Source organism: Micromonospora marina (assembly GCF_900091565.1).
GTDB lineage: Bacteria > Actinomycetota > Actinomycetes > Mycobacteriales > Micromonosporaceae > Micromonospora > Micromonospora marina.
This window is the reverse complement of the sequence record NZ_FMCV01000001.1, coordinates 396,501-451,939: the sequence shown is the minus strand read 5'-3', so window position 1 is coordinate 451,939 and position 55,439 is coordinate 396,501. Positions and strand designations below refer to the sequence as shown.

Genomic DNA, 55,439 nt, shown 5'->3' with positions numbered 1-55,439 from the left:
AGCCCGGCCCACCGCCTGGCCTGGCTGGCCGATCACCTGGACCGGCTCCCCGGCTCGGGGATCGTCTACACGCTCACCGTCGCGGCGGCCACCGAGACGGCCGACTTCCTGCGCGGCCGGGGCTGGTCCGTGGCGTCGTACACCGGCCAGGCCGAGGACGCCGACCGGCGGGCCGCCGAGCAGGACCTGCTGGACAACAAGATCAAGGCGCTGGTCGCCACCAGCGCGCTCGGCATGGGCTTCGACAAGCCCGACCTCGGCTTCGTCGTGCACCTGGGCGCGCCGCCCTCGCCGATCGCCTACTACCAGCAGGTCGGCCGCGCGGGCCGGGCCGTCGAGCACGCCGAGGTGCTGCTGCTGCCCGGCGTCGAGGACGCGGCGATCTGGCGGTACTTCGCCTCGCTCGCCTTCCCGCCCGAGGAACAGGTCCGCGCTGTGCTCGCCGCGCTGGACACCGACCGGCCGATCTCCACCCAGGCCCTCGAACCGGTTGTCGACCTGCGCCGGACCCGGCTGGAGCTGATGCTCAAGGTGCTCGACGTGGACGGCGCGGTCCGCCGGGTGCGTGGCGGCTGGCTCGCGACCGGCGAGCCGTGGGTCTACGACGAGGCCCGGTTGCGGCGCGTCGCCGACGCGCGCGCCGCCGAGCAGCGGGCCATGCGCGAGTACGCCTCGACGTCCGGCTGCCGGATGCGCTACCTGCGGGAAGGGCTGGACGACACGGGGGCGCAGGACTGCGGGCGGTGCGACAACTGCGCCGGCCCGCTGTTCGACGCCGCCGTCTCCGATCAGGCGCTGACCGCCGCGCAGACGTTCCTCGGGCGTCCCGGCGTGCCGATCCCGCCGAAGAAGCTCTGGCCCACCGGGTTGGAGGCGGTCGGCGTACCCCTGAAGGGCCGCATCCCCCCGGCGGAGCAGGCGCTGGCCGGCCGGGCCGTGGGGCGCCTGTCCGACCTGGGGTGGGGCGGGCGGCTGCGCGGACTGGTCGGGCCGGAGGCGCCGGACGGCCCGGTGCCCGACGACGTGGTGGCGGCCGTGGTCGAGGTGCTGAAGGCGTGGGCGCACGGCGACGACCCGTGGCCCCGGCGGCCGGTGGGCGTGGTGGCGGTCGGCTCCCGGACGCGACCGCTGCTGGTCGGCTCGCTCGCCGAGCGGATCGCCGCCGTGGGCCGGCTGCCGCTGCTCGGCCAGGTCGTCCCGGCCGGCGGTGGCGGGCCGCGCGGCAACAGCGCCCAGCGGGTACGCGCGCTGCACGACGCCTTCCTGCTGCCCGATGAGCTGGCCGGTGCGTTGGCGGAGCTGGACGGTCCGGTGCTGCTGGTGGACGACCTGGTCGACTCGGGCTGGACGATGGGCGTGGTGGCGCGGCTGCTGCGGCGGGCCGGTGCGCCGGACGTGCTGCCGCTGGCGCTGGCGGTGGCCGGCTGACCCGTCCGGGCGCCGGTTCCCGGCGTGCTCCCGGTCGCCGCGGGGAGGTCCGGGCGTGCGCGGAAAGTTCCCGGGCCGGGCGGAATGCGAGCGTCACCACCGTCGGCGGACCGTCGTCGGGCCCGGACCCGGGCGGCGGTACCGTGGGGTCATGACCGAGCAGCGACCCGTCGTCCAGACGTACACCGTGACCGGGATGACCTGCGAACACTGCGTCAAGGCGGTGACCGAGGAGCTGTCCGCGCTGCCCGGTGTCGACGAGGTCCGGATCGATCTGGTGAACGGCACCGCCACTGTCACCAGCGCGACGCCGCTGTCCGACGAGTCCGTGCGTGCCGCCGTGGACGAGGCGGGTTACGAGCTGGTCGGCGGCGGTGCCTGAGTCGTCGTCAGTCACCTCCGACCCCGGCGTCGTCCCCGACGACGCCGGGGCGGGCTCAGGCGCTCCCGCTGCGCAGCCCGGGGACGCGGTGCTGACCCGGGACGCGGTGCTGACCCGAGACGCGGCGCTGGCCGGGAACGGCGCGGGTGGTCCGGCCGGGACGGCCGGGCCCGTCGCGGTGGACCGGGAGACGCTGCGGCTGGCCCTGGTGGTGGGCGGCCTGGTGCTCGCCGTCCTGCTCGGTTTCGGCCTCGGGCGGATGAACGCGCCGGCCGGCCCGGCCCGGCCCGCGACGGCCGGCGGGGCCGCCACGGGCGGCGCCGACGGTGGCGTGCACGCCCACGCACCGGGGACCGGCGCGCACACGCACGACGGCGCCACAGTCACCCAGGGCGGCGGCGACGGCGTGACCGGACTGTCGATCACCTCGGCCGGCTACACGCTGGTGCCGTCGACCGGGCTGGTCGCGGGCCGCGCCGGTGAGCTGCGCTTCCAGATCCGCGACGACCAGCGCCGGGCGGTCACCCGGTTCGCCGTGGTGCACGACAAACCGATGCACGTGATCATGGTCCGGCGTGACCTCGGCGGCTACCGGCACCTGCACCCGGCGATGGCCGCCGACGGCACCTGGTCGGTGCCGATCACCCCACCGGAGGCGGGCCCCTGGCGGATGTACGCGGACTTCACCGCGGTGGCCGACGACGGTCGCCAGGTCGCCGTGGTCCTCGGTGCCGACCTGACCGCGTCCGGCGCGTACCGGCCCGGGCCGCTGCCCGCCGCCGCCACGTCGGCCACCGTCGACGGATTCACCGTCGGGTACACCGGCACGCCGGAGGTGGGGAAGTCGGTGCCGCTGCGGTTCCGGGTCACCGGCGCGGACGGCGCGGCGGCGGCGCTGGAGCCGTACCTCGGGGCGTACGGGCACCTGGTGGCGTTGCGCCAGGGCGACCTCGGTTACCTGCACGTGCACCCGGAGCAGGTGCGCGACGGCGACGACGTGACGTTCTGGCTGACCGCGCCGGGGCCGGGCAGCTACCGGATGTTCCTGGACTTCCAGGTCGGCGGCGTGGTGCGCACCGCGGAGTTCACGCTGACCGTCGCCTGAGTCGCGAGCCGCATGGGCGGTCAGCCGGCCCGGCGGACCGGGCGGCGGGCAAGGTAGCGGAGCAGGTCGCGGATGTGGTGCTTCTCCTCGGCGGGCACGTTCGGGTCGGCGAGCCGATCCAGGATCACCCGCACGTCGGCCTCCACCGGGCCGTCCTCGGCACCCCGGCGGCGGGGCACCGGCCCGGCGTCGGGCAGGCCCAGCGCGCGGAACGCGGCCGCCACGGGCAGGTCGAGGGCGGCGCAGAAGCCGCGGACCTTCGCGAGTTCGGGGTAGTCCTGCCAGTCGCCGGCCAGCCAGCGGAACACTGTGGAGCGGCCGACACCGGTGTGGGTGGCGAGGTCGGTCACCGTCCAGCCGCGCTCCTCGCGCGCGGCGTCGATGGCCCGGCGTACGAAGCGCGCGAAGGCCATCTGCGGCGAAACGTCTGCGGAACCCATCCCTGGCGGATCTGTCCTTCCTCCGGTGGCCCGGCTCGCTCGTCGAGCCTAGTACGCCGGGCCGGAGAAGTAACTGACTGATCGGTCCGGAAGTCCCGTCGGCGAGACCCGGACGACTACGGAAGCTCGCTTCGGGCAATACGCTTCGGGTAATAGGCTGAGGGAACCCTGTGAGTCGATGGAGGAGCAGCATGGCCGAGCCGGAACGTCCCGTACCGCATCGCCCCGGCGCGGTGAGCCTGTTCTTCGTGGCCAAGGCCGCGGTGTTCGCGCTCGGGTTCTGGATCTGGCTGCTGGTGCTGGCGGTACGCGGCGTCGAGGCGACCGGCGTACACCTGATCGCCGCCACCGGCGCGATCTGCACCACCCTGGCCGCGGTGGTGCTCGGCGCTCGGCTGGCGTTGCAGCGCAACGCCGCCGCGCGGCACGCCGAGCTGAAGCGGCTGCTCGTCGACATCTCGTGGAACGCCTTCGCCGCCGCCGGGAACGCCGAGCAGCCCGGCAAGGTGGTGCCGTTCCCGAGCGCACCGCACGACGGCGCGCGGGCGCCGAACCGGGGCGCCGGTGAGCGGGTGCCGGTGCTGGACCGGGGCGACCGCAACCGGGGCGACCGGGGACGGTAGACCGCTGCCGCTCAGCGCGCCTCGGTCAGCAGCGTCTCCAGCCGGGGCGTGACACCCCACTGGCCGACCAGCTCGCGATACTCGGCGCGCTGCCCGTCGGTCGGCGCACCGGCTGTCCGCCGGGCCCGGATGAGCAGGTTGCGCGGGGTGTGCTGGGAGTCGACGAACTCCACCACCTCGGCGCGGTAGCCGTGCAGTCGCAGCAGCGCGGCCCGCAGCGAGTCGGTGAGCACGTCGGCGAACCGCTCCCGTAGGATGCCCTGCCGGGTCAGCAACTCGTACGGTGCCGGGGCCGGACCGGCGCGGAGCTGGGCGGCCAGGTCGTGGTGGCAGCAGGGCGCGGCGAGCACCCAGCGGGCGCCCCAGCGCACGGCCCGGGCCAGCGCCTCGTCGGTCGCGGTGTCGCAGGCGTGCAGCGCCAGCACCAGGTCGGGTGCCGGTTCGACTGATGCGTCGGCGATGGTGCCGGCCACGAAGCCGACCCGGTCGGCCCAACCCAGGCGCTCGGCCAGCTCGGTGTTGCGGCGGCGCTGGTCCTCGCGCACGTCCACCCCGACCAGCGTCACGTCCAGGCCGCGCTGGACCAGGTGACGGTAGGCGGCGAAGGTCAGGTAGGCGTTGCCGCAGCCCAGGTCCACCACGCGCAGCGGGCCGGTGAGGTCGTCGGGCAGCGTCGCCGCGAGCGCGCGCAGGAACGCGTCGACCTGGCGGCGCTTGGCCGCCGAGCCGCCGATCTCCCGGAACAGGGGATCACCGGGGTCGAGCAGCCACTCCTTGGCGCGATCGTGCCCGCCCGGCTCGGTGGCCGGACGGCTGGCCGCCGCACGGTGCACCTGCGCCTCGCCGGACTTGGTGACCCGGAGTTGGAGCGTGGCGTCGGCGGTCTCGACGTGCCAGTTGCCGAACGGTTCGGCGAGCAGTTCGTCGACTGCGGCGCCGGCCTCCGTGCCGGGTGCCACGTTGCGGGTGTGCGGCCGAGATCCGTCGGAGACGGCGATCTGCAACCGGGGACCGGCCTTCAGCGTGACCGGGCGCAGTTCCGCGCGTACGACCGAGGGGCGCTGCCCACGACGGCGCCCGGCGGCGACCGCGCGGGTCAGCCCCGGCGCGAGCAGCAGCGCCCGCACCTCGGCCAGCGCGGAGTCCAACGCTTCCGGCATCAGTACCTACCTTCCTGCCTCCGCCCCGGCGATCATGAGGTTGGCGGCCGTGAGCACGGCGTGTCGCGCCGTCAACTTCATGATCGTCGCAGGGGGTGAGGGGCGGGGATGGGGACGGCCTCCGGGACCGGGGTCCGGGAGGCCGTATCCGTGGTGTGCGTCAGTCGGTGGTGGTGGACTCGGCGGGTGCGCCGGTGCCGCTGCGGCGACGGCGGCGGCGACGGGGCTTGGTGCTCGCGACCTCGCCCTCCGCGGGCTGCGGTGCGGCGGCGGCCTCGGCCGTGCCCTCGGTGCCGATCACCGCGGTCGGCTCACCGGCCACCGTCTCGCCGGCCCGGCGACGACGCCGCCGACGCGGGGTACGCGGGGTCTCGTCGTCACCGCCGTCGGCCTGCCCGGTGGACGAACCGGCGGCGGGACCGGCCTCGCCGCCCCGGCGCCGGCCGCGGTCGCCGCGCTCGCGGCCCCGGCTGTCGCCCCGGCGCTCGCCGCGCCGCGACCGGCCGCCACCGCCCAGGTCCTCCTCGACCTCGGCGGACAGGCCGGCCCGGGTGCGCTCCGCGGTCGGCAGCGTGCCGCTGATGTCCGTCGGGATGTCCAGGTCCGTGTAGAGGTGCGCGGAGGTGTGGTACGTCTCCGGCGGCTCGGGCATGTCCAGCCCGAGCGTCTTGTCGATGATCCGCCAGCGGGGCATGTCGTCCCAGTCGACGAACGTCACGGCGGAACCCGTGGCCCCGGCCCGGCCGGTACGGCCGATGCGGTGGGTGTAGGTGTCCTGGTCCTCGGGGCAGTCATAGTTGATCACGTGGGTGACGCCCGTGACGTCGATGCCCCGGGCGGCCACGTCGGTGGCGACCAACGTGTCGATCTTGCCGGCCCGGAACGCCCGCAGCGCCCGCTCGCGCGCGCCCTGGCCTAGGTCACCGTGCACGGCGGCGACGGCGAAGCCGCGGAAGTCGAGATCCTCGGCGACCCGGTCGGCGGCCCGCTTGGTGCGGGTGAAGATCATGGTCAGCCCGCGGCCCTCGGCCTGCAGGATGCGCGCCACGATCTCGACCTTGTTCAGCGAGTGGGTGCGGTACGCGAGCTGCTTGGTCTGCGGCGACGGACCGGTCTCGGCGGTGTGCCCGGCGTGGATCGTCACCGGCCGGCGCAGGAAGCGCCGGGACAGCGCGACGATCGGGTCCGGCATGGTGGCCGAGAACAGCATGGTCTGCCGGTCCTCCGGCAGCATCGCCAGGATCTTCTCGACGTCGTCCAGGAAGCCCAGGTCGAGCATGCGGTCGGCCTCGTCGAGGACGAGCGCACGGACCCGGTCGAGCCGCAGGTGCTTCTGCTTCTGCAGGTCCAGCAGGCGGCCCGGGGTGCCGACCAGGATCTCGACGCCCTTGCGGAGCGCCTCGATCTGCGGCTCGTACGCCACACCGCCGTAGATCGGCAGCACCCGGACACCCCGGGTACGGCCGGCGGCGTCGAGGTCCTTGGCGACCTGGATGCCCAGCTCGCGGGTGGGTACGACGACAAGCGCCTGCGGGACGCCGTCGCTGCCCTCGGACGGGGCGAACACCCGCTCCAGCAGCGGGATGCCGAAGCCGAGCGTCTTGCCGGTGCCGGTCGGCGCCTGCCCGATCAGGTCGACGCCGCGCAGCGCGATCGGCAGCGCGTACTCCTGGATGGCGAAGGCGCGGGTGATGCCGGCGGCGGCCAGCGCCTCGACGGTCTCCTGCCGCGCGCCGAGCGCGGCGAACGTGGGTGCCTCCGGGGGGACCGGAGCGGTGGGGGCCAGTGGCTGGCCGGAAATCTGCTCGCTCATGTGGATGTGGGGGTGCCCTCTCGTGGTGCGCCCCTTCTGTCCTCAGGGCGCGATCGGTGTGGCGCGGGCCACGCGGTCAGGGGCGAACTCGCCGAGCCGGACCGGGCCGCACGCGCGTCGGGGACCGGCGTTGATCAGCAAGTGACCGAATCGGTGCCCACGGCAACTGTCTCATCGTACCTGAACGGCCAGCGGGTCGTCCCGATTCCAGGTGGTGGCCGTGTACGCGGGGTGACTACCTGTGACTCGGGTCACACGCGAGGCGCCGGTAGCCCTGCGCTCGTGTCCGCCCCCGAAGCTCTGCCCGACCCTGCGCGGCCGACCTGTTCGGGCTCGTCGCCCCTGGCGAACCGCTCGCGTTCGACCGCCTCGCCGCCGCCGAGATCCGGGCCGCGATCGAGGTCGATCCCCGCACGGCCGGGCGGCTGTCGATGTGGGTGCGGCGGCTGCTGGGCGAGGCACTGTCCCAGGCGGGCCGGGCGGCCGGGGCGCGCTCGTCGCGTTGATCAGGTGGACCGGCGGGGACGTGCCGGGGCTGCTGCGCCGGCTGACCGATGCGCACACCGCGCGGATGGCAGCCGCCGGATCGAACAACTGAGCCGCCGTGGCGGGAGCCCGCCACGGCGGCCGGTGCCGCGGGAATCAGCGAACGGTGAACCCGACCGCGCGAGGCGACGCCTCGGCGATCTCGACGTAGGCGACCTTGCCGACCGGCACGATCACGCGCCGGCCCTTCTCGTCGGTCAGCGAGAGCGTGCCCTCACCCTTGGCGAAGGCGTCGGTCACGATCTGCTCGATCTCGGCCGGCGACTGCGCGCTCTCCAGGACCAGCTCCCGCGGCGCGTACTGCACGCCGATCTTGACCTCCACTGTGCCTCCTCAACTGGGGCGAAAAAGCCACCGTGGGAAGGCTATCCGATCCGGCGGCCCGATGTTCAGGCCGACTCACCTTGCAGCGGGAAGCTGGCGATGCCACGCCACGACAGGGCCGCGACCAGCGCCTCGGCCTCCGCCTTGGGCACCTGGCGGCCGCCGGCGAGCCAGAACTGGGCGGCCGTCTCGGCGGCGCCGACCAGACCCGAGGCGAGCAGTTGGGCGTGCGAGCGGCTGACCCCGGTGTCCGAGATGATCGTGTCGGTGATCGCCGCGATGCAGCCCTGCTCGACCCGCTCCACCCGCTGCCGCACCGCCGGGTCGTTGCGCAGGTCCGACTCGAAGACCAGCCGGAACGCCTCGCTCTCGTGGTCGACGAAGTCGAAGTACGCGCGCACCGCGGCGCCGACGCGCTCCTTGTTGTCGTTGGTGCCGCTCATCGCGTCCTGCACGTTGGCCACTATCGCGTCACAGTGCGTGTCCAGCAGTGCCAGGTACAGGTCCATCTTCCCGGGGAAGTGTTGGTAGAGCACCGGCTTGGAGACACCGGCCCGCTCGGCGATGTCGTCCATCGCGGCGGCGTGGTAGCCCTGCGCGACGAACACCTCCTGGGCGGCGGCGAGCAGCTGCTTACGGCGCGCCGAGCGGGGCAGGCGGGTGGGCCGACCGGCGGTCTGTGCACCGTTCCCCACTGCGGTCATCGGATCCTCCGAGTATCTGCGTACGAGCCGGCACGTATCACCCGAACCGGTCCGGGTTCGTGAACCCGTCGCGGAATTGGCCCGCCGCTGTAACTTATCGCCACTGTCACCACACGGTAGCCTCAGCGGGGGCGACCAAGGAGCGCGCGGTGAGTGAAACAGGGCAACCCGGAGCCGCCACCCCGGGAGAGCACGGCGACGGGACGGGCCAGCAGGACGACCCGGTCCGTACCGGCGGCGGTTGGGCGCCCCCGCCGAGCGGCTGGTCCCGCGGCGCTCCGGCGTCCGGCGGCTGGCCCTACGGCGACCTCGGCGGCTGGGCCGCCTCCTCGCCCCGGCACGGCGACCTGCCGGCCCCGCTGCCCGGCCACTCCGCGCCGGAACCGGGCCGCGTCAACGGCCGCCACGTCAACGGCGTGCACCACGCCGGGGAGGAGTCGCCAGTGACCCGCCAGGCGCCGGTCAGCGCCCCGCCCGCGGACGAGCCGCCCCGGCCGGCCGACGGCGAGCGGCTGGCCGTACCGGCCCCGCGCCCGGCGCCGACGATCGAGCAGCCGGCCGACCCGGGAGAGGCCACCGGTTCCCGGCACGCCGCCGACGACCCGGCCGCCCGGGCCCCGCGCTGGGCCGACAGCGGGCCGACCTCCGCGCCGCCGGCTCTCCAGGTCCCGCCGGTCGGCGCCGCCGCCTCCGGCTTCGAGGTGCCGCCGGGCTTCCACGCGCCGAACACCGAGTCCACCCCGTCGCTGTCCCGCGGCTGGGCCGACCGGCCGATCACCCCGCCGGTCCCGAGCCGGCCGGAGCACGCACCGGGCGACGTGCACCCGCCGGAGGGCCGGGCGGTCACCGCCGAGCCACGGGCCGCGGCCGAGATCCCGGCGGACGACCCGAGAGCCGCCGCCGAACCGGACTGGTCGGGGCCGTCCTGGAACCGCCCGAGCTGGGGTGACGGCTGGGCCCCGCCGTGGGCCCGCACCGACGAGCCGCCGGCCCGCCGGGCCGAGGAGCCGCCGGTCCGGGGCCCGGAGGAGCCGCCGGCCCGCCGCACCGGAGAGCCCGTCGCCGAGCGGCGGGAGTGGGAGGACGACAGCGCCGCCCACCGCACCCCCCGCGAGGACCGCGCGGCCGAGTGGTCGCCCGAGCCGGTGCGGCCGTACGAGCCGGCCCGCGTCGAACCGCCGGCCGCCTACGAGCCACCCCGACCCGAGCCGGTACGGCAGTACGAGCCGATGCGCGCCGAGCCTGCCCCGGGACCGGAGGCGGCGCGGCCGTACCCGCCGTCCGCCGAGTCCGAGGCGTCCTGGCCGTACGAGCCGGGTGCCGGGCCCGAGCCGGCGCGCCGGTACGAGCCGGGTGCCGGGCCCGAGCCGGCGCGCCGGTACGAGCCGCCGGCCGCACCCGAGCCGGCGACCGAGGCGACCCGGCCGTTCCGGCTGGCCCGGGGCGACGCCGAACCGCCGCACGGCTACGACCGGCCCTCCTGGGCCGGGCCGCCGGTGCCGGTCGCCCCGCTGGGCGCGCCCGCCGGCCCCGCGCCGACCAGCGCCCCGCCCGCCCCGGCCGGTGGATACGCTCCGGCGCCCCCCACCGAAGCGGCCGCCACCGCCCCGCCGACCTCAGGCGTGCCCGCCACGAGCGGCGCGCCCCGTTTCGACCGCACACCCGCGTCCCACCCGACGAGCGCCCCTCCCTACGCGGCCCGCCGGTCCGCACCGGAACCGGTGCCGGCCGCCGACGCGGTCGCCGAGCCCCGACCGGAGGATCCGTCCCCCGTGCTGCCGCAGCGCGTCCCCTCGGAACCGGACGTGCCAGTCGTGCCGGAGCCACCGGCAGTGGAACCGTCCGCCGAGACCCCCGAACTCGCCCGCATCGCCACCCACCTGCGCCGCGACGACGAACCCGCGCCACTACGGGAGCGGCCGGAGGGCTTCGACGTCAACGCGATCCTCGACGCGGTCCGGGAGGTGGCGGGCGTACGCGACGCCGCGCTGCGCCGCACCCCGGCCGGCGCGCACAGCCTCCGGCTCGATTTGGCCGACGGCGCGGACCCGGCCGAGGTTAGCCGCCTGGTGGCCCGGCTGCTCCAGGAGCGGATGGGCCTGGCCGCCGCCCCGCAGAACCTGCCCGGCGAGCCCGCCGTGCCGCCACCGGCGCCGCTGCGCCGCCGGTCGGCGCGGCTGGACCGCTCCGGTGAGGCGCGCGCGGGCGAGAACCGGGCACCCGGCGGGCAGTCCGCGCCGGGCCAGGCCCGTACCGACGGGACCGGCGCCGCGCAGCCCGAGCCGGGCGAGGCCCGCAACGGTGACGAGACGGGCGGCGACGAGATGCCGGCGCGGACCGGTGTGGCACGTCCGGCCGCGAACCGGTCCGGCGACGCGCGGTTCGGCGCGGACCGCGCCACGCGGCCGGCCGAGGTGCCCGGCGACGGCGACGAGCCGCCGCGCCGCCGCCGGCAGGCCACCCACCGGGGCCGGGCCGCTGTGGACGAGACGTCGCTGGCCGCCGCGCCGACCGGCATGTCCACCGGCAGCCCGGTCACGCTCGGTACGTCGTACTCCGGTGGGCAGATGACCACGACGGAGACCGCGCCGTCGCGACCGCTGGACACCGGCGGCGTGCCGGGGCCCCGCGTGGTGATCGAGCACGTCCTGGTGAGCACGTTCGGCCTGGACGCCACCACGGAGGTCCGCCTGGTCGCCGGTGACCGGACGGCCGAGGGGCACGCGACCGGGCCGGCCGTCGACGGGTACGTGCTGCGGCTCTGCGCGGTGGCCGCGGCCGCCGCGGTGGACGAGCTGCTCGGCCGGGCCGTCCCGGCCGGCGAGCGGGGCCGGTGCTTCGTGGAGCACGCCGCGGTGGTGCCGTTCGGCAACTGCGAGGTCGCCACAGTGGTGGTGCTGCTCGTCTGCGACGGCTGGGTGGAGCAGCTGGCCGGTTCGGCGCTGGTGGCCGGGGATCCCCGGCAGGCGGTCGTGCGGGCCACGCTCGCGGCGGTGAACCGGCGGCTGGAGGCGCTGCTCTCCTGAGCGCGTGTGCGGTACGGCCCCGGCGGGGAAGACTGGAGGCATGAAGCGCGCCGCACTGTGGCCGGAGCACAGCCTTCCCGCACACCACGTCCCGCCGCCCTGGCCCGGCCGGCACGTACGCCTCGACGGCACGCTCGTGCACGTCCGCGACACCCCGGCCACCGGTGGCGGCGCGGAGCCCGCGCTGTACGTGCACGGCCTCGGCGGGTCGGCGCAGAACTGGACCGACCTGGCCGGGCTGCTCGCGGACCGGCTCGACGGGCAGGCGATCGACCTGCCCGGCTTCGGGCGCAGCGAACCCGGCCCGCGCTACACGATCCCGTCCTTCGCCGATCGGGTGATCCGGTGGATCGAGCACAGCGACCGGGGCCCGGTGCACCTGTTCGGCAACTCGCTCGGCGGCGCGATCTCGGTCCGGGTGGCGGCGTTGCGCCCGGACCTGGTCCGCACGCTCACCCTGGTCTCACCCGCCCTGCCGTTCCTGGACTTCCGCCGTTCGTTGCAGGGGCGGATGCTCCCGCTGCTGGCGATCCCCCGGGGCGAACGGCTGGCCGCCTGGCGGCTGGCCCAGTTCAGCCCGGAGGTGACGGCGCAGCAGGTGATGGAGGCCTGCGTGGCGGACCTGACCCGGATCAGCGAGCAGCGCCGGCAGGAGGCGATCGACGAGATCCGGATCCGGTACGAGGTGGCCCACTACGCCGCGGCGTACGTGCGGACGTTCCGGGGCCTGGTCGGCAGCTTCCTGCGTTCGTACCTGCCGGGGGAGGGCGCGCTCTGGCGGCAGGCGGCGGCGGTACGGGTGCCCACGCTCGTGGTGGGCGGGCGGCAGGACCGGCTGGTCGACGTGCGGGTGGCGCCGCAGGCGGCCCGGGTCATCCCGGACAGCCGGCTGCTGATGCTCGACGGCGTCGGGCATGTGGCCCAGTTGGAGGTGCCCCGGACCGTGGCGCGGGCGGTGCTCGGCCTGCTGGCCGAGGCGACCCCGTCGCTCGTCACCGGCATGGGGGAGAGCGGAACGGAGCGCGACATGGCAGGCTGAGCCGGATGCCCAGCTCACGCCGTCCTCGTGCCGCCCGCTCCCGTTCCTCGCTCCGTCACTGGCGTACCGCGCTCGTGGTCTGCGCCTTCGTCGTCGCCGCCGCGGTCGGTGTCGGCGCGGCGGTGCAACTGCCGTCGGCGGGTGCGGTGGCGCGGTTCACCGACGGGTTCGTCGCCCAGCCGCCGGCCTCAACGCCGGGACCGTCCATGCCGGGACCGTCCACGCCGAGCGTTCCGCCGTCGCCTCCGGTGGTGCCCAGTTCTCCGGCCGCGCCGGTGCTGACGCTGTCCGACCCCGGTCCGGCGAAGGGCCGGGGCAGCTTCGCGTACGACGAGCGGCCCAGCGGCGTGCTCGGCCGCTCGGGGACGCTGCGCCGCTACCGGGTGGCGGTGGAGAACGGCTCCGGCGAGGAGGTCACCGCCTTCGGTGAGGCGGTGCAGCGGGCCTTGGCCGGCCCGGGCAGCTGGGTCGACGGCGGCCGGTTGCGGTTGCAGCGGGTCGGCTCGGACGACCGGTACGACTTCACGGTCTACCTGGCCACCCGCGACACGGCCGGACGGCTGTGCGGGGCGGGCGGGATCGACATCCGGGTGGGCGGCGTGCCGTACACGTCGTGCCGGGTGGCGGGCAAGGTGGTGATCAACCTGGCCCGGTGGCGTACCTCGGCGCCGCATCTGGTCGACGCCGGGATGCCGCTGGACGCGTACCGCCTCTACGTGGTCAACCACGAGGTGGGTCACCAGCTCGGGCACCGGCACGAGGGGTGCCCGGGTGCGGGCCGGGCGGCGCCGGTGATGCAGCAGCAGACGCTCTTCCTCAAGGGCTGCCGGCCGAACCCGTGGCCCTACCTGGGTGGCAAGCGGTACACCGGGCCGTCCCTCTGAGCGCCGGCTTGTGAATAACATTCGCGGCATAGGTGGCAAAAGCAACTAAATGCCCGAATTGCATGGGACGCTGGGGTCATGACGTCGTCGTCCCGTTACGACAACCCGGCGGCACCGCCACCCGAGCGTCCCACGCGGCGCCGGATGCGCCGGCGCCGGCGCCGCTCGGTTCTGTTGCTGGCGATGCTGCTCGCGGCCCTGAGCGGCGCGGCCGGCGTCACCCGCCTGAACGCGCCGCCGTCCGGGCACACGCCGCTCGCCGCCGAACCGTCGCTGGCCCGCGGCGCCGAGGCCGACGTCCCGGCCGCGGCGCCGACCGGCTACCCCACCGCCGGCCCCGGAACGTTCGCGGTGGCGCAGGGCCGGTCCCCGGTACGCGGGCAGGACGGCCCGCTGCGCCGCTACCGGGTCGAGGTCGAGCAGGGTACGGGGCAGGACGCCGACGGGTTCGCCGCCACCGTGGACGCGGTACTCGGCGACCCGCGCAGTTGGATCGCGTCCGGGGACCTGCGGGTGCAACGGGTGCCCGAGGCGGTCGCTGCCGACTTCACCGTCTACCTCGCCACCCCGGTAACCTCCGAGCGGATGTGCGCCGAGGGCGGCCTGCGCACCGATCGGTACACCTCCTGCCGGCTGCCCGGCCGGGTCGTGCTCAACCTGGCCCGGTGGATGACGGCGGTGCCCGACTACGGCGCCCCGCTGGAGGTCTACCGCACATACGTGATCAACCACGAGGTCGGGCACGAGTTCGGCGAACTGCACCAGGCGTGCCCCGAGCCCGGAGCGCCCGCCCCGGTGATGCAGCAGCAGACGTACGGGCTGGACGGCTGCCTGCCCAACGCCTGGCCGTACGTCGGCGGGACGCGATACTCCGGCGAGCCCACCGACGGCGTCTGAGTTATTCCCGGTCCCGCAGTTCGGGCGCAGTGTCCCTCATCATGGCCGATCCCCGTCCGGGCGAGCGACAATGGCGCGGTCACACCGCCGATTCCGGGGAGTCCACCGTGTCGTTGCCCCCGCTCGTCGAACCCGCCGCCGAGCTGACCGTAGACGAGATCCGCCGCTACTCGCGCCACCTGATCATCCCGGACGTCGGGGTGGAGGGGCAGAAGCGGCTGAAGAACGCCCGGGTGCTCTGTGTCGGCGCCGGGGGCCTCGGCTCGCCGGCCCTGCTCTACCTGGCCGCGGCAGGTGTCGGCACGCTCGGCATCATCGACTTCGACACCGTCGACGAGTCGAACCTGCAGCGCCAGGTCATCCACGGCGTCTCCGACGTGGGCCGGTCCAAGGCGGAGTCCGCCGCGGCGTCGATCCGCGAGATCAACCCGCTGGTCGACGTGGAGATCCACAACACCGCGCTGGACCGGGAGAACGTTCGGGACATCTTCTCCCGGTACGACCTGATCGTCGACGGCACCGACAACTTCGCCACCCGCTACATGGTCAACGACGCGGCGGTGCTGCTCGGCAAGCCGTACGTCTGGGGCTCGATCTACCGCTTCGACGGCCAGGCGTCGGTGTTCTGGGCCGAGCACGGCCCCTGCTACCGCTGCCTCTACCCGGAGCCCCCGCCGCCCGGCATGGTCCCGTCCTGCGCCGAGGGCGGCGTGCTCGGCGTGCTCTGCGCGTCGATCGGGTCGATCCAGGTCAACGAGGCGATCAAGCTGCTCGCCGGCATCGGTGAGCCGCTCGTCGGCCGGCTGATGGTCTACGACGCCCTGGAGATGAGCTATCGCAAGATCAAGGTTCGCAAGGACCCGAACTGCGTGCTCTGCGGCGAGAACCCGACCCTCACCGACCTGATGGAGGACTACGAGGACTTCTGCGGCGCGGTCTCCGACGAGGCGCAGGAGGCGGTGGTCGACTCGACCATCACCGCGCTGGAGCTGAAGGACTGGCAGGACTCCGGCAAGGACATCTTCCTGGTCGACGTGCGCGAGCCCGCCGAGTACGAGATCGTCCGGATCCCCGGCGCGACGCTCATCCCCAAGGGCGAGATCCTGTCCGGCGAGGCGCTGGCCAAGTTCCCGCAGGACCGGCAGATTGTGCTGCACTGCAAGTCCGGCGTCCGCTCCGCCGAGGCGCTGGCCGCGCTGAAGGCGGCGGGCTTCTCCGACGCGGTGCACCTCCAGGGCGGTGTGCTCTCCTGGGTCAAGCAGGTCGACCCGTCGCTGCCCGCGTACTGAGTCTTCTCGATGGGCCCGCCCGGCGTCCCGGGCGGGCCCATCGTGCTCTCCGGCGCCCCTGGCGTGGGCATACGCCGATCGCGGCGACCGCTGGGCCGGGTGGTCCTGACCGAGCTACCGAGGCGTGACGTCGGCCGCGCCAGTACGGTCAGTGCCGTGGTCGACTTGGACGCGGCGATCGGATTCGTCGTCGCTCACGGTGACGCGGTGGACCGCGCCCGCCTCTCCCGGCTGCGCTCCGGCGCTCCGGTGCCGCCCGACGTGCTCGACGCCGCCGAGGCCGGACAGGCGCCGGGCGGTGGCTGGCCCGCCGTCCTCGACGGTGACGTCGCCTCGATCGACGCGACCTGCTTCCGCCTGGCCGAGCTGGACGACCTCGGCGCGCTGGGCCGCCCGGCCGCCCGGCACGCGCTGGACTGGCTGGCCGCCCGGCAACTACCCGACGGCGGCTGGGACGAGGACCCCTCACTGGCCGGGCTCGCCCCCGAGTGGGCCACCCCGGGCGACCCCGAGGCTCGGCTCTACCAGACCGCCAACGCCGGATTCTGGCTCACCGTGGCCGGGCTGGACGCCCGGGCCGCCGGGCCGCTGGACCACCGGGTCGGCGGCGCGTACGCCGGTGTGGTGCAGGCGGCGGCGCAGGCGCTGGCCGCGCAGCTCGCGCCGGACGGAAGCTGGCCGTCGTTCCTGCCGGCCGGCTGGCTCGCCGCCGCGGTGCTGCACCGCCAGCAGATGTACTACGAGTCGGCGCGCATCCAGGCGGTGCTGGCCGACCGGGTCCCGCAGATGTCCCCGGCCGACGTGGCCTGGCTGGCGGCCACACTGCGCCGGGCCGACGTGGGCGAGGAGCAGTGGCTGCTGGTCTCGGCGCGCAGGCGGCTCGCGGAGACCCAGCGCAGCGACGGCGGCTGGGACAGCGACGACGGCCACCAGTTCGACGTGCACACCACGCTGCGGGCGATCCGCGCGTGCCGCCCGAACACACCCGAGGCCCCGGTGTCCGGAGCGCCGTTCGTGGTGCCGCAGACCGCCGAGCTGCCCGCGCCGCCGGCCATACCGGCCCCGCGCCGGCTCCCCGCCTCTCCGCCGTCCGCCTCGCCTGCGCCGCCTGTCTCCTCGCCTCCGTCATCCGCGCCCGTGTCCCCGCCGTCCGCGCCCGTGTCCCCGCCGTCCAGGTCCGTGTCTGCGCTGCCCGCGCCCGTCTCTGCGCCTGGGTCGGCCGAGCCCGCCCCCGCCCCTGCGCCTTCGGCCGCGCCCGCCCCCGCGCCCGCCCTTCCGCTGCCCACGTTTGCCAGCCCTGCCCTGGCTCGCCCGCTGACGGGCCCGGCCGGGGGATCTGCTGCATCGGCGGGTTTCGGTTCCGACCCGTCGGTCCGCCGTGGCCCTGAGCTTTCGTCCGGCCGCGGGCCCGAATCGTCGGCGGGCTTCGGCCCTGACCTGCCCTCCGGTCCCGGCCCCGGCCCGTCGACCGGACCGGTGGCAGCGCCCGCGCTGTCGGCCGGTCCGGACGGTGGGCCGGGCCCGTGGTCTGACTGGATCGTCACGCCCGGCCTGCTCCCCGAAGAGGGCACCGGGATTGCTGCGCGTTCGGTGCCGGACCTGCCACCCGGCCCGGTTATGCCCGGTCTACCTCCGGTGGTTGCGACGCCGCGTGCGGCCCCGGTGTCTCCCGGGACGCCTCCGCTCGCCACGCCGCCGCCGGCGCCCATGGCCCCGACGATCGCCTCCTCGCTGCAGCCCGGCACAACCCCGCCGGTCGACCCCGCCGAACCGGCGGACGGTGGTCCACTCCAGCTCGCGTAGCCCAACCCGCCGATGATCAACACCGGTTCGGCGAAGTGGCGGCATCAGGGGCGCCGGGGTGCCGCCACCTCGCCGATCTGGCGGCGGCCCCACCAGTACGGCGAGGTGGCGCTACCGCAAGCACGCCACGAGCCGGAGCCGGTCAGCGTACGTGGCCGTCCCCGGTGACCACGTACTTCGTGCTGGTCAGCTCCGGCAGGCCCATCGGGCCGCGCGCGTGCAGCTTCTGCGTCGAGATGCCGATCTCCGCGCCGAACCCGAACTCGCCGCCGTCGGTGAAACGGGTGGACGCGTTGACCATGACCGCGGCGGAGTCCACCCGGGCCACGAACTCCCGGGCCGCCCGCTGCGAATCGGTGACGATCGCCTCGGTGTGGCCGGTGCCGTACCGGCGGATGTGCGCGACCGCCGCGTCCAGCGAGTCGACCACCGCCACCGAGATGTCGGCGGAGAGGTACTCGGCGCCGAAGTCCTCCTCGGTGGCCGGGACCACGGCGTCGGAGTGGGCGGCGACAGCGGGCGTGCCGTGCACAGTCACCCCGGCCTCGGCGAACGCGGCCAGCACGGCCGGCAGGAACGCGTCCGCGACGTCGCGGTGCACCAGCAGCGACTCCGCGGTGTTGCAGGTGGACAGGCGTTGGGTCTTGGCGTTCAGCGTGATCGCCAGGGCCTTGCCGAGGTCGGCGGCGGCGTCCACGTACACGTGGCAGTTGCCTACACCGGTCTCGATGACAGGCACCGTCGACTCCTCCACGACGGCGCGGATCAGCGACGCGCCGCCGCGCGGGATCAGCACGTCGACCAGGCCGCGGGCGCGCATCAGCTCCTTCACCGAGTCGCGGGTGGTGGAGTCGAGCAACTGCACCGCGTCCGCCGGCAGCCCGGCACCGGAGACCGCGTCGCGCAGCACCGCGACCAGCGCCGCGTTGGAGTGCGCGGCCGACGAGGAGCCGCGCAGCAGCGCCGCGTTGCCGGACTTCAGGCAGATCCCGGCGGCGTCGACAGTCACGTTGGGCCGGCCCTCGTAGACGATGCCGACCACCCCGAACGGCACCCGCACCTGGCGCAGCTCCAAGCCGTTGGGCAGCGTCGAGCCGCGTACCACCTCACCCACCGGGTCGGGCAGTGCGGCCATCTGGCGCAGTGCGTCGGCGATGGCCGCCACCCGGCCCTCGTCGAGCGCGAGCCGGTCCAGCACGGCCGCGGACAGCCCGGCCTCGCGCCCGGCCGCCAGGTCCGCCGCGTTCGCCGCCAGAACCTCTGCGGTACGCGCCACGAGCGCGTCGGCCATCGCGTGCAGCGCGGCGTCCTTGACGGTACGGGTGGCCGTGGCCAGGGCTTCCGCCGCGTCCCGGGCTCGCCGGGCCTGCTCGACGACGCTCATCGTGCTTCTCCTTCGGAGGTGTTTTCTTAAGGAAGGGCCCCTTATTAACAGACGTCTGTTAATAAGGGGCCCTTCCTTACAGCAGGACCAGGTCGTCGCGGTGGACGACCTCGCGTTCGTACGCCGGGCCGAGCGCCGCGGCGAGTTCGGAGGTGGAACGGCCGAGCAGGCCGGGCAGCTCCACCGCGTCGTAGTTGACCAGGCCCCGGGCCACCGGCGCGCCGGCGGTGTCGACCAGGTCCACCGGGTCGCCGGCGGTGAACGCGCCGTCGACGGCGGTGATGCCGGCGGGCAGCAGCGACTTGCGCCGGCCGACCACCGCCTGCACCGCGCCCGGATCGAGGTGCAGCCGGCCGCGGGGGGCGGTGGCGTGGGCCAGCCAGAACAGCCGGGCTGCGGGGCGGCGGCTGCTCGGGTGGAAGTACGTGCCGACCGGCTCACCGGCCAGCGCCGGCCCGGCCAGCGGCGCGGCGGTGAGCACCACCGGGATGCCGAAGCCGGTGGCGATCCGGGCCGCCTCGACCTTCGTCACCATGCCGCCGGTGCCCACTCCGGCGCGCCCGGCCCCGCCGATGTCCACGCCCGCCAGGTCGCTCTCGCCGTGCACCTCGGTGATCCGGGTGCTGCCCGGCCGGGCCGGGTCGCCGGTCCAGAGCGCGTCGACGTCGGAGAGCAGCACCAGCAGGTCGGCGTCGACGAGCGCGGCGACGAGGGCGGCGAGGCGGTCGTTGTCGCCGAACCGGATCTCGTCGGTGGCCACCGTGTCGTTCTCGTTGACGATCGGCACCGCGCGCAGGTCCAGCAGCTTGCGCAACGTCCGGTACGCGTTGCGGTAGTGCGCCCGCCGGGTCACGTCGTCCACGGTGAGCAGGACCTGCCCGACGGTGCGGCTGTGCCGGGCGAACGCCGCGGCGTACCGGCCGATCAGCAGGCCCTGGCCGACGCTGGCGGCGGCCTGCTGGGTGGCCAGGTCGCGCGGGCGCCGGGTCAGCCGCAGTGGGGCGAGTCCGGCGGCGATCGCGCCGGAGGAGACCAGCACCACCTCACGTCCGTCGGCGGCGAGCCCGCCGAGCGTGTCGACGAGCGCGTCGACCCGGGCGTCGTCGAGGCCGCCCGTCGCGGTGGTCAGCGAGGACGAACCGATTTTGACCACGACCCGCCGGGCCGAGGTGACTGCTTCGCGCACCCGACCATTCTGCGCGCTGCGGTCTGCCACGCCTCGGCGCGTTCCCATATCGTGGCAGCTCGTGACACCTGACGAGTACGTCGAGGCGGTGCTGGCGCTGGTCGAGCGGATTCCGCCGGGGCGGGCGATGTCGTACGGGGCGGTGGCCGACGCGCTGGCCGAGCGCTCGGGGCGGGCGTCGCCGCGGCTGGTCGGTTCGATCATGGCCCGGCACGGTGGTGGGGTGCCGTGGCACCGGGTGGTGAACGCGGCCGGCCGGCTCCCGCCGGGGCACGAGCGCAAGGCCCGGGAACGGCTGCTCGCCGAGGGGTGCCCGCTGCGCGGCGACCGGGTGGACCTGGCGGCGGCGTCCTGGTCACCGGACGAGGGGATGTGACGCCGGCCATAACGTGAGTAGCATTCGGCTCCATGACAGCTTCGGGCCTGCCCCGCCGGGTGCATCTCGGATACGCGCTGGGTTCGCTGGTGACCGGCGCGTTCGGCACCGTGCCCGGGCTGCTCCTGCTGCCGTACCTCACCGACACGCTCGGCGTCGCCGCCGGCCTGGCCGCACTGCTGGTGCTGCTGCCGAAGGCGTGGGACGTGCTCGTCAACCCGGTCGCCGGGCGGATCTCCGACCGGACCCGCTCCCGCTGGGGCGCGCGCCGGCCGTACCTGCTCGGCGGCGGGCTGGCGCTCGCCGTACTGTTCGCCTCGATCTTCGCCGCGCCGTTCGCCGACGGTCCGGCCGCCGCCGCGTACGTGGCGCTGGCGTTCCTGGCGACAGCCACCGCGTTCGCGTTCTTCCAGGTGCCCTACGTGGCCATGCCGGCCGAGCTGACCGCCGATCCGGCAGAGCGTACCCGGTTGATGACCTGGCGGATCGCGGTGCTGGCCCTGGCCATCCTGGTCTCCGGCGCGGTGGCCCCGGCGGTGGTGACCGTGGGCGGCGACGGCGTCCCCGGCCACCGGTGGATGGGCCTGTTCGTCGCCGCGCTGATCGTCGCCGGCACCGTCGGCGTGTTCCTCGGCACCAGGTCCGCGCCGACCGGGACGGTGGGGGAGAGCGAGCCGAGCCTGCGCGCGCAGCTCGCGGTCGCCACCGGCAACCGGCCGTTCCGGGTGCTGCTGATCTGCTTCGTGATCCAGTCCGCCGGGGTGGCCACCGTGCTGGCCGGGGTGAAGTACTTCGCCGACCAGGTGCTGCGCGAGCCGGACAGCGGCCCGACGCTGCTGTTCGCCTGCTTCGTCGCGCCCGCGCTGCTGGTCATGCCCCTCTGGTCCCGGGCCGGTGCCCGGCTGGGCAAGCGGGCGTCGCTCGTCGCCGCTTCGCTGATCTTCGCGGCGGGCGCGCTGGCCCTGGTCGCCGCGCCCGCGCTGCCCGCCGCCGCGGCCTACGCGGTGGTCGCGGTGATCGGCGTCGGGTACGCGGGCCAGCAGGTCTTCGCGCTGGCCATGCTGCCGGACTGCATCGCCTACGACACCGCGCGCACCGGGCGGCGGCAGGCCGGGGTGTTCACCGGGCTGTGGACCGCCGGGGAGACGTTCGGGCTGGCGCTGGGGCCGGGCATCTACGGGCTGGTGCTCCAGCTCTCCGGCTACGTCTCGTCGTCCACCGGTACCGCCGCCGTCCAGTCGGACACGGCTCGGCTCGGCGTGCTGCTCGGCTTCACCGTGCTGCCCGCCCTGCTGGTGGCGATCCCACTGGTGCTGCTGCGCGGCTACACCCTGACCCCGGCCCAGCTGGCCGACGCGCCCGGGGACACCGCGCCCGGCGCCGCCGCCCTCGGGGCCGACCGCGCCGCTCCGGCCGCGCGGGCGTGAACACCGGCCCGTCCACGAGAGGAACCACCCGATGACCGACACGGCAGACGTGGGCGCGCTGCCCGCGCGCGGGACGCCCGCGTCAGACGTGCTGGACGAAATCCGCGCGCTGCGGGCCACCGACCGTCCGACGCACGGCGGGCGGCTGTTCGCGTACGTCTACGACCCCGGCGTGGCCGGACTGGACGAGCTGGCGCAGGCCGCCTACGCGGAGAGCGCGCACGTCAACGGCCTCGACCCGACCGCGTTCCCGTCGCTGCTGGCGATGGAGAACGCGCTCGTCGGCGCCGCCGCCCGCCTGCTCGGCGGCGGCCCGGGCACCAGTGCGCCGGACGTGGTCGGCAGCGTCACCAGCGGCGGCACCGAGTCGCTGCTGCTCGCCGTCAAGGCGGCGCGGGACGCCCGCCCCGACCTGACCGAGCCGCGGATCGTGGCGCCGGCCAGCGCCCACGCCGCGTTCGCCAAGGCGGCGCACTACCTGCGGGTCACGTTGGACACCGTGCCGGTCGACCCGGTGACGCTGCGGCCGGACGTGGCAGCGGTGGCCGCCGCGATCCGCCCGGAGACGGTGCTGGTGGTGGCGTCCGCCCCGTCGTACGCCCACGGGGTGGTCGACCCGGTGACCGGGATCGCCGCCGTCGCGCAGGCCGCGGGCGTGCGCTGCCACGTGGACGCCTGCTTCGGCGGCTGGGCGCTGCCCTGGCTGCGCCGGCTCGGCGCGCCGGTGCCGCCGTTCGACTTCGCCGTGCCGGGCGTCACCTCGATCTCGGTGGACCTGCACAAGTACGCGTACGCCCCGAAGGGCGTCTCGGTGCTGCTGCACCGCGATCCGGCGCTGCGGGCCCCGCAGTTCTTCGCGTACGCCGACTGGCCCGGGTACACGATGGTCAACCCGGTGATCGCCTCGACCCGGTCCGGTGGGCCGATCGCCGCCGCGTACGCCACACTTCGCCACCTCGGCGAGGACGGCTACCTGCGGCTGGCCGCCGCGACCCGGGACGCGGTCGCCGGGCTGGCCGGTGCGGTACGGGCCACCGGCGGGCTGCGGCTGATGGCCGAACCGGACACCACTGTGGTCTGCTTCACCAGCGACGACCCGGGGCTCGACCTGTTCGTGCTGGTCGACGAGCTGACCGCGCGTGGCTGGCACACCCAGCCCCAGCTCACGTACGCCGATCTGCCGGCCAGCGTCCACCTCACGGTGACCGCGGCGGTGGCGCCCCGGGTGGCCGAGTTCGGTCCGGCGCTGGCCGAGGCGGTCGCGGCGGCCCGCGCCGCCGGGCCGGTCGTGCTGCCGCCGGAGCTGCTGGCGCTGGCCGGCAGCCTCACGCCGGAGGCGCTCACCCCCGAGCTGGTGGCCGGGCTGGCGGACGGGCTCGGCCTGGCCGGCGGCGCCGGTGTGCCGGACCGGATGGCGGTGGTGAACACGTTGCTGGACTCCGCCCCGGCGCGGCTGCGGGAACGGCTGCTTGCCGAGTTCGTCGGGATGCTCCAGCGTCCGGCCTGGTGACACGGCGACGCCCGGCCGGCGCGTGGGCGCCGGCCGGGCGGGCGACGGTCAGCTCGCGGCGACCGCAGTCACCGTGAACGAGGTGGTGTTGTCCGACGGGTCCACGTCCTGCGGGTCCGCAGCCCCCCAGAAGTAGTTCCCCTTCCCGGTGAAGGTGCCGGTGCCCAGCTCACCGGCAGCGTCGGTCAGCCGACAGAGGTCAGCTCGACCTCGTTGTCCTCCCGGTTCAGGTCGTTCCAGTAGCGCTGCTGCGAGTCGACGTGGATCACGCGTAGCGTCGGCGGTTCGTCGGCGGTCACCGGATGGTCGAACGTGAACGTGTACGTCCTGCTCGCGCCCACCGACAGGGTGTCCAGCACACAGGCGATGTCTCCGTCGAGCCGCACGTTCCGGCACCGGTCCAGGGCGGAATCAGTCGGTACCGTGTAGCCGTACCAGCCAGCGAACCCGAGCATGCGCACGCTCACCGGCCCCCGGTTCACCACTGTCACGGTGACCGTCACCTTCCGGATCCCCTTTTTGTCCGGCGGCCCGGCCACGTCGTCCCGGGCGGTCATCGTGAGGTCGGTCAGGCGGGGGTCGGTGCCGAACCTCGTGGGTCCGTCGACCTGCCGGAACCGTTCACCGTTCCAGGAGTACGTCCGCCACTGCCGTTGCGGCGCCCATTCCGGCGTGCCGCAACAGGGCTGGACGTCGGCGACGTGCGCCCTGATCTCCCCGCCGTCCCGCACCGAGAACTCGGTGATGTCGCCCATGCCCGCACGGGTGCCGACGACCCGGCCCATGGTGATGACCCGGCCGTCGTCGTCCCGATCGAGGGCGAGCACCTGCTTGCCCGACGCCTCGCCGTAGCGGCAGGCGACGAGGACGACCGTTTCGGCCGCGCCGTCACCGTCGAGATCGACGTACTCCGGACCGGCCAGCAGCGTCGGGACCGAGTCGTCCTGCGGCCCGGCCCGGAGCCGGACGTCGTCGCTGACGCAGGTTTCCGGCGCGTCCGGCCAGGACACGAGGTCGAGCCGGGCGGCGAGCAGCTGGGATCGGGTGATCCGGCCGTCCGGCACGCCCCGGGTCGAGGCGGCAGCGCTCGGCGACGGCGTGGACGGTGGCGGCGACGTGCTCTCGGACGGAGTCGGGGTGACCGTCTGCGCGGGCGTCGGGGGCGGTCCGGGCCGCCGGTCCAGGGCGGCGTTCGCGCCCACCGGGACCACCACGGCGAGCACCACGGCCGTCGCGGTGACCACCGCTGTCCGCCGGCGACGGCGCCGGACCGTGCGCCGGACCGCGGCCGTCCCGGCCGGGTGCACCACCGGCGTGTACGCGGCGCGGAACTCGGCGAACTCGCCGCCGACCAGGATGTCGTCGGGCTCAGTCATGGTGGTTCACCTCGCTCGTGGTGGTGAGCTTCGCCGCCAGGGCGGTCCGCCCCCGGTACAGCCAGGACTTGACGGTGCCCTCCGGCACGTCCTCCTGGGCCGCGATCTGCGCGACGCTGAGATCGGCCAGGTAGTGCAGCACCACGGCGCGGCGCTGATGAGGCGGCAGCTCGGACAGCGCGGCGGTCAGCGCGACCCGGTCCGGCCCCGGCCCCGGGACGTACTCCTCCCGCTGGCGATGCAGCCACGCCTGGGCCGTACGCAGCCGCCGCCAGCGGCTGGTGGCCAGGTTCCAGGCCACCCGGCGGACCCAGGCCACCGGGTCGTCGTAGCGGGACACCCGGGACCAGCGGGCCAACGCCCGGCAGAACGCCTCCTGCACCATGTCCTGCGCATGGGACAGGTCGCCGCAGTAGGCGGTGAGCTGGAGCGTCAGGGACCGGAAGTGCGCGTGGTAGAGCCCGTCGAAGTCGACTGCCTCGCGCCTCTCGGCGCGCCTCGCTGTCCCCTCGGGTGGCTCGTCGAGCATCGGCTCCCTCGTCACCGTCACTGGTCCTCCCCGTATGCGTACCGCCGACGCGGTCACGCCGGTCACACGCCCTGACGCCCGTACCGGTTGCGGTGGTTGCCGTCCGAGCGCGGTGTCGGGCGTCGGGAAACCGGCCGACATCGCGCAGAGCCGCCCCGCGCTCGGGCGGGGAAGACGACGTCGCCCCGCCCGGATCGGCTCCGGGCGGGACGACGGGGGAACGGTTGTCAGCCGGCGATGGTCAGATCGAACGAGACGGCGTTGTCGGCCGGATCGGCCTCGGGCACCGTGATGGTGTCCCATCGGAGCCCGATCCGCCGTCGGCGGGCTGTGGTTGACTGGCACCTCGGAGTTCTGCGAGGGAGGCCAGAGATGCAGGTGCCGGCCGTGCTCGGCGAGCCGATCCGGTTCGTGCTGAACTGGGGCCGCCGCTACTCGCTCTGGGTCTTCAACTTCGGCCTGGCCTGCTGCGCCATCGAGTTCATCGCCACCAGCATGGGCCGGCACGACTTCATGCGGCTCGGTGTGATCCCGTTCGCCCACGGGCCCCGGCAGGCCGACCTGATGGTGGTCAGCGGCACCGTCACCGACAAGATGGCCCCGGCGGTCAAGCGGCTCTACGACCAGATGCCCGAGCCGAAGTACGTGATCTCGTTCGGTGCCTGCTCCAACTGCGGCGGCCCGTACTGGGACTCCTACTCGGTGACCAAGGGCGTCGACCAGCTCATCCCGGTCGACGTGTACGTGCCCGGCTGCCCGCCGCGCCCGGAGGCGCTGCTGCACGGCATCCTGCGCCTTCAGGAGAGGATCGCCGCCGAGCAGTCCGGCGTCGGCGGCGTGCCCCGGCCCGACGCGCTGACCTCCCCGGCGGACGCGGTGGCGCGGCCGGTCGAGGCGCTGACCGCACCACCGGTACGTCCGCCGGTCGGCTGAACCGCCCGGGTGGCGGCGCGGGGTTAGCCTGCGGCTCATGACCGACCTCGCGGAGGAGCGCTCCGCATTCATCGTCGACGTGCTGACCGCGGAGTTCGGCGCGTCCATGGCGATCGACCCGGCGGCGTTCCGCCGCAAGTTCCGCAAGATGGCGGCGTCACCGTTCGCCTTCTACCGGGGCAGCGCCGCGCTGTTCTACGCCGACCAGCGGGGCGACTTCGCCAGCGACCGGTTCCTCGACGGCCGGACCAGCCGGGTGTGGATCCACGGCGACCTGCACGCCGAGAACTTCGGCACCTACATGAACGCCTCCGGGCAGCTCGTGTTCAACGTCAACGACTTCGACGAGGCTTACGTCGGGCCGTTCACCTGGGACCTGAAGCGCTTCGCCGCGAGCGTGGCGCTGCTCGCTACGCCAAGGCGCTCTCCGACCGGGTGATCGGCGAGCTGGTGACCGGCTTCGCCCGGTCGTACCTGGCCGAACTGCGGGCCATCGCCGCGGGCGGCGACGACGCGATCGGTTCGATCACGCTCGACAACGCCGACGGTGTGCTGCGCCGGGTGCTCCAGCAGGCGCGGCTGAACACCCGGGTGGACCTGCTGGCCGCGCAGACCACGATCGACAACTACGAGCGCCGGTTCTCCCTCGGCGACGGCGTCCACGAGATCGACGACGCGACCCGGGAGAAGGTCTGCGCGGCGTTCGCCGACTACCTGCACTCGCTGCCGGACCCGACCACCCGGATGCGCCCGGTGGCCGCCGGCATCAAGGACGTGGTGCTGCGCAAGGGCGTCGGCATCGGGTCGGCCGGGCTGCCGTCGTACAACCTGCTGCTGGAGGGGCACACCCAGGCGCTGGAGAACGACGTCGTCATCTACATGAAGCAGGCGCAGGTGCCGGCCGTGGCGCGGTACGTCGACGACGAGCGGGTCCGGTCGTACTTCCGGCACCAGGGGCACCGCACCGCCGAGTCGCAGCGCGCGTTGCAGGCGCACGCCGACCCGTGGCTGGGCTTCACCGAGCTGGACGGCGTCGGGCAGCTCGTCGCCGAGGTGTCCCCGTACGCGGCGGACCTGGACTGGGCCGACGTGAACGAGCCGGAGGAACTGGCAGGCGTGCTCGCCGACCTGGGCCGGGCGGTGGCCCGGATGCACTCGGTCGCCGACGACGAGTCCAGCCACGACCTCGTCGACTACTCCACCGAGGAGGCGGTCGTCGCGGTCGTCGACGCCGACCCGGAGGCGTTCGTCGGCTATCTGGTCGACTTCGGCCACCGGTACGGCATCCGGGCGCGCGAGGACCACCAGCTCTTCGTGGACCTGTTCCGCAACGGCCGGCTGCCCGGCATCTGAGCCGGCCGGGGCGCGGCGCCTCAATGCGTGAAGTCGAGTACCGCCTTGATGTCCTCGCCGGCCGAGGCGTACGCCTCGCGGTAGTTCGACAGCGGCACCCGGCGGGTGATCAGCGACGTGAGCCACGACTGTTCGGCCTGGGCGAGCGCCTCGGCGGCCATCTCCCAGTGCCGCCGGCCGGCGTTCACCGAGCCGAACACCACGTTGTTCTCCAGCACCAGCTCCCGGTTGAGCGCCCCGGCGTCGAAGTCGATCTTCCGGCCACCGCTGGACACCCCGGTCAGGCAGACGATGCCGGTCGGCGCGGCCTTGCACATCGCGTCCAGCACCACGGTGGGCGCGCCGGTGCACTCGATCACCACGTCCGGCTTCACGTCCAGCTCGGGCACCGTCGCCGTGTGGTACGTCGCCCCGAGCGCGCGGACCAGCTCCGGCTTCGGCCCGGTGGTGTTGCGGTCCAGCACGTGCACCGACAGCCCACGCTGGCTGCCCAGCAACGCGGCCAGCAGCCCGATCGGCCCGGCGCCGGTGACCAGCACGGTCATCGGTTTCCACTCGGCCCGGCGGCCGATCCTCTCGATGTGGTCCCACGCCTTCGCCACCACGCTCGTCGGCTCCAGCAGCACGCCCACCGACGCGAGCGCCGGGTCCAGGCCGACGGCGAACTTGGGCTGCAACCGCCAGCGTTCCCGGGCGAACCCGGGCAGCCCCTTGATGCCGTGCTCGGTGTAGCGCCCGTTGCGGCACATGTCCCACTCGTCCACCGCGCAGTTCGCGCAGGGCACCGGATCGGGGTGGCGGACCACGCCGGCGACCAGGTCGCCGGGGTGCAAGGTGCCGGTCGGATCGTCCAGCACGCGGCCCAGTGACTCGTGCCCGAGCACCAGCCGTTCCTGGCCCGGCGGCGCCTCGCCGTACTCGCCGGCGACGATCTCGTGGTCGGTGCCGCAGACACCGACGGCCAGCGACTCGACCAGGATCGCGCCCTCCTCGGGCGGCGGCTCGGGCCAGTCCTCGACGAGCCGCAGAGAATCCGGGAGACCGGGGGTCACAGTCACAGCACGCACGGACCTCATCTTTCCGCGCGCCGCCGCCGTCCGCCCGGCAAAGCGGCGATCCCGGCCCGGGCGGCCCGACCCGGTCCGCAGCCGTCGGCCATAGGATCAGCGCATGACTCCGGAAGAGGTCGGCCGCCGAGTGGTGGCGCTGCTCGCGCCCGTCGAGGCCACGGCGTCGGTCTCCGGCGGTCAGGGGTACGCCCGTGCCACCGTCGACGTACCCCCGGCGAGCTGGGCGGACGCGGTGCGCGCGGCGCGCGACGACGACGAGCTGGGTCTCGATTTCCTGGACTGGTTGTCGGCGGTGGACGAGCTGGCCGACGGCTTCGACGTGGTGCTGCACCTCTGGTCGGTCCGCCACCGGCACGGGCTGCTGCTGCGCACCCGGGTGCCGAGGGACACGCCTGTCGTCGCGTCGGTGGTCGGCCTGTTCCCCGGCGCCGCGTGGCACGAGCGCGAGACGCACGAGATGTTCGGCATCGACTTCGCCGGCCACGGCGAGCTGCGGCCGCTGCTGCTGCCGCCGGAGTTCGAGGGGCACCCGCTGCGCAAGGAGTTCGTCCTCGCCTCCCGGGTCGCGAAGCCGTGGCCCGGCGCGAAGGAGCCGGGCGAGTCGGAGGCGGGCGGCGGCCGTCGGCCGGTGCGGCCGCCGGGCGTGCCCGCGCCGGGTGAGTGGGGCACGACGCCCACGCCGGCGGGTGCGGCGGGCGCCGGTGCGGGCCCCCGCGGGGGTACGCCGGCGCGCCCGGCCCGGGAACGTCCGCCGCGGCCCGCTGCGGGGGAGCGTACGGCGCGCCCTGCTGCCGCTGAGCGCCCGGCGCGCCCGAATGCCGCTGAGCGCCCGGCGCGGCCGACTGCCGGGGAGGCTTCGGAGCGGCCTGCTTCCGGGGAGGCCGGGCCGGGGTCCGGTGCTGCTCCCGCGGCGGATGAGGCGGGTCCGCCCGGTCGGCCGCTGCCGGGGGAACGGCCGACCGGTCCGCCCCGCCAGGAGCCGGGGCCCGACGCGGCGGGGGAGAGCTGATGCCGGACTGGTTGGAGCTGGTCCTGCGTGTGGCGGGCGTGCTCGTCGCGTTCCTCACGCTGCCGCTGATCGTGGGTCAGGCCGAGCACAAGGTGATGGCGCACATGCAGGGCCGGCTGGGCCCGATGTACGCGGGCGGTTTCCACGGCTGGGCGCAACTGGTCGCCGACGGGATCAAGTTCGTGCAGAAGGAGGACGTCACCCCCCGCGACGCGGACCGGCCGGTGTTCCGGCTGGCGCCGGCGGTAGCGCTGGTGCCGTACCTGCTCGTGCTGTTGGTCATCCCGCTCGGACCGGGTGACCTGGTGGCCCAGCCGCTGGACATCGGCCTGTTCTTCGTGCTCGCCGTGGTGGGCGTCGGCGTGCTGGCGGTGCTGATGTCGGCGTGGGCGTCGGCGAACAAGTACAGCCTGCTCGGCGGGCTGCGTGGCGCGGCCCAGCTGCTCGGGTACGAGCTGCCGCTGGTGCTCGCAGCCGCCTCGGTGGCGATGGCGGCGGGCACCCTCAGCCTGCCCGGCATCGTGGAGGCGTGGCAGCCGTGGTGGCTGCTGTGGCAGGCGCCGGCCATGGTGATCTTTTTCGTGGCGGGACTGGCGGAGATCCGCCGTCCGCCGTTCGACATGCCGGTGGCCGACTCCGAGCTGGTCTTCGGCTACATGACCGAGTACACCGGCCTGCGGTTCGCGTTCTTCCTGCTCGCCGAGTACGTGGGCATCGTGGTGATCGCGGCGCTGACCACTGTGCTGTTCCTCGGCGGCTGGCAGGGCCCGTTCGCCGACGCGCAGCTCGGGTGGCTGTGGACGCTGCTCAAGGTCTTCGCCGTCGCCTTCGTGATCATCTGGCTGCGGGTGAGCTACCCGAGGCTGCGCGAGGACCAGCTGCAGCGCCTCTGCTGGCTGGTCCTGGTCCCGCTGGCCCTGGCCCAGCTCGTCCTGACCGCCGCAGTCCGCCTGGCCCTGTAGCCCGCCCCTCCCGCCCTCCCCGCCCCCCGGCCCCCCGCCCCGGCGGGGAGGGGCGGGCCGGGGCGGGGTCTACTCGCTCGGACTCGGGTGGGGCGGGGGTGGGGTGCCGTCGCCGAAGGGGCGACCACCCAGTTCCTCCCGTCCGTGCGGGGTGAGCCAGTTGCTCAGGTCCGGGCCGAGCGGCACGACGCCGGTCGGGTTGATGTCCCGGTGGACCTCGTAGTAGTGCCGCTTGATGTGGTCGAAGTCGATGGTGTCGCCGAACCCGGGCGTGGTGAACAGATCCCGGGCGTACGCCCACAGCACCGGCATCTCGCTGAGCTTCTGCCGGTTGCACTTGAAGTGCCCGTGGTAGACCGGGTCGAAGCGGACGAGCGTGGTGAACAGCCGCACATCCGCCTCGGTGATCGTGTCGCCGACCAGGTACCGCTGCCCGGCCAGCCGCTCGCTCAGCCGGTCCAGCCGGTCGAACAGCCGGTGGTACGCCTTTTCGTACGCCTCCTGGCTGCCGGCGAAGCCGCACCGGTAGACGCCGTTGTTGACGTCGGCGAAGACGACCTCGTTCACCTCGTCGATCTCGCCGCGCAGCGGTTCCGGGTAGAGGTCCGGCGCGCCCGGCCGGTGGTGCGCCGTCCACTCGGTCGTGAGGTCCAGGCTCATCTGCGCGTAGTCGTTTGTCACCACCTGACCGGTGGGCACGTCGACGAGCGCCGGGACGGTGATGCCGCGCTCGTAGCCGGGGAAGCGGGCGAAGTACGCCTCGGCCAGCCGCTCGATGCCCAGCACCGGGTCCTTGCCGTCCGGGTCCAGGTCGAACGTCCAGCTCCGCTTGTCGTGGGTGGGCCCGGCCACGGCCATCGAGATGGCGTCCTCCAGCCCGAGCAGCCTGCGGACGATGATCAGCCGGTTGGCCCAGGGGCAGGCCCGGCTGACCGCCAGCCGGTAGCGCCCCGGCTCCACCGGCCAGCCGTCCCGCTCGTCCGCGGTGATCCGGGTGGCGATGTAGCGCTGGTCGCGGGTGAACTCGCCACCCGGCTCCACGTACTTGCCGCCGGTCCGGTTCAGGCCCTCGTCGTCGCTGACCACGCCCACCTCCGAGTTCGCTTCTCGCTCCCATCATGGTCGCTCCGGCGGTGGCCGGCAGGGCGAGCGTCTGCGGAGACCGGCAGGGTGAGCGCCCGGGAGAGCGCATAGGCTGCCCGCCGTGACCGATGTGGAGGCGGCAGCCCGGCGTTTCGTCGCCGACGTGTGGAACGCGGGGCGCGAGGAGAGCGCGTACGAGCTGGTGGCGGCGGACTGCCCGGGGCTCGGCGGCACCGGCCCGGCGGCGATGCTGGCGTGGCACCGGGACCGGCGGGCCTCGTTCCCCGACCTGCGCTACAAGATCGTCGAGGTGGTGGCGACCGGTACGCGGGCGGCGGTGCGCTGGCGGGCCGCCGGCACCCAGGCCGGCCAGTTCGGCCCGGTGCCGCCGACCGGCCGGGTGGTCAGCTACTCGGGCGCGACGTTCCTGCGTTTCGACGACGACGGGCGGATCGTGGACGTGTGGAGCGTCAACGAGCTGTTCCAGGTGCTCCAGCAGCTCGGCGTGCAGATGCTGCCCCCGCTCAGACCCGGCGAGGCGTGATCCGGTCGACCGGCAGGTTCACCGGGAACGGCTCGCCGGTGTCGACGAACTTCGTCCACCGGCCGGTCTCCGTGTAGACCTCGTGCACCGGATCGATCTTGTAGGTGTAGACGACGATGCCCTCGTCCTCGATCTCGATCCGCCAGTGGAACGGGATCCCGGCCTGCGCGTAGAGGGCCGGCTTGAGCACCCGGTCGATGGACCGGGTGCTGGGCGAGACGATCTCCACGGCGAGCACCACCTCGTGCGGCTCGTACCGGGACGGCTCGCGCGCGGCGGCGGTTGCGGTGGTGACCAGCACGTCCGGGATGAAGGAGCGGGTGCGGTTGATGCGCACCTCCACACCCTGGGTCACGTCGTACCCGTCGGGGCAGTCCTCGTCGAGCGCGACCATGAGCAGGGCCGCGATGCTCTGGTGGATCCGGGTGGGGGAGGGGGACATGAGCAGCACTCCATCGAGCAGTTCGCGGCGGCGACCGTCCTCCGGCAGCGCGTCCAGATCGTCTGTCGTCCACCCGCCCTCCGGCGGGTGATCGCTCTCCAGCGCGGCGGTCATCGGTGAGCCCTTCCCGGTGCGTCGTTCTCCCCGCGCTCACGATACCGCCGCCAAGAGTCGGGGGGTGGTCGCGCGCGCCCGGGCCACAGGGCAGGATGGGCGGCATGAGCGAGCACGGTGGAGTGCCCGGTGCCGGGTTGGTCAAGGGCCTGGCGGTCACGTTGAAGACGATGACCCGCCGCTCGACCACCCAGCAGTACCCGGACGTCGCGCCCGAACTGCCGCCCCGCTCCCGCGGCGTGATCGCGCTGCTGGAGGAGAACTGCACGGTCTGCATGCTCTGCGCCCGCGAGTGCCCGGACTGGTGCATCTACATCGACTCGCACAAGGAGGAGGTGGCGGTGCCCGGCGCCGCCCGCCCCCGCCAGCGCAACGTGCTCGACAAGTTCGACATCGACTTCTCGCTCTGCATGTACTGCGGCATCTGCGTCGAGGTCTGCCCGTTCGACGCGCTCTACTGGTCGCCGGAGTTCGAGTACGCCGAGTACGACATCAAGGATCTGCTGCACGACAAGGACCACCTCGGGGAGTGGATGGCCACCGTGCCGCCGCCGCCGGCCCACGACCCGCTCGGCGACCCCTCGAAGGAGGAGACCACGGCCGCCCGGAAGGCGGCGGGTCCGTCGGCCCGTCCGGCTCCCGCCCGGGTACGCCCCGACGCCGCCACCGATCCGGGCGGAGGCGCTGCCTCATGACCGGTGCGGACGTCCTGCTGCTCGCGCTGGGTGCGGTGGCGGTGGGCTCAGGTGCGCTGGTGGTCGCCACCCGGCACCTGGTCCGGGCCGGCCTGTGGCTGGTGGTCTGCCTGGGCGCGCTGGCGGGGAACTACCTGGTGCTGACCGCCGAGCTGGTGGCCTGGGTGCAGGTGCTCATCTACGTGGGCGCGGTGGTGGTGCTGCTGCTGTTCGCGGTGATGCTGACCCGTGCGCCGATCGGCCCGTCGGACGACCTGGACCGGCCGGGCTGGCCCGCCGCGCTCGTCGGTGCCGGCAGCGGCCTGGGCCTGGCGGTGCTGCTGATCGACGCGTTCCGCTGGTCCCGGGTGGACCTGCCCGCCGCGGGCACCGCCGAGCGTCTCGGCGAGCAGGTGTTCCGCTCCTGGGTGCTGCCGTTCGAGGTGCTGTCGGTGCTGCTGCTGGCCGCGCTGGTCGGCGCGATCGTGCTCTCCCGCCCCGACATCGGCCGTCCGGCCGCGCCCACAGCGGCCCCCGACGGCGGCGAGCGCCCGGCCCGCGTCGCGTCCACCCCGGCCGCCGACGAGGGCGGGCGCCCGTGAGGCCGGTCATCCCGTACGTCACCGCCGCGCTGCTGTTCGGCCTCGGCGTGTACGGCGTGCTGCGCCGCCGCAACGCCGTCCTGGTGCTGATGGCGGTGGAGCTGATGCTGAACGCGGTGAACCTGGTGCTGGTCACCGCCGACACCACCGTGCAGGCCGTGCTGCCGCACTCCGGTCAGGTGTTCGCGCTGTTCGTGATCGTGCTCGCCGCCGCCGAGATCGGTGTGGGGCTCGCCATCGTCCTCCAGCTCTACCGGCTGCGCGCCGGCGTCACCGTCGACGACGTCCCGTTGGCCGAGCCGGCTCCGGCGGTGACCCCGGTCGAGCGGCCGGAAGGAGCAATCCGGTGAGCACGCCGACGCTGTGGCTCGCGGCGGTGCTGCCGGCCGCGCCGCTCCTCGCCGGGCTGCTCGGCCTGCTGCTGCCGCCCGCTCCGCACCACGACCGGGCGTCGGCCCGACGTTCCGCGGTCGCGCTGGGCGTGGCCGGGGCGGCCGTGTCGCTGCTGGCCGCGCTGGCGCTGCTGGTGCGCGTGGACGCGCCGGTCGAGGCGTCCACCACCTGGATCGACCTGGGTGGGCTGCGGGTTACGCTGGGCCTGCGGCTGGACGGCGTGGCGGTGCTCGTCGCCACCGCCGTCACCGCTGTCGCGCTGGCCGTGCAGGTCTACTCGATCGGCTACCTGCGCCGGGGCCCGCACGACGACGTGGACGTCGACCACCGCTACCCGCCGTACGCGGCGCAGCTCAGCCTGTTCACCGCCGCCATGCTCACGGTGGTGGTGTCCGGCGATCTGATCATGCTGCTGGTCGGCTGGGAGGTGATGGGCGTCTGCTCGTACCTGCTCATCGCCCACGACCGGCGGCTGCCCGAGGCGCCCGGCGCGGCGGTGCAGGCGTTCCTGGTCACCCGCGTGGGTGACGTCGGCTTCCTGCTCGGCATCGCGCTGCTCGGCGTGGGCGCTGGGAGTTTCCGGATCGCCGACGTGCTGGCCTACGACTACGGCACCGGCACGCTCACCGCCGCCTGCCTGCTGCTGCTCGCCGGGGTGGCGGGCAAGAGCGCCCAGTTCCCGCTGCACACCTGGCTGCCCGAGGCGATGGCCGGCCCGACGCCGGTGTCCGCGCTGATCCACGCCGCGACGATGGTCGCCGCCGGGGTGTACGCGGTGGCCCGGCTGTTCCCGCTGTTCGAGCGCGCCCCGGCCGCGCTCGCCGTGCTCGGCGTGCTGGCCGCGATCACGATGCTGCTCGGCGCGTTCGCCGCCACCGCGCAGGACGACATCAAGCGGGTGCTCGCCTGGTCGACCGTCTCGCAGATCGGCTACATGACCGGCGCGCTGGCGGTCGGCGCACCAGCTGCCGCGCTGTTCCACCTGCTCACCCACGCCGCGTTCAAGGCGCTGCTGTTCCTCGCCGCCGGTGCGGTGATCCACGCCGTCGGCACCACGCTGATGTCCCGGATGGGCGGCCTGCGTTCCGCCATGCCGGTGACGTTCTGGTGCACGGTGGTCGGCCTGGGCGCGCTCGTCGGCGTTCCCCCGCTCTCGGGTTTCTGGAGCAAGGACGGCGTGCTGGCCGCCGCCGAGGCGGTCGCGCTCGACGGCGCCGGGCCGACCGCGGCCTGGGTCGGCTGGCTGGTCTGGCTGGCCGGGCTGGCCGGCGTGGCGGTGACCGCCTGGTACGCGACCCGTCTGCTGCTGCGTACCTTCCTCGGCGCCACCCGCACGCCGTTGCTGCGCCCGCACGACCCGCCCGCGCTGCTGCGCTGGCCGGTGCTGCTGCTCACGGTCCCGGCCGCGCTGCTGGGCCTGGCCGCGTTCGCGCCGTGGTTCGCCGATCGCCTGCGGGTGCCCGGCGACGACACCGGCGAGGCGGCCGAGCTGGTCCACCTGGCACCGAACCTGATCCTGCCGTTCCTGCTGCTGCTCGCCGGTGCGGGCGTCGCCTGGGCGGGCTGGCGCCGCGACCCGGCCGCCGACCCGGCCCGCTTCCTGGGTCCGCTGCGGCCGGTCTTCGCCCGGGCGTTCCGGCTCGACGACGTGCAGCACACCCTGGTCGTACGCCCGGCGGGCGCGCTCGCGCGGGTCGTCCGTACCGGTGACGAACTGGGCGTGGACGGGCTGGTCGAGGGCAGCGGCCGGGCGGCGGTCGAGGTGGGCGGCGGCCTGGCCGCGCTGCACCGGGCGGCGCTGCCGCGCGCGGCGGCCGGCGTGCTGGCCGGCGCGCTGCTGATCGGCCTCGCGGTCGCGCTGATCGGAGTGACCTCATGACGTTCGGGCAGGTCCTGCTGGTGGCAGTGGTCGCGGTGCCGGCGCTCGGCGCGCTGGCCACAGCGGTCGTGCCCGGTGACCGGGCCGGCCGGGTGGTCGGCACCGTCGCCGCCGCGGTGACGCTGCTGTCGGCGCTGCCGCTGGTTGGCGGCGACCACGGCTGGTTCGGGTACGGGCCGCGCCCGGCGGTGCAGCCGTGGCACCAGCTCGACCTGCCGTGGGTGCCCGGGCTCGACCTGCGCTTCCACCTCGGCGTGGACGGGATCTCCTGGCCGCTGGTGGTGCTGACCGCGCTGCTCACGTTGCTGTGCTGCGCGTACACGCTGTGGCGGGTGCCGCCCGGCGGCGGCAGCGGGCGGGCGCTCGTGGCGCTGCTGCTGGTGGTCGAGGTGGGCATCCTCGGCACGTTCCTCGCGCTCGACCTGGTGCTGTTCTTCCTGTTCTTCGAGGTCGTCCTGCTGCCGATGTACGCGATCATCGCCGGCTGGGGCGGCGCGGACCGGCGGCGCGCGGCCCGCAAGTTCGCGCTCTACACGCTGTTCGGCTCGGTGCTGCTGCTGGTCGGCGTCTACGTGGTGGTGGCCGCCGCGGGCACCGCCGACCTGGTCGCGCTCACCGGCGGCGCCGGGCTGTCCCGGGGCACCCAGCTCGCCGCGTTCACACTGCTGGCGATCGCGTTCGCGGTGAAGAGCCCGCTCTGGCCGCTGCACTCGTGGCTGCCGGACGCGCACACCCAGGCACCCACCGTCGGCAGCGTCATCCTCGCCGGGGTGCTGCTCAAGATGGGCACGTACGGACTGATCCGGATCGCCGTCGGGGTGGCCCCGGAGGGCGCCCGGTGGGCCGCGCCGGTGCTCGGCGTACTCGCCGTCGCCGCCATTCTAATCGGTGGCCTGGTCTGCCTGGCGCAGGACGACCTGAAGCGGCTCATCGCGTACTCCAGCGTGGGGCACATGGGCTTCGTGCTGCTCGGGGTCGCCACGCTCACCGCCACCGGAATCCAGGCCGCGCTGATCGGCAACATCGCCCACGGCGTCATCACCGGCCTGCTGTTCTTCCTGGCCGGTGCGGTCAAGGACCGCGCGCACACCGGCTCGCTGGCCGAGCTGTCCGGGCTGCGGGAGACCGCGCCCCGGCTGGCCGGGCTGCTCGGCTTCGCGGCGGTCGCCTCGCTGGGGCTGCCCGGCCTGGCCGGGTTCTGGGGTGAGGCGTTCGCAGTGGTCGCCGCCGTGCAGCGGGGCGGCCCGCTCTGGCTCACGCTGGCCGGGCTGGCGGCGCTGGGCGGGGCGCTCACCGCCGCGTACTTCCTGCGGCTGCTGCGCCGGGTCACGCACGGCCGGCCCAGCCCGGCGGTGGCCGGTCTCGCACCCGGGCTGGCCGGGGCGGAGCTGACCGCCTGGGCGCCGCTCGTGCTGCTCGCGCTCGCGGTCGGTCTGGCCCCGGCGCTCGTGCTGTCGTACGCCTCCGGTCCGGTGGAGGCACTGCTGGGGGTCGTCCCATGAGCCTGGTCCAGCCGGTCGACAACGTGGCGATGCTGCCCGCGTACCTGGCCGCCGGCACGGCCGTGCTGGTGCTCCTGTTCGACCTGCTGGTGGCCCGGCCCGCCGTCACGGTGGCGATGGCGGCGCTCGGCGCGGCCGGCACCGCGGCCGGCGCGGCACTGGTCGGGGCGGCCGGTGAGCGGCGCACGTTCTGCGTCGGTGACGACTGTTCCTGGGTGTGGGGCGGCCGGGCCGCACTGGTCGGTGCCGTGATCGCCCTGCTCACGCTCGGCGTGCTGGCGCTGTCCGGCCCGCTGCTGCGCGCCGGTCGTACCCCGGTCGGCGAGTACTGCTTCCTGCTCGCCTGCGCGATGACCGGCGGCGTGGTGCTCGGCGCCGCCGGTGACCTGATCACGCTGATCGTGGCGCTGGAGACGCTGACGCTGCCGCTGTACGTGCTGGTCGGGCTGCGGCGGGACAGCCTCGCCGGTGCCGAGGCGGCGGTGACGTTCTTCGTGGTGAGCGTGGTCGCCACCACTGTGACGCTGCTCGGCGCGGCGCTGCTCTACGCGGTCACCGGCACGCTGCACCTGGACCGGCTCGGCGCCACCCTGGCCGCCCGCGCCGACCTGACCGATCTGCCGCTGACCGGCGTCGCGGTGGCCCTCGTGGTGGCCGGGCTGGCGTTCAAGGTCGCCGCCGTGCCGTTCCACGCCTGGGCCCCCGCCACGTACGACGGCGCGCCCCTGCCGGTGGCCGCGTACCTGTCGACCGCCTCGAAGCTCGGCGGCGTGGTGGCGCTGCTGGCGGTGGTGCAGCGGGCGCTGCCGGGTGACCTGACCGGTCCGGTGCTGGCAGCGCTGGCGGTGCTGACCATGACCGTCGGCAACCTGGTGGCGCTGCGGCAGCGGCGTACCGTGCGGTTGCTGGCCTGGTCGTCGGTGGCCCAGGCGGGCTACATCCTGGCCCCGCTGGGCGCGCTGGCGCTGTCCGCGGGCCGCACCGGCGACGCGCGGGCGGCCGCGTACGCCGCAGCCGTCGCGTACGCGATCTTCTTCGTGCTGCTGGAACTGGCCGCGTTCGCCGCGGTGGTGGCGCTGCGCCCGGCGGACGGTGACGGCGGCACGCTCGCCGACCTGAGCGGCGCGGCGCGGCGGCACCCGTGGGTGGGCGGCGCGTTCGCGCTGGCGCTGATCGGGCTCGCCGGACTCCCGCCGGGCCTGGCCGGGCTGTTCGCCAAGGTGACTGTGGTACGCGCGCTGCTGGCCGGGCACGCGGGATGGCTGGCGCTGGTGGTGGCGCTCAACGCGGTGATCGGCCTGGCGTACTACCTGCGGGTCACCGCGTCCCTCTACGCGACGCCGGCCGGCGCGGCGGCGGTCCGGCCCGCCCGGACCGTGGTGTTGGCGCTCGGCGTCGCCACCGCCGCGGCGGTGGTGATCGGTTTCGCACCGCAGATCGTGCTGGACGTGGCGGCGCGCTGACCGGTTCCTGCCCGGATGGGCGACCGCTTCAGCCTGCGCACAGCAACATCCAGCCAACTTTCAGCCATGAGCCGGATGGTTGACGGGTACCGGTGTGTTGAACCGGTCAGCGGGCCTCCCGCAAGGGTCCGTGCACCGAAGGAGAGATCGTGCATCACAACCGTCTCAAGACCGCAGCGCTGCTCGGCCTGTTGACCTCGCTGATCCTCGCGGTCGGCTACTGGTTCGGCGGTAGCGGCGGTCTCGTCATCGCCGTCGTCGTGTCGTTGCTGATGAACGGCGTCACCTATTTCTTCTCCGACAAGCTCGCACTGCGCTCGATGAAGGCGCAACCGGTCAGCGAGGCACAGTTCCCCGAGCTGTACCAGATGGTGCGGGAGCTCTCCACGCTGGCCGGGAAGCCGATGCCCCGGCTCTACGTCAGCCCGACGTCGCAGCCCAACGCGTTCGCCACCGGTCGTAACCCGGAGAACGCGGCGGTCTGCGTCACCCAGGGCATCGTGGAGATCCTGGACTACCGGGAGCTGCGCGGCGTGATCGGCCACGAGCTGTCCCACGTCTACAACCGGGACATCCTGATCTCCAGCGTGGCGGCCGGCCTGGCCGGCATCATCACCATGCTGGCGAACCTGGCCTGGTTCATCCCGCTGGGCTCGTCCGACGACGAGGACGGCCCGAACCCGGCCGTGCTGCTGCTCACGCTGATCCTCGGCCCGATCGCCGCCACGGTGATCCAGCTCGCGATCAGCCGGAGCCGGGAGTACCAGGCCGACCAGTCGGGCGCCGAGCTGAGCCGCGACCCGCTGGCCCTTGCCAGCGCCCTTCGCAAGATCCACAGGGGTACGCAGGCGCGCCCGCTGGCGCCGCAGGGCCAGCTCGCCAGCACCGCGCACCTGATGATCGACAACCCGTTCAAGCGGGGCGGCGGCATCGCCGCGATGTTCGCCACCCACCCGCCGATGGAGCAGCGGGTGGCCCGCCTGGAGCAGATGGCCCGCAACTCCGGGCCGGTGCAGTTCCAGCGCTGACCCGCCGTACGCCCCGCCGCGCCCGCGTCGCACGACGCGGGCGCGGTGGTGTGTCCGGGCACAATGCGCTTCCCCCGGTCCTGCCGCGCCGTTAGGGTCGAAACGTCTCCCGCTCATTACCCTCCTGGAGGTCGACCGTGGCCGCACTGCGCCAGTACCAGGGCGTCTGGCGGATCCCTGGCGCGCCGATGCTGCTGATCCTCGGCATCATCGGCCGGCTCGGGATCGGCATGACCCCGCTGGCGCTGCTGCTCGTCGTCGAGCAGGTCACCGGCCGGTACTCCCTGGCCGCCGTCGCCGGCGGCATCTACGCGCTCTCCGGTGCCGCACTCAGCCCGGTCGCCGGCCGGATCGCCGACCGGGTCGGACCCGCTCCCGTCCTGCTGGCCACCGCGCTCGCCCACCCGCTCGCCCTGATCGGGCTGCTCGTCGCCACCCGCTCCGACAGCGGCAACCTCGGGCTGATCTACCTGGCCGCGGGCCTGGCCGGCGCCACGTATCCGCCGCTGACCGCCGCGATCCGAGGCGCCTGGAACGACCTCACCGCCCCCGCCACCGGCCGGGGGCACCTGCGCAACACCGCGCTCGCCGCCGAGACCACGCTGTTCGAGGTCGTGTTCGTGGTCGGCCCGCTGCTGGTGGCGGGCTTCGTGCTGTTCGCCGACGCCTCCGCCGCGCTCGTCGGCGCCGCGGTGGTCACCCTGGTCGGCACCGGCACCGTCGCGCTCGGCCGGGTCATGCGCGGCTGGCGCCCGCACGCGCGAGAGCACCACGCCCGGGGCCTCGGCCCGCTGCGGCTCGGCGGCTTCCCCGCGCTGCTGCTCTGCGTGGCGAGCCTCGGCATCGCGTTCGGCGCCTCCGGCGTCATCGTCCCGGCCTTCGCCGGAAACTCCGGCGCCGACGACCCCGAGAGCCTGGCCGGCGTCCTGCTCGCCGTCTGGGGCATCGGCAGCGCCATCGGTGGTTTCTGGTTCGGCGTACGCAAGCCCGCCGCCAACATGACCCGCCAGTTCGCCTGGCTGCTCGGCACCGTCGCGGCCAGCCTCGTCGTCTTCGCGTTCATTCCCGACCCGGCGGCGCTGGGCGTCGCGCTGGTGCTCGGCGGCGCGGCCATCGCCCCCGCCCTCACCCTGGAGAACACACTCGTCGGACGGATCACCCCGTCCGGCATGCTGAACGAGGCGTACACCTGGGTGGTGACCATGTCGGTCGCGGCGAGCGCCGCCGGCGGCTCGGTCGCGGGCCTGATCATCGATCACGCCGGTGGCGTCTCGTGGGCGTTCGTCTTCGCCGGGGTGGCGGTCGCCGTCGGGGCCGCGGTCGCCGCGCTGCCCGGTGGCCCGATCGCCCGGGCCGAAGCCACAGCGGTACGCGCCGAGCAGTCGCTCGCCGCCTGACCGCTCACCCGCCGGCGGTCACCACCCGCTCCGCGCCGCCGGGCGGCGGCCAGGCCCAGCGCGAGGATCGCCACCGCGCACGCCAGCAGCGTGGAAAGAAGAACGCGAAGGACAGCGACAGCAGGCCGAGCAGCGACCGGTCCCGCGCGATGATCCGGCATCCCGACGTACGGGACGGTCCGGCCGTCGGGTCCTCGTGGCGGTCTCCGCCCTCGCGGTCTCCGTCCTCGTGCTGGGCTCCGGCCGGGTGGCGGACGCTGCCTTCACGGCGGGCGCCTCCACTCCGGACGGCGCCTCCACGGCGGACGGCGCTGCCACGGCGGACGGCCGGGACGACGAGGCGGTAGCTGACGGCCAGCACGGCGAAGCTGACCGCGTCGATCGCGATCACCCACACCGCGCCCGCCCAGGCGATGAGGAGACCGGCGAGCGGTGGGCCGACGATCGTCGCCGCCTGGCCGAACACGCCGAGCAGCGCGTTCGCGGCCAGGTGGTGCCGCCGTGGCAGAAGCTCGGCCACGAGCGTGAAGCGACCGGCCGACCCCCAGGGATGCAGGAGTGAGGACACCGCGAGCAAGGCGACGTAGAGGCCGACGTCCAGCACCCCGGCGAGGTGGGCGGCCGGGATCGCCCCCAACGCTGCGGCCCGCACGGTCGCGTCCCAGCCGGCGAGCTGGGCCCCGCTCCGCCCACCCAGCCACCGCCCGATCAGCAGCGTGCCGGCCGCCCCCGGCAGCGTGTACGCGGCCACCGCGAACGCCGTCCAGGTGCTGCGCTGCCCCGTGGGGGCGAGTTGCAGGGCCAGCCACGTCACCGCGACCAGGGCGAGCCCGTCACCGAGAGCGGAGGCCGCGAGCCCGGGCAGCAGCCGGCGCAGCACCGGTTGACCGAGCACCGGCCGATAGGGGAGGAGCATCGTGGGCGTCATGCTCCCACCCGACCGTATGCCCGGCCCGTACCCCAAGGAAGTCGCCTGACGGCAGAAACAGGGCTGGAAACGGTGGCAACCGGCGGGAACGTCGTTCCGGCCCGGCGGGCGTCCGGCCCCTGCCAGACTGATCGTTACCCGCCGGTGTTCCGCGCCCATTCCACTCGACGCGAAAGGTGCAGGCCATGGCCACCGACGACATCCACCCTTTCCGGCTCGACACGCCGGACGAGACCATCGTCGACCTGCACCGCCGGATCGCGGCGACCCGCTGGCCCAGCCGGGAACTGGTCGACGACCGCTCGCAGGGTGTGCAGCTCGCGACCGTCCGAGCGCTGGCCGACTACTGGACGAACGAGTACGACTGGCGCGCCTGCGAGACGAGGCTGAACGCCCTGCCGCAGTTCACCACCACCATCGACGGCGTGGAGATCTACTTCGTCCACGTACGGTCGAAGCACGAGAACGCCCTGCCGCTGATCATGACGCACGGCTGGCCGGGCTCGGTGGTGGAACTGCTCGGGGTCGTCGGTCCGCTCACCGACCTTACCGCCCACGGCGGCACCGCCGAGGACGCCTTCCACCTGGTGCTGCCGTCCGTGCCCGGCTACGGCTTCTCCGGTACGCCGACCGAACCCGGCTGGGAGAACGGCCGCATTGCCGCCGCCTGGGCCGAGCTGATGCGCCGCCTCGGCTACACCCGCTACGTCGCCCAGGGCGGCGACGTGGGCGCCGCCGTCACCGACGCGATGGCCCGCCAGGGACCGGACGGGCTGCTCGGCGTCCACGTCAACCTGCTCGCCGGGGCGATCGACCTCAAGGACGAGCTGCCGGCGGAGTCCGAGCAGGAACGCACGGCACACGACGCGCTCCAGCTGTTCACGACGGATGGGTTCGGCTACTTCCTGGAGCAGACCACCCGGCCGCAGACCATCGGCTACTCGCTGCTGGACACACCCGTCGGGCTGGCCGCCTGGATGCTCGACCACGACACCGACAGCTACTACAAGATCTCCCGCGCGTTCGTCGACGGCACACCGGTCGGTGGCCTGACCCGGGACAGCGTCGTCGACAACATCACGCTCTACTGGCTGACCGGCACCGGCGCCTCGTCCGCCCGGTGGTACTGGGAGTTCGGCCGGTTCCTGGCCGCCGCCAAGGAGGCCGGCCAGGCCCCGCCGCCGGCCAAGGTGCCCGTCGCATTCACCGCGTTCCCCGACGAGATCTGGGCGGCGCCGCGCAGCTGGGTCGAGGCGGTCTACCCCGGCGTCGCGTACTTCAACGAGGTCGACAGGGGCGGGCACTTCGCCGCCTGGGAGGAGCCGGAGCTGTTCGCGGCCGAGATGCGGGCCCGGGTTCCGGCCGCTGCGGGGCCGCTGACCCGCGTCGTGGCCGGTGACCGGCCCGGTCCCGGCCACGACGCGGTCGTGCTCACCGGTAGTTGGTGAACTGGAGAGATACCGCCCATGAGCAGCCAAAACTCCGCCACGATCGCAGCTAGGCCGTCGCCAGGCCGTCCGAGGGCGACCCGAGCACCTTGTCGACGGCTCGCCGGGTGCGGTCCTCGCTGGTGGGCATGAGGTGGGTGTAGGTGCGCAGGGTGAAACCCGGGTCGGCGTGGCCCAGGTACTCCGACAGCGCCTTGACGCTCTCCCCGGCGTCGAGCAGGACCGAGGCGTAGAAGTGCCGCAGGGCGTGCATTCCGGTGGCCCGCGACGATTGGATGCCGGCGGCCGTCAGGGCAGGATGCCAGTAGTCCCGGTTGAAGGTGTGGCGGTCCATCGCGACGTTCGTGCGTCCGTGGACGACCAGGTTGACGGGCAGCGCGGGCGGGTCGCGGTCCGTGGGTGGTTGCGGTAGGCCATCCCGCCTGCCATCGACCCGGGCAAGCCGAGCAGACCCCCGCCCGACCCGCCAGCATCCGTACGAGGCGTCAAGGTCCGCTTGACGTGGCGGGCCGGGCGGCAGCCCGCTCCCCTGGAGGGCGGGTCGACGGCAACCGGGATGGCTTTGGATCTATCGCGTTGGCGTCGCCGACGGGTGTGCTGAGCTGTGCGGGGCAGGCGATGACGGTGCCGAAGGAGCCGGGGACGGGGTGCGCCACGCCTCCTGCTTCTCCAGCTGCCACAGGTTGACGATTCTCTTCTCCGCCGTCTGCACCTTGCACCGTTCTCCGTCGTGCACGACGTTCACCAGGACTGCTCCCAGCCTGCCGTTGTTGTCAGAGGCCCCCATCAGTTGCAGACGTTCCCCGACCCTAAGCTGATCGGGACGAACGACGAAGGATGCCTGCTTCTCGGCATTCATTGCCAAAACGCGGGGCGAGTAGTCAGCAATTGAGCCTTGGCCTTCACTTTGAAAACAGACCTTTCCCTGCGGCACGAAAGTGACATAGGCAGCAATTCCGGCCTTTGCCAGGCGCCGTTCCAGCCCTGCGGGGTCCTTGAATTCCCGAATCCTCACCTCGACCGAGCCGTCGTCCCGACTCTCGACGGCCCAGGCAGTCGAGCCCGCCTGCTGGCCGAGGACTACGGGCACGCCAACCGCGCCAGCCACAGCGAGGGCTCCCGCCCCCGCCAGTACACCGACGCGTCGCGCACGGCTCCTGCGGTGCTTATGTCCGGCAGTTGATCGGGCTGCCATTTCTGCCACTTCGGCTTCAAGTACCGCCAGCAGACGGTCTTCGAACGTTTCCGGTTGGTTCACTGCAATGCCTCCAGGAGGGGGTAGGTGGTGACATCGTTGGCTTTGTCGGCAGAGTTGTTCAGGTGCCGGCGGGCGCGGTGCAGCCGGACACGTGCCGCTACGGCGGTAATTCGCAGCGCGGCGGCCGCATCTCGAATGGTTAGCCCGTCGACAGCAACGAGCTCCAGGACGGCCCGCTCGCCTTCAGGTAGCTCATCGATCGCGGGCATCATTTGCCGTAAGGAGGCCTGCGCATCAATGCGTTCCTCTAGACGCGCGATGTCATCGTCGCTGAGTAACCTTCCGCCGGCGACACGATTAACGGCCCGCCGCTCGCGCTCGGTGCGCCGAAGGTCTGTGAGGAGCACGTTCCGGGCGATGCCGTAGGTCCATCCCAGCGGGGTTCCTTTCGCTGCCCGGTAGCTTGGGGCCGCGGAGATCGCGGCAAGGAACACGTCGGCGGTCAGGTCTGCCACCCGCTCGGCATCCGCAACCCTCCGGGCCAGGTAGTTCTGCACGGCGCTGACGTGTGCCTTGTAGTACGCCCTGAAGACCGCCGGGTCCTTAGCGATCTGTCTCAGGTCCTCGGTGAAGTTGTCGTCGTCATCCACTCGATCTCCCTCTCTCGACGCCGTCTGCCCGGTACTTAGTCGCAGGCGTCGGAGGCGTTACAACCAAGGCCCAGCGCGGGCCGCCCTAGGCCGGCAGAAACTGACCACCGATGACCGACAACTGCCAGCGGTACCCGAGGAAATGGCAGGTCAAGACTGCCGCCGCGGTCGAGGCTCGGCAACAAGGTGTCCTGGGCGTCGCATTCGGCCCCGGGGAGAGTCACCCGCCTGGCCTCAGATCACGACCACCGCAGGCCAGGGCGATGTGGGAGTCTCCTGGCAGTGGGGAAGCCCGGCAGCGGTTGCCCGCAGCTACCGTGACAGCAAATGTGGGACGAGGACACGCCGGCCCGTTGGCGCGGACAGTCGCCAGGGACCACAGACGCGGATGAAGACCGCGAGACGTAGCGCCCAGAACTACAACGAGGGCACAGAGCGAGCGGGGTGTGGGCTTCGGGCGGACCGACGAGGACCAGGCCCAGGCCGTCGCCAGGCCGTCGGAGGCCGATCGTGAGCGACCAACGACGACCACTGGTGACGAAGTCTGCCCAGGTAACAAGGCGCGGCCGGCCCGATCGCCGGGCCGGCCGGATCCTCCTTACCTATAGTTGGTGAACTGGAGCGCCAGCCCGAAGTCCTCACCCTTGAGCAGCGTGATGACGGACTGGAGATCGTCCTTCTTCTTGCCGGTGACGCGGAGCTGGTCGCCCTGGATCTGCGCCTGCACGCCCTTCGGGCCCTCGTCGCGGATCTTCTTGCTGATCGCCTTGGCCTTGTCCGAGTCGATGCCCTGCACCACCTTGGCGTCGATCTTGAAGATCTTGCCCGACTGCCGGGGCTCGCCGGCGTCGAGCGACTTCAACGAGATGTTCCGCTTGACCAACTTCTCCTTGAAGACGTCCAGCGCGGCCCGGACCCGCTCCTCGGTCTCCGCCTGGAGGCTGATCGCCTCCTCGCCCGCCCAGGAGATCTCCGCGCTGGTGCCCCGGAAGTCGAACCGCGTCGAGAGCTCCTTCTCCGACTGGCGGACGGCGTTGTCGACCTCCTGCCGGTCGACCTTGCTCACGATGTCGAACGACGGGTTCGCTGCCATGCTCATGCTCCTGCTGTCCGGCGGTCTGTCCTGGTCCGTCCCGCGCTGACCAGCGTGGGACCTCCTGACGGTACCCGGTTGCGGCAGTGCCGGGGGCAACCGCTATCCTTGCTTCCGCTGCCGCGTTGCGACGCGGTGGCGTGCCCTGGCGGGTTGCCCGAGCGGCCAATGGGAGCGGACTGTAAATCCGTCGCGAAAGCTACAGAGGTTCGAATCCTCTACCCGCCACCAGTGCACAAAGAGGCCCCTGACCAGCGAGAACGCCGGTCAGGGGCCTCCCTCGTGAGTCTCACTCAGTCCTGCTCTAGCCCGCTCGATCTCGCTGGCTGTGTCACATGCGTGTCATCGAGATCAAGCCGATCCGGCGTCCCTCTCACGGCTCCGATGACCAGAGCGAGACCGGTGAACATTCCCGGTAGGGCGGGAGAGTCCCGATGCCGAGCGACGCGGTGGGCAGCGATCCGTCCTGGGGCAGCCGGATCCGCCGCCTGAATTGATCCGGGCCTGACCGCCGCCGTCGGCGCCCGCCGGAAAGTGGTCGGCGGCTCCAGCATGGGTTGTTAGGGTCGCTCGGTGCCGCGGTCGTCGACGGCCGCCATCCGCCAGCCCAGCCTGTTCAGGAGTCACACCGAGTGCAACTGACCTGCCCGCCATCGATCCGCGACGGCGACATCGTGATCCGGCCGCACAAGCCTGCGGACCTGGACGCCTTCGCGCGCTTCCTGACCGACCCCGACGCCACCCGGTACATGGCGTTCACCCCAGAGCAGAAGTCCGCCGAGGGCGCGCGGGCCATGCTCGACTACGTCATCTCGTCGTACGGCACCGAAGACGAGGTCCTGTCCCTGACCATCGCCGACGCTTCCGACGACAGCTATGTCGGTTCGGTGGGTGCCGCCCCGACGGAGGCTCCCGGCGTCGTCGAGATCTACTTCACCGTCCTACCGGGCCGGCAGAGCCGGGGAGTGGCGACCCGGGCGGCGACCCTGCTGTTGGACCACCTTGTCGCCCAGCCCGGCGTCCGGGAAATCCGCGCCGACGCCGTTCGGGACAACCACCCGTCCATCCGGGTGCTGCAGAAGCTGGGCTTCCAGTCGGTTGGTCGGATCGACCGACAGGCAGCCGAAGGGGACCTCGCGCACGTGGCGATGTCAGGAGTTCGCCAGACCCTGGACCCTGAGCGGTGGCGGGCCGCTCGTCGCCGGTCCGGTGGCTGACCCGGTCGGTACGCGGGCCTAACTTGATCTTCAACCGCCTGAGGTCCTGCGGGGACCCCGGCCGATCACGGAAGCAGCCCCTTGGCTGATGATCTTCTTGTCTATAGGTGCTGACTGATCCCAGCAGAAGGTGCGAGCGCCCGGAGCTGGCTGTGTGCGGGCGCGGAACTCGTCAGTAGCAGCGCGGCCGGTCCGGCGAGCGCTTCCTCCGGCGAACAGACCGGCCGGGGCTGCCGGGCCTACTGAGGGGTTCGCGCGTGAATGAGGGAATCGTCCTCTGGCGTTCATGACACAGACAGGTATGGTGGTCAATGGCCGCGGGTCCGGTGGCGTGCTGCCGGGGCGGATCGGCCAGGCGGAGCCGGCCGGGCCACTCAGGGCTGGCGGTGTGGGTTTCGCGTGACTTGATCCCCTTCGTGGGTGAAGGCAGGAATCCGCAGTGGACGAAGCGGCTGAACTCCCTGCACCCCCGTGACCTGGCTGCGTGTCGTGGTCGGCCGGGCCGAACGGCGGAACCTGACAGCTACTCGGGCTGGGCGGCTCCTCTTCGCTTTTCTGCCCCCCGGCGTTGTGGCACGATCGGGAAACCTTCACCGTCCCTCTGTGGCAATCTCCCGACAGGAGCAATCATGTCTGGTCGAACGCTGGGCCGCCTGTTCGGCTCGCTCCTCGTGCTCGCCGCCGTCGCAGGCGCCTTCGGCGTCATTCCCGGCACCGGTGGCGCGCAACTCGGCGACATCGTCTGGACGATGGGCACCCTGCGCTGAATCATCGAGCCGTCCGCCCCCCGGCGGACGGCGTCTCGGGTAGGAGGGGCATGGCAGGCCAGGGCCGACCTCGCAGGTCGACGGAACGTGCCTGGCTCGTCACCGCCCCTCTGGCGCTGCTGGCGGTGGTCTTCGGCACCTGCGTCGCGCTGGTTGCCGATCAGCCGTTCGGCAAGTGGCCGCTCGCCTTCGTGTTCTTCGTCGTCATGGCGGGGACCAGCTTCGCTGCGCTAAACGTCTACGTCCGGCGCCAGTCGGTGGGCGTGACGCTGACCGAGGTGCCACTCATCGTGGCGCTCTACTTCCTGCCCCCGTTGACTGTCGTCCTGATCTACACACTCTCGGTGCTGGTCTGGAGCGTCTCGCACCGCTTCGGCGCGGCGAAGCTCTGGTTCAACGTCGCCAAGGCCGCCGCCGCGACCTCGCTGGCCAGTCTCGTCCTCCTGGCGCTGCCACCGCTGCGCAACGTCGGCCCGGTGACGTGGGGCTCGCTGTTCCTCGCCGTCTGCGTGGTCACGTTGGTCAGCCTCGTGAGCGTGGTCGGTGTGCACGTGCTGCTCCAGGGCTGGCCGGCCGGGCGGGACGCGCTGCGCAGCATGCCGACCGCTCTGCTCACCGCCGCCATCAACGCGGCGATCGGCCTGCTCGTCCTGATCGCCCTGCGGACGACGTGGTGGTCGGCCCTGCTGCTCGCCGCCCTCTTCAGCGGCCTGGTCCTGGTCTACCACTCCTACTCCCAGTTCTTCCGCCAGCATCGGACGCTGGCCGGGATGTACGAGCTCACCCGGCTTCTCGCCTCCGGCACCGAGCGGTCGCTCGCCGACATCCTGCTCGACCGGGTACGCGCGCTGATGCAGGCCGAGTACGCGACGCTCTGGCTGCCCGCCCAGGGCCGGCATCCCGAGGTGCTGCTCACCGCCCGGGTGGACACCCCCGGCCTGCTGGACCTGGCGCCGACCCCGGCGAGCCTGCGGCAGCAGGTACGCAAGAAGGGGCGCACCCTCTCGTTCGGCCGCTGGCTCGGCGGCGATCCCGCGTTGCGGCAGACCGCGGGGGAGGAGCGGGTAAAGGACGCCATCGTCGTGCCGCTGCGTTCCGGTCAGGCCGTGATCGGCACGCTCGAGGTGACCAACCGGCTCAGCGACATCGGTCACTTCGCTCCCGGCGACATCCCCGTCTTCGAGACGGTGGCCGCGCACGCCGCGGTGGCGCTGGAGAACTCCCGCCTGGTCGACCGGCTGCGACACGACGCCGAGCACGACGTGCTCACCGGGCTGCCCAACCGGCGGCGCCTCACCTCGTCGGTGGCGGAGGCGGTCAAGATCCGCGCCCCGGGCGAGGTGGTGGCGCTGCTGCTCTTCGACGTCGACCGGCTCCGCCAGGTGAACGAGTCGCTGGGCCACGCCGCGGGTGACAAGGTGCTGGTCGAGGTGGCCGAGCGGCTGCGCGCCTGCACGCCCTCCTCGGCGCTCGTCGGCCGCGCCGGCGGTGACGAGTTCCTGGTGACGCTGCGGTTGGAGAGCGCCGAGGCGGCCCTGGAGCTGGCGAACCAGATCCGGGAGCAGATCCGCGACGAGATGGTCTTCGACGCGCTCACCCTGGACGTGGACACGGTCGTCGGGGTGGCCGTCCACCCGGACCACGGCAGCGACGCGGTGGCGCTGCTGCAACGCGTCGACCTGGCGGCCACCGCGGCGAAGTCGGTACCGGGCAGCATCCAGCTCTACAGTCCGGCGCTGGAATCACGGTCGATGCGCCGGCTCGGCCTCGCCGGTGACCTGCAACGGGCGCTCGACGAGGGCGAGCTGGAGGTCTACTTCCAGCCCAAGGTCACGCTGCGGGACCGCCGCCTGGTGGGCGTGGAGTGCCTGGCCCGGTGGGAGCACCCGGCGCACGGCACTGTCGCGCCGGACGACTTCGTGGCGGTGGCCGAGCACACCGGCCAGCTCGGCCGGCTCACCGAGTTCGTGCTCCGGGAGAGCCTGCGGCGCAGCCGCGACTGGAGCCACGGCGAACAGCCGCTGTCCGTCGCGGTCAACCTCGCCGCGCGTACGCTCACCGACCAGCGCTTCCCCGCGCTGGTACGCGATCTGCTGGCCGAGTACGGCGTACCGCCGCAGCGGCTGACGCTGGAGGTCACCGAGGCGGGTGTCCTGGACGGCACCGAACGTCCCATACCAACCCTGCGCAGCCTCCGTGACCTGGGTGTTCGGCTCTCGGTGGACGACTTCGGCACGGGGAACTCGTCCCTGGCGCAACTTCGCCGGCTGCCGGTGCACGAGGTGAAGGTGGACCGGTCGTTCGTGCAGGGCATGGCGACCGATCCGGGTGACCTGGCGATCGTCAACGCGGTGGTGACGCTGTCCCAGCAGTTCGGCCTCGCGGTGGTGGCCGAGGGCGTGGAGAGCGAGCTGACGCTGGAGCTGCTCCAGGACATCGGTTGTGAGATCGGCCAGGGTTTCCTGTTCAGCCGCCCGCTGCCGTACGAGCGGCTGGAGGCGTGGTTCGGCGCCCAGGTCGACCCGGAGACGGTGGTCGCGGGGGAGCTGCCGCGCCTGCGAGTTGTGCCCTGACCAGGGCTGACACACGCCTGGGGGATCCGATTTCACCTGCACGACGCGGTCGTGTACTGTTTCCCCTGCGCGACACCCCCCGGGGTGATCGAGCAGGCCCCCTTAGCTCAGTCGGCAGAGCGTCTCCATGGTAAGGAGAAGGTCTACGGTTCGATTCCGTAAGGGGGCTCAGAGGGTCCGGCTGGACCCGCCACGGCGGTGTAGCTCAGATGGCAGAGCAAGCGGCTCATAATCGCTGTGTCGCCGGTTCAAGTCCGGCCACCGCTACTCTCGTCCTCCGGGTCAGCCCGGTGGCCGGTGGGATGGGCGCCGCAGGCGCCCACTTTGCATGTCCGCGTCGTCAGCGCGTACGCTGACACGCCGTAGTTGTTATCCGTGAGCGAGGAAGGCACTCCGCCGTGGCGAAGGCGACCGATGTCCGGCCGAAGATCACTTTGGCGTGTGTGGAGTGCAAGGAGCGCAACTACATCACGCGCAAGAACCGCCGTAACGACCCGGACCGCATCGAGCTGAAGAAGTTCTGCCCCCGGGACGGCAAGCACACCGTCCACCGCGAGACCCGCTGATCGCGGCCGGCGCAGCCGGCTCGCAGCAGCTTCTCGAACGCCGATCCACCTGACGGGTGGCCTCCAGGCCGCCCGACCGGGCGGATCGGCGTTCGTGTTTTCCGTGTAGGTTCGGCGACATGTCCCTGGACCCGTCCTTCGTCGGCCGGACGTACCCGCCGACCGCCCCCTATCAGGTGGGCCGAGAAAAGATCCGCGAGTTCGCCACCGCCGTCGGCGCGACCGACCCGGCTCACCACGACCCGGAGGCGGCCCGGGCGCTCGGCCACCCCGACGTGGTGGCGCCGCCGACGTTCCCGGTGGTCGTCACGATGGCGGCCAGCCGGCAGATCGTCGAGGATCCGGCGCTCGGCGTCGACTACAGCCGTGTGGTGCACGGCGACCAGCGGTTCGCGTACACCCGGCCGGTGGTGGCCGGGGACGAGTTGGTGTGCGTGAGCACCATCGAGGAGGTCACCACCCGGGGCGGGCACGGCTTCCTGACCACCCGCACGGACGTGAGCACTGTGGACGGTGAGCCGGTGGTCGCCGTGTGGTCCAAGATCGTCGTACGCGGGGAGGCCTGAGGACATGGAGCTGCCCACCCAGACGTACCGGGTGACCCGCGCGGACCTGGTCCGCTACGCGGGCGCCTCGGGCGACTTCAACCGGATCCACTGGAGCGACCGCACCGCCACCGCCGTCGGGCTGCCGGGCGTCATCGCCCACGGCATGTTCACCATGGCGCTGGTCGGCCGGGCGGTGGCCGGCTGGGCCGGCGCGCCGGACGCGGTGGTCGACTTCGGCGTCCGGTTCACCCGCCCGGTGGTCGTTCCGGATACCGACGAGGGCACCGAGATCGAGGTGTCGGCGGTGGTCAAGGAGGTCACCGAAGAGGGCCTGACCAGGCTCGACATCACCGCCACCTGCCAGGGTGAAAAGGTGCTGTCGCAGGCTCGGGCACTGATCCGTACGACGCGCTGAGGGTCCGCCCGACGCGCGAGGGGCAGACCGGTTGGGAAAGTCGCACGACTACCCGTACACTGGTCCGCCGTGGGGCAAGTGACCCCCGCTCGGCACAACGTGTCCGGGTGGAGGTGAGTTGCCGCACAGGGGTGTAGCTCAATTGGCAGAGCAGCGGTCTCCAAAACCGCAGGCTGCAGGTTCAAGTCCTGTCACCCCTGCGCCTCAGGCCTGACCGTTCCGTGGGTCGCGCCGCCCTCACCGGTGGCGTCCGGCCCGTGGTGGTGGCATCGGTGGGGTGGTTCCGAGGCGTTCGGGCCCTCCCGGCCGGTCCGCCGGCCGCGGCCCGTCGCGGGACGGTTGGTCCGGCCGGCGTGACCAACACGCCGCGCACGCCGCCCGGCGTGCGACCCCATACCCGCACGGAGGGCGAAGTGGCCGAGAGCAAGCGCCGCGGCGAGGACGACGGCGACGAGCGTCTGAACGACGACGCGACCGTCGACGGCGTGGCCGACGACGACGCCACCGACGCGGACGAGCCGGTCTCGCGGGGCGGCACCGCGACCCGTGCGCGGGCGCAGGCCGAGCCGGCCGAGGGCCGGAAGACCCGCAAGGACGCCGAGCGGATCGGGCTGTTCGCCCGCATCGCGCGGTTCTTCCGCGAGGTCGTGGCAGAGCTGCGTAAGGTCATCTGGCCGACCCGCAAGGAGCTGCTGACCTACACGGCCGTGGTGGTCACCTTCGTCGCGGTGATGCTGGCGATCGTGGCCGGCCTGGACTACGGCTTCGCCAAGGCGGTGCTGTGGGTCTTCGGCGAGCCCAGCTGACCTGCGGACAGCGATACTGACGGAAGTGAGCGAGCGTGCCTGAGTACGACGAGACCGCCGGAACCCCGGACGAGCAGTCCACGGTGGCGACGGCGGCCAACAACGAGTCGGTCGAGGCCGCCAGCGAGCCGGAGTTCCCGACCACCGAGCCGGCCCCGGACGAGGACTTCGACCCGGTCGCCGAGCTGCGCCAGAAGCTGCGCTACGCGCCCGGCGACTGGTACGTGGTGCACTCGTACGCCGGCTACGAGAACAAGGTCAAGACCAACCTCGAGACCCGGATCACCTCCCTCGACATGGAGGACTTCATCTACCAGGTCGAGGTGCCGACCCGGGAAGAGGTCGAGGTCAAGAACGGCAAGCGGTCGCAGGTCCAGGCGAAGGTCTTCCCGGGCTACATCCTGGTCCGGATGGAGCTGACCGCCGAGTCCTACTCCTGCGTCCGGAACACCCCGGGGGTCACCGGCTTCGTCGGCGCGACCGACCGGGCCGACCGGCCGGCGCCGCTGAGCCTCGACGAGGTGCTCAAGTGGCTGGCCCCGGCGGTCGAGACCGAGCAGAAGAAGGCCAAGCCCGAGGTCAAGGTCCTCGACTTCGAGGTCGGCGACTCGGTCACCGTCACCGACGGCGCGTTCGCGTCGCTGCCGGCGACGATCAGCGAGATCAACGCCGACCAGCAGAAGCTCAAGGTGCTGGTGTCGATCTTCGGCCGGGAGACGCCGGTCGAGCTGAACTTCAACCAGGTCGCCAAGATCTGACGTACGCCGGCACCGGCGGTCACCCCGGAAAGGGTGACCGCCGGTGCGGCGTTTCGACGACCGCCGACCTCGCCGAAAAACCCGGTAGAGGTTTGCGCTACCCTAGAACGTCGGCTGTCCGCACCGTGCTGACCGTGCGCGCCCGCGGACCGGCGAGAATCCCAGTTCCAAGCCCCAGGAAGAGACATGCCTCCGAAGAAGAAGCTCGTCAAGACGTTCACGCTTCAGCTGCCGGCGGGCCAGGCCACCCCGGCGCCGCCGGTCGGCCCCGCGCTCGGCCAGCACGGCGTGAACATCATGGAGTTCTGCAAGTCCTACAACGCGCAGACCGAGTCCCAGCGGGGCGACATCGTCCCCGCCGAGATCAGCGTCTACGAGGACCGCACGTTCACCTTCGTGCTGAAGACCCCGCCCGCCGCCCGGCTGCTGATCAAGGCCGCCGGCGTGCCGAAGGGCTCGGGCGTCCCGCACAAGGAGAAGGTCGGCTCGGTCACCCGCGCCCAGCTGCGTGAGATCGCCGAGAAGAAGATGGCGGACCTCAACGCCAACGACATCGACCAGGCTGAGAAGATCATCGCCGGCACCGCCCGGTCGATGGGCCTGACCGTCGCCGACTGATCTCGCTTCACCGCTCCACCCGATCTTTCTGTTAGTGGGAGGGCCGCGACCGCCGCGCGCCCGCCAGAGACCACAGGAGTCACCAGAAATGCAGCGCAGCAAGAGCTACCGCAAGGCCGCCGAGGTCATCGACCGGTCGAAGCTCTACACCCCGG

The 55,439-nt window shown here is 73.3% G+C and carries 52 protein-coding genes, 4 tRNA genes and 3 pseudogenes (2 of these 59 cut by a window edge); 42 read left to right on the top strand and 17 right to left on the bottom strand.

All coding sequences use genetic code 11. The annotated features are described in order from the left end of the window. The 3 genes from GA0070215_RS02145 to GA0070215_RS02135 form a co-directional block, all read left to right on the top strand. Positions 1-1,428, top strand: the 3' portion of a protein-coding gene (locus tag GA0070215_RS02145; RefSeq protein ID WP_208600261.1) for a RecQ family ATP-dependent DNA helicase. 684 nt of this gene lie to the left of the window's left edge; 1,428 of the gene's 2,112 nt are visible here — the last part of the coding sequence; the start codon falls outside the window, past its left edge; its stop codon occupies positions 1,426-1,428. Between the two features lie 151 nt (positions 1,429-1,579). Next, a complete protein-coding gene (locus GA0070215_RS02140) occupies positions 1,580-1,810 on the top strand; it encodes a heavy-metal-associated domain-containing protein (RefSeq protein WP_091041205.1) in 231 nt (76 codons plus the stop codon). Continuing rightward, positions 1,803-2,915 (top strand): hypothetical protein, encoded by a 1,113-nt coding sequence (locus GA0070215_RS02135; RefSeq protein WP_091041202.1) that lies wholly within the window; start codon positions 1,803-1,805, stop codon positions 2,913-2,915. Before GA0070215_RS02140 ends, GA0070215_RS02135 begins: the two co-directional genes overlap by 8 nt. Before the next feature lie 20 nt (positions 2,916-2,935). Here GA0070215_RS02135 and GA0070215_RS02130 read toward each other — a convergent pair whose 3' ends face one another. After that, positions 2,936-3,355, bottom strand: a complete 420-nt coding sequence (locus tag GA0070215_RS02130) for a helix-turn-helix domain-containing protein (RefSeq protein ID WP_026268433.1) — start codon at positions 3,353-3,355, stop codon at positions 2,936-2,938. A 191-nt stretch (positions 3,356-3,546) separates the two neighbouring features. Here GA0070215_RS02130 and GA0070215_RS02125 point away from each other — a divergent pair, with 191 nt between their 5' ends. After that, positions 3,547-3,978, top strand: a complete 432-nt coding sequence (locus tag GA0070215_RS02125) for a hypothetical protein (protein WP_091041198.1) — start codon at positions 3,547-3,549, stop codon at positions 3,976-3,978. An 11-nt stretch (positions 3,979-3,989) separates the two neighbouring features. Here the strand turns inward: GA0070215_RS02125 and GA0070215_RS02120 are convergent, their stop codons facing one another. Both GA0070215_RS02120 and GA0070215_RS02115 read right to left on the bottom strand, forming a co-directional pair. Beyond that, the gene (locus tag GA0070215_RS02120; protein ID WP_018787656.1) at positions 3,990-5,138 is read right to left on the bottom strand and encodes a class I SAM-dependent methyltransferase; all 1,149 of its coding nucleotides are present in this window, start codon (positions 5,136-5,138) and stop codon (positions 3,990-3,992) included. A gap of 160 nt (positions 5,139-5,298) precedes the next feature. Continuing rightward, complete coding sequence (locus GA0070215_RS02115) at positions 5,299-6,951, bottom strand: DEAD/DEAH box helicase (protein ID WP_091041194.1); 1,653 nt, start codon at positions 6,949-6,951, stop codon at positions 5,299-5,301. Between the two features lie 323 nt (positions 6,952-7,274). Between GA0070215_RS02115 and GA0070215_RS29780 the strand changes: the two genes are divergently transcribed. Further along, positions 7,275-7,457, top strand: coding sequence for a ferritin-like fold-containing protein (locus GA0070215_RS29780; protein WP_425253322.1), 183 nt, complete (start codon positions 7,275-7,277; stop codon positions 7,455-7,457). A gap of 136 nt (positions 7,458-7,593) precedes the next feature. On the opposite strand, the gene GA0070215_RS02105 is transcribed toward GA0070215_RS29780, so the two are convergent. Both GA0070215_RS02105 and GA0070215_RS02100 read right to left on the bottom strand, forming a co-directional pair. Continuing rightward, positions 7,594-7,821: a DUF3107 domain-containing protein gene (locus tag GA0070215_RS02105; RefSeq protein WP_018787652.1), complete on the bottom strand. Its 228-nt coding sequence runs from the start codon at positions 7,819-7,821 to the stop codon at positions 7,594-7,596. Between the two features lie 65 nt (positions 7,822-7,886). Next, the gene (locus GA0070215_RS02100) at positions 7,887-8,525 is read right to left on the bottom strand and encodes a TetR/AcrR family transcriptional regulator (RefSeq protein ID WP_018787651.1); all 639 of its coding nucleotides are present in this window, start codon (positions 8,523-8,525) and stop codon (positions 7,887-7,889) included. A gap of 149 nt (positions 8,526-8,674) precedes the next feature. Here GA0070215_RS02100 and GA0070215_RS02095 point away from each other — a divergent pair, with 149 nt between their 5' ends. The 6 genes and pseudogenes from GA0070215_RS02095 to GA0070215_RS29620 all read left to right on the top strand — a co-directional run. Continuing rightward, positions 8,675-11,551: a hypothetical protein gene (locus GA0070215_RS02095; RefSeq protein WP_091041190.1), complete on the top strand. Its 2,877-nt coding sequence runs from the start codon at positions 8,675-8,677 to the stop codon at positions 11,549-11,551. Between the two features lie 40 nt (positions 11,552-11,591). Continuing rightward, entirely contained in the window at positions 11,592-12,590 is a 999-nt protein-coding gene (locus tag GA0070215_RS02090; protein ID WP_091041187.1) for an alpha/beta fold hydrolase, read from the top strand. 5 nt (positions 12,591-12,595) lie between these two features. Further along, positions 12,596-13,474, top strand: a complete 879-nt coding sequence (locus tag GA0070215_RS02085; protein ID WP_091041184.1) for a DUF3152 domain-containing protein — start codon at positions 12,596-12,598, stop codon at positions 13,472-13,474. A 78-nt stretch (positions 13,475-13,552) separates the two neighbouring features. After that, on the top strand, positions 13,553-14,371 hold the full coding sequence (locus GA0070215_RS02080; protein ID WP_026268430.1) for a DUF3152 domain-containing protein: 819 nt from the start codon (positions 13,553-13,555) through the stop codon (positions 14,369-14,371). A gap of 41 nt (positions 14,372-14,412) precedes the next feature. Continuing rightward, complete coding sequence (gene moeZ, locus GA0070215_RS02075) at positions 14,413-15,660, top strand: adenylyltransferase/sulfurtransferase MoeZ (protein ID WP_026268429.1); 1,248 nt, start codon at positions 14,413-14,415, stop codon at positions 15,658-15,660. A gap of 42 nt (positions 15,661-15,702) precedes the next feature. Beyond that, positions 15,703-16,635 (top strand): annotated as a pseudogene (locus tag GA0070215_RS29620) (prenyltransferase/squalene oxidase repeat-containing protein); the annotation flags it as partial. 970 nt (positions 16,636-17,605) lie between these two features. On the opposite strand, the gene GA0070215_RS02065 reads toward GA0070215_RS29620, so the two are convergent. Both GA0070215_RS02065 and proB read right to left on the bottom strand, forming a co-directional pair. After that, positions 17,606-18,847, bottom strand: coding sequence for a glutamate-5-semialdehyde dehydrogenase (locus GA0070215_RS02065; RefSeq protein WP_091041179.1), 1,242 nt, complete (start codon positions 18,845-18,847; stop codon positions 17,606-17,608). A gap of 76 nt (positions 18,848-18,923) precedes the next feature. Beyond that, positions 18,924-20,081: a glutamate 5-kinase gene (gene proB, locus GA0070215_RS02060; RefSeq protein WP_091041175.1), complete on the bottom strand. Its 1,158-nt coding sequence runs from the start codon at positions 20,079-20,081 to the stop codon at positions 18,924-18,926. Between the two features lie 13 nt (positions 20,082-20,094). On the opposite strand from proB, the gene GA0070215_RS02055 reads away from it, so the two are divergent. From GA0070215_RS02055 to GA0070215_RS02045, 3 genes are read left to right on the top strand one after another with little or no spacing between them, the layout of a single operon-like run. Beyond that, positions 20,095-20,409, top strand: a complete 315-nt coding sequence (locus tag GA0070215_RS02055) for an MGMT family protein (RefSeq protein WP_018787643.1) — start codon at positions 20,095-20,097, stop codon at positions 20,407-20,409. A gap of 32 nt (positions 20,410-20,441) precedes the next feature. Beyond that, positions 20,442-21,836, top strand: coding sequence for an MFS transporter (locus tag GA0070215_RS02050; RefSeq protein WP_036346393.1), 1,395 nt, complete (start codon positions 20,442-20,444; stop codon positions 21,834-21,836). A gap of 31 nt (positions 21,837-21,867) precedes the next feature. Further along, positions 21,868-23,346, top strand: coding sequence for a pyridoxal phosphate-dependent decarboxylase family protein (locus GA0070215_RS02045; protein WP_091041171.1), 1,479 nt, complete (start codon positions 21,868-21,870; stop codon positions 23,344-23,346). Between the two features lie 185 nt (positions 23,347-23,531). On the opposite strand, the gene GA0070215_RS02040 is transcribed toward GA0070215_RS02045, so the two are convergent. Continuing rightward, positions 23,532-24,722 carry a hypothetical protein gene (locus GA0070215_RS02040; RefSeq protein ID WP_091041168.1) on the bottom strand — a complete coding sequence of 397 codons (1,191 nt, stop codon included), beginning with the start codon at positions 24,720-24,722 and terminating at the stop codon, positions 23,532-23,534. Continuing rightward, positions 24,715-25,272 carry an RNA polymerase sigma factor gene (locus GA0070215_RS02035; protein WP_091041165.1) on the bottom strand — a complete coding sequence of 186 codons (558 nt, stop codon included), beginning with the start codon at positions 25,270-25,272 and terminating at the stop codon, positions 24,715-24,717. The genes GA0070215_RS02040 and GA0070215_RS02035 overlap by 8 nt, the downstream gene beginning before the upstream one ends. Before the next feature lie 351 nt (positions 25,273-25,623). Between GA0070215_RS02035 and GA0070215_RS02030 the strand changes: the two genes are divergently transcribed. Beyond that, positions 25,624-26,184 (top strand): NADH-quinone oxidoreductase subunit B, encoded by a 561-nt coding sequence (locus GA0070215_RS02030; RefSeq protein WP_091041162.1) that lies wholly within the window; start codon positions 25,624-25,626, stop codon positions 26,182-26,184. 37 nt (positions 26,185-26,221) lie between these two features. Further along, positions 26,222-27,537, top strand: a pseudogene (locus tag GA0070215_RS02025) (DUF2252 domain-containing protein). 20 nt (positions 27,538-27,557) lie between these two features. On the opposite strand, the gene GA0070215_RS02020 reads toward GA0070215_RS02025, so the two are convergent. Then, positions 27,558-28,604: a glucose 1-dehydrogenase gene (locus GA0070215_RS02020; RefSeq protein ID WP_026268426.1), complete on the bottom strand. Its 1,047-nt coding sequence runs from the start codon at positions 28,602-28,604 to the stop codon at positions 27,558-27,560. A 103-nt stretch (positions 28,605-28,707) separates the two neighbouring features. Between GA0070215_RS02020 and GA0070215_RS29775 the strand changes: the two genes are divergently transcribed. Beyond that, on the top strand, positions 28,708-29,616 hold the full coding sequence (locus tag GA0070215_RS29775; RefSeq protein WP_091041159.1) for an NADH-quinone oxidoreductase subunit C: 909 nt from the start codon (positions 28,708-28,710) through the stop codon (positions 29,614-29,616). Beyond that, the gene (gene nuoH, locus GA0070215_RS02010) at positions 29,616-30,578 is read left to right on the top strand and encodes an NADH-quinone oxidoreductase subunit NuoH (protein ID WP_013288672.1); all 963 of its coding nucleotides are present in this window, start codon (positions 29,616-29,618) and stop codon (positions 30,576-30,578) included. The genes GA0070215_RS29775 and nuoH overlap by 1 nt, the downstream gene beginning before the upstream one ends. A 69-nt stretch (positions 30,579-30,647) precedes the next feature. On the opposite strand, the gene GA0070215_RS02005 is transcribed toward nuoH, so the two are convergent. Continuing rightward, positions 30,648-31,670, bottom strand: a complete 1,023-nt coding sequence (locus GA0070215_RS02005) for a glutathione S-transferase family protein (RefSeq protein WP_377467148.1) — start codon at positions 31,668-31,670, stop codon at positions 30,648-30,650. 112 nt (positions 31,671-31,782) lie between these two features. Between GA0070215_RS02005 and GA0070215_RS02000 the strand changes: the two genes are divergently transcribed. Continuing rightward, the gene (locus GA0070215_RS02000) at positions 31,783-32,205 is read left to right on the top strand and encodes an ester cyclase (RefSeq protein WP_091041155.1); all 423 of its coding nucleotides are present in this window, start codon (positions 31,783-31,785) and stop codon (positions 32,203-32,205) included. Here the strand turns inward: GA0070215_RS02000 and GA0070215_RS01995 are convergent. Then, positions 32,186-32,761 carry a Uma2 family endonuclease gene (locus tag GA0070215_RS01995; protein WP_091041152.1) on the bottom strand — a complete coding sequence of 192 codons (576 nt, stop codon included), beginning with the start codon at positions 32,759-32,761 and terminating at the stop codon, positions 32,186-32,188. The genes GA0070215_RS02000 and GA0070215_RS01995 overlap by 20 nt on opposite strands. A gap of 104 nt (positions 32,762-32,865) precedes the next feature. Here GA0070215_RS01995 and GA0070215_RS01990 point away from each other — a divergent pair, with 104 nt between their 5' ends. The 8 genes from GA0070215_RS01990 to GA0070215_RS01955 all read left to right on the top strand — a co-directional run bounded on the left by GA0070215_RS01990 (position 32,866) and on the right by GA0070215_RS01955 (position 41,699). Next, positions 32,866-33,456, top strand: coding sequence for a NuoI/complex I 23 kDa subunit family protein (locus GA0070215_RS01990; protein ID WP_018787630.1), 591 nt, complete (start codon positions 32,866-32,868; stop codon positions 33,454-33,456). Further along, positions 33,453-34,037 (top strand): NADH-quinone oxidoreductase subunit J family protein, encoded by a 585-nt coding sequence (locus tag GA0070215_RS01985; RefSeq protein WP_091041150.1) that lies wholly within the window; start codon positions 33,453-33,455, stop codon positions 34,035-34,037. The genes GA0070215_RS01990 and GA0070215_RS01985 overlap by 4 nt, the downstream gene beginning before the upstream one ends. After that, on the top strand, positions 34,034-34,387 hold the full coding sequence (gene nuoK / locus GA0070215_RS01980) for an NADH-quinone oxidoreductase subunit NuoK (protein ID WP_018787628.1): 354 nt from the start codon (positions 34,034-34,036) through the stop codon (positions 34,385-34,387). Before GA0070215_RS01985 ends, nuoK begins: the two co-directional genes overlap by 4 nt. Further along, positions 34,384-36,309 carry an NADH-quinone oxidoreductase subunit 5 family protein gene (locus tag GA0070215_RS01975; protein ID WP_091041147.1) on the top strand — a complete coding sequence of 642 codons (1,926 nt, stop codon included), beginning with the start codon at positions 34,384-34,386 and terminating at the stop codon, positions 36,307-36,309. Before nuoK ends, GA0070215_RS01975 begins: the two co-directional genes overlap by 4 nt. Next, the gene (locus GA0070215_RS01970; protein ID WP_091041145.1) at positions 36,306-37,811 is read left to right on the top strand and encodes a complex I subunit 4 family protein; all 1,506 of its coding nucleotides are present in this window, start codon (positions 36,306-36,308) and stop codon (positions 37,809-37,811) included. Before GA0070215_RS01975 ends, GA0070215_RS01970 begins: the two co-directional genes overlap by 4 nt. Further along, complete coding sequence (locus GA0070215_RS01965) at positions 37,808-39,274, top strand: NADH-quinone oxidoreductase subunit N (protein ID WP_091041144.1); 1,467 nt, start codon at positions 37,808-37,810, stop codon at positions 39,272-39,274. The genes GA0070215_RS01970 and GA0070215_RS01965 overlap by 4 nt, the downstream gene beginning before the upstream one ends. 149 nt (positions 39,275-39,423) lie before the next feature. Continuing rightward, the gene (htpX, locus tag GA0070215_RS01960) at positions 39,424-40,302 is read left to right on the top strand and encodes a zinc metalloprotease HtpX (RefSeq protein ID WP_018787624.1); all 879 of its coding nucleotides are present in this window, start codon (positions 39,424-39,426) and stop codon (positions 40,300-40,302) included. Between the two features lie 137 nt (positions 40,303-40,439). Then, entirely contained in the window at positions 40,440-41,699 is a 1,260-nt protein-coding gene (locus tag GA0070215_RS01955) for an MFS transporter (RefSeq protein WP_091041143.1), read from the top strand. A 94-nt stretch (positions 41,700-41,793) separates the two neighbouring features. On the opposite strand, the pseudogene GA0070215_RS01950 reads toward GA0070215_RS01955, so the two are convergent. Next, positions 41,794-42,627, bottom strand: a pseudogene (locus GA0070215_RS01950) (MFS transporter); the annotation flags it as partial. A gap of 185 nt (positions 42,628-42,812) precedes the next feature. Here GA0070215_RS01950 and GA0070215_RS01945 point away from each other — a divergent pair. After that, entirely contained in the window at positions 42,813-44,075 is a 1,263-nt protein-coding gene (locus tag GA0070215_RS01945) for an epoxide hydrolase family protein (protein WP_244166830.1), read from the top strand. Between the two features lie 49 nt (positions 44,076-44,124). On the opposite strand, the gene GA0070215_RS01940 is transcribed toward GA0070215_RS01945, so the two are convergent. From GA0070215_RS01940 to GA0070215_RS01930, 4 genes are all read right to left on the bottom strand, one after another. Continuing rightward, positions 44,125-44,439 (bottom strand): tyrosine-type recombinase/integrase, encoded by a 315-nt coding sequence (locus GA0070215_RS01940; RefSeq protein ID WP_279616534.1) that lies wholly within the window; start codon positions 44,437-44,439, stop codon positions 44,125-44,127. A 204-nt stretch (positions 44,440-44,643) separates the two neighbouring features. Then, a complete protein-coding gene (locus tag GA0070215_RS27845; protein WP_141708147.1) occupies positions 44,644-45,333 on the bottom strand; it encodes a hypothetical protein in 690 nt (229 codons plus the stop codon). Continuing rightward, positions 45,330-45,923 carry an RNA polymerase sigma factor gene (locus tag GA0070215_RS01935; protein ID WP_091041142.1) on the bottom strand — a complete coding sequence of 198 codons (594 nt, stop codon included), beginning with the start codon at positions 45,921-45,923 and terminating at the stop codon, positions 45,330-45,332. Before GA0070215_RS01935 ends, GA0070215_RS27845 begins: the two co-directional genes overlap by 4 nt. Positions 45,924-46,521: 598 nt before the next feature. Next, complete coding sequence (locus GA0070215_RS01930) at positions 46,522-47,016, bottom strand: YajQ family cyclic di-GMP-binding protein (protein ID WP_091041141.1); 495 nt, start codon at positions 47,014-47,016, stop codon at positions 46,522-46,524. A gap of 147 nt (positions 47,017-47,163) precedes the next feature. Between GA0070215_RS01930 and GA0070215_RS01925 the strand changes: the two genes are divergently transcribed. The 14 genes from GA0070215_RS01925 to rplA all read left to right on the top strand — a co-directional run. Beyond that, positions 47,164-47,247, top strand: a tRNA-Tyr gene (locus tag GA0070215_RS01925). 401 nt (positions 47,248-47,648) lie between these two features. Further along, complete coding sequence (locus GA0070215_RS01920; protein WP_018784534.1) at positions 47,649-48,233, top strand: GNAT family N-acetyltransferase; 585 nt, start codon at positions 47,649-47,651, stop codon at positions 48,231-48,233. Positions 48,234-48,862: 629 nt separating this feature from the next. Next, on the top strand, positions 48,863-49,000 hold the full coding sequence (locus GA0070215_RS28325) for a hypothetical protein (RefSeq protein WP_018784535.1): 138 nt from the start codon (positions 48,863-48,865) through the stop codon (positions 48,998-49,000). Positions 49,001-49,050: 50 nt separating this feature from the next. Continuing rightward, positions 49,051-51,573 (top strand): putative bifunctional diguanylate cyclase/phosphodiesterase, encoded by a 2,523-nt coding sequence (locus tag GA0070215_RS01915; RefSeq protein WP_091041140.1) that lies wholly within the window; start codon positions 49,051-49,053, stop codon positions 51,571-51,573. Between the two features lie 96 nt (positions 51,574-51,669). Then, a tRNA-Thr gene (locus GA0070215_RS01910) sits at positions 51,670-51,742 on the top strand. A gap of 25 nt (positions 51,743-51,767) precedes the next feature. Beyond that, positions 51,768-51,840, top strand: a tRNA-Met gene (locus GA0070215_RS01905). 131 nt (positions 51,841-51,971) lie between these two features. Next, positions 51,972-52,139: a 50S ribosomal protein L33 gene (gene rpmG / locus GA0070215_RS01900; protein WP_013288652.1), complete on the top strand. Its 168-nt coding sequence runs from the start codon at positions 51,972-51,974 to the stop codon at positions 52,137-52,139. A 119-nt stretch (positions 52,140-52,258) separates the two neighbouring features. Next, entirely contained in the window at positions 52,259-52,705 is a 447-nt protein-coding gene (locus GA0070215_RS01895; protein ID WP_091041138.1) for a MaoC family dehydratase N-terminal domain-containing protein, read from the top strand. A gap of 4 nt (positions 52,706-52,709) precedes the next feature. Further along, the gene (locus tag GA0070215_RS01890) at positions 52,710-53,102 is read left to right on the top strand and encodes a MaoC family dehydratase (RefSeq protein ID WP_018784539.1); all 393 of its coding nucleotides are present in this window, start codon (positions 52,710-52,712) and stop codon (positions 53,100-53,102) included. A 127-nt stretch (positions 53,103-53,229) separates the two neighbouring features. Beyond that, positions 53,230-53,302: transfer RNA gene (locus GA0070215_RS01885), tRNA-Trp, on the top strand. A gap of 213 nt (positions 53,303-53,515) precedes the next feature. Next, positions 53,516-53,908 carry a preprotein translocase subunit SecE gene (secE, locus tag GA0070215_RS01880; RefSeq protein WP_091041137.1) on the top strand — a complete coding sequence of 131 codons (393 nt, stop codon included), beginning with the start codon at positions 53,516-53,518 and terminating at the stop codon, positions 53,906-53,908. A 35-nt stretch (positions 53,909-53,943) separates the two neighbouring features. Continuing rightward, on the top strand, positions 53,944-54,666 hold the full coding sequence (gene nusG, locus GA0070215_RS01875) for a transcription termination/antitermination protein NusG (RefSeq protein ID WP_073828961.1): 723 nt from the start codon (positions 53,944-53,946) through the stop codon (positions 54,664-54,666). A 186-nt stretch (positions 54,667-54,852) separates the two neighbouring features. Next, entirely contained in the window at positions 54,853-55,284 is a 432-nt protein-coding gene (rplK, locus tag GA0070215_RS01870; RefSeq protein WP_018784542.1) for a 50S ribosomal protein L11, read from the top strand. An 88-nt stretch (positions 55,285-55,372) separates the two neighbouring features. Further along, a protein-coding gene (gene rplA / locus GA0070215_RS01865) for a 50S ribosomal protein L1 (RefSeq protein ID WP_018784543.1) crosses the window boundary here: on the top strand, positions 55,373-55,439 show its 5' portion. It continues 650 nt past the right edge of the window; the window shows 67 of its 717 coding nt (coding positions 1-67); its start codon is at positions 55,373-55,375; its stop codon lies beyond the right edge, outside the window.

Bases quoted from the DNA above. Each gene is read 5' to 3' on its own strand.
- GA0070215_RS02140 (WP_091041205.1), top strand. From the start codon at position 1,580: ATGACCGAGCAGCGACCCGTCGTCCAGACGTACACCGTGACCGGGATG.
- GA0070215_RS02130 (WP_026268433.1), bottom strand. From the start codon at position 3,355: ATGGGTTCCGCAGACGTTTCGCCGCAGATGGCCTTCGCGCGCTTCGTA.
- GA0070215_RS02125 (WP_091041198.1), top strand. From the start codon at position 3,547: ATGGCCGAGCCGGAACGTCCCGTACCGCATCGCCCCGGCGCGGTGAGC.
- GA0070215_RS02120 (WP_018787656.1), bottom strand. From the start codon at position 5,138: ATGCCGGAAGCGTTGGACTCCGCGCTGGCCGAGGTGCGGGCGCTGCTG.
- GA0070215_RS02115 (WP_091041194.1), bottom strand. From the start codon at position 6,951: ATGAGCGAGCAGATTTCCGGCCAGCCACTGGCCCCCACCGCTCCGGTC.
- GA0070215_RS02100 (WP_018787651.1), bottom strand. From the start codon at position 8,525: ATGACCGCAGTGGGGAACGGTGCACAGACCGCCGGTCGGCCCACCCGC.
- GA0070215_RS02090 (WP_091041187.1), top strand. From the start codon at position 11,592: ATGAAGCGCGCCGCACTGTGGCCGGAGCACAGCCTTCCCGCACACCAC.
- GA0070215_RS02085 (WP_091041184.1), top strand. From the start codon at position 12,596: ATGCCCAGCTCACGCCGTCCTCGTGCCGCCCGCTCCCGTTCCTCGCTC.
- GA0070215_RS02080 (WP_026268430.1), top strand. From the start codon at position 13,553: ATGACGTCGTCGTCCCGTTACGACAACCCGGCGGCACCGCCACCCGAG.
- moeZ (WP_026268429.1), top strand. From the start codon at position 14,413: ATGGCCGATCCCCGTCCGGGCGAGCGACAATGGCGCGGTCACACCGCC.
- GA0070215_RS02065 (WP_091041179.1), bottom strand. From the start codon at position 18,847: ATGAGCGTCGTCGAGCAGGCCCGGCGAGCCCGGGACGCGGCGGAAGCC.
- proB (WP_091041175.1), bottom strand. From the start codon at position 20,081: ATGGGAACGCGCCGAGGCGTGGCAGACCGCAGCGCGCAGAATGGTCGG.
- GA0070215_RS02050 (WP_036346393.1), top strand. From the start codon at position 20,442: ATGACAGCTTCGGGCCTGCCCCGCCGGGTGCATCTCGGATACGCGCTG.
- GA0070215_RS02045 (WP_091041171.1), top strand. From the start codon at position 21,868: ATGACCGACACGGCAGACGTGGGCGCGCTGCCCGCGCGCGGGACGCCC.
- GA0070215_RS02040 (WP_091041168.1), bottom strand. From the start codon at position 24,722: ATGACTGAGCCCGACGACATCCTGGTCGGCGGCGAGTTCGCCGAGTTC.
- GA0070215_RS02030 (WP_091041162.1), top strand. From the start codon at position 25,624: ATGCAGGTGCCGGCCGTGCTCGGCGAGCCGATCCGGTTCGTGCTGAAC.
- GA0070215_RS29775 (WP_091041159.1), top strand. From the start codon at position 28,708: ATGACTCCGGAAGAGGTCGGCCGCCGAGTGGTGGCGCTGCTCGCGCCC.
- nuoH (WP_013288672.1), top strand. From the start codon at position 29,616: ATGCCGGACTGGTTGGAGCTGGTCCTGCGTGTGGCGGGCGTGCTCGTC.
- GA0070215_RS01995 (WP_091041152.1), bottom strand. From the start codon at position 32,761: ATGACCGCCGCGCTGGAGAGCGATCACCCGCCGGAGGGCGGGTGGACG.
- GA0070215_RS01990 (WP_018787630.1), top strand. From the start codon at position 32,866: ATGAGCGAGCACGGTGGAGTGCCCGGTGCCGGGTTGGTCAAGGGCCTG.
- GA0070215_RS01985 (WP_091041150.1), top strand. From the start codon at position 33,453: ATGACCGGTGCGGACGTCCTGCTGCTCGCGCTGGGTGCGGTGGCGGTG.
- GA0070215_RS01970 (WP_091041145.1), top strand. From the start codon at position 36,306: ATGACGTTCGGGCAGGTCCTGCTGGTGGCAGTGGTCGCGGTGCCGGCG.
- GA0070215_RS01965 (WP_091041144.1), top strand. From the start codon at position 37,808: ATGAGCCTGGTCCAGCCGGTCGACAACGTGGCGATGCTGCCCGCGTAC.
- GA0070215_RS01945 (WP_244166830.1), top strand. From the start codon at position 42,813: ATGGCCACCGACGACATCCACCCTTTCCGGCTCGACACGCCGGACGAG.
- GA0070215_RS01930 (WP_091041141.1), bottom strand. From the start codon at position 47,016: ATGGCAGCGAACCCGTCGTTCGACATCGTGAGCAAGGTCGACCGGCAG.
- GA0070215_RS28325 (WP_018784535.1), top strand. From the start codon at position 48,863: ATGTCTGGTCGAACGCTGGGCCGCCTGTTCGGCTCGCTCCTCGTGCTC.
- GA0070215_RS01915 (WP_091041140.1), top strand. From the start codon at position 49,051: ATGGCAGGCCAGGGCCGACCTCGCAGGTCGACGGAACGTGCCTGGCTC.
- GA0070215_RS01895 (WP_091041138.1), top strand. From the start codon at position 52,259: ATGTCCCTGGACCCGTCCTTCGTCGGCCGGACGTACCCGCCGACCGCC.
- GA0070215_RS01890 (WP_018784539.1), top strand. From the start codon at position 52,710: ATGGAGCTGCCCACCCAGACGTACCGGGTGACCCGCGCGGACCTGGTC.
- rplK (WP_018784542.1), top strand. From the start codon at position 54,853: ATGCCTCCGAAGAAGAAGCTCGTCAAGACGTTCACGCTTCAGCTGCCG.